The sequence below is a fragment of the Bradyrhizobium sp. AZCC 1578 genome (assembly GCF_036924675.1).
In the GTDB taxonomy this organism is placed as follows: domain Bacteria; phylum Pseudomonadota; class Alphaproteobacteria; order Rhizobiales; family Xanthobacteraceae; genus Bradyrhizobium.
The window spans coordinates 732,321-788,107 of record NZ_JAZHRZ010000001.1; the positions used below are offsets into that span (position 1 = coordinate 732,321).

At 63.2% G+C, this 55,787-nt stretch carries 55 protein-coding genes and 3 pseudogenes (2 of these 58 cut by a window edge); 21 read left to right on the forward strand and 37 right to left on the reverse strand.

Features of this window, described 5'->3' with window-relative positions:
* The 4 genes from ribD to V1290_RS03760 all read right to left on the reverse strand — a co-directional run.
* A protein-coding gene (ribD, locus tag V1290_RS03745) for a bifunctional diaminohydroxyphosphoribosylaminopyrimidine deaminase/5-amino-6-(5-phosphoribosylamino)uracil reductase RibD (RefSeq protein ID WP_334363074.1) crosses the window boundary here: on the reverse strand, positions 1–1,107 show its 5' portion. The gene continues 48 nt to the left of window position 1, outside the view; only the first 1,107 of its 1,155 coding nucleotides appear in the window; its start codon is at positions 1,105–1,107; its stop codon lies beyond the left edge, outside the window.
* Complete coding sequence (gene nrdR, locus V1290_RS03750; RefSeq protein WP_028345697.1) at positions 1,104–1,586, reverse strand: transcriptional regulator NrdR; 483 nt, start codon at positions 1,584–1,586, stop codon at positions 1,104–1,106. The genes ribD and nrdR overlap by 4 nt, the downstream gene beginning before the upstream one ends.
* Before the next feature lie 27 nt (positions 1,587–1,613).
* On the reverse strand, positions 1,614–2,927 hold the full coding sequence (gene glyA / locus V1290_RS03755; protein ID WP_334363075.1) for a serine hydroxymethyltransferase: 1,314 nt from the start codon (positions 2,925–2,927) through the stop codon (positions 1,614–1,616).
* 300 nt (positions 2,928–3,227) lie between these two features.
* Positions 3,228–3,863, reverse strand: coding sequence for a glutathione S-transferase family protein (locus V1290_RS03760; protein WP_334363076.1), 636 nt, complete (start codon positions 3,861–3,863; stop codon positions 3,228–3,230).
* 379 nt (positions 3,864–4,242) lie between these two features.
* Between V1290_RS03760 and V1290_RS03765 the strand changes: the two genes are divergently transcribed.
* Positions 4,243–4,434, forward strand: a complete 192-nt coding sequence (locus tag V1290_RS03765; RefSeq protein WP_334363077.1) for a hypothetical protein — start codon at positions 4,243–4,245, stop codon at positions 4,432–4,434.
* A 62-nt stretch (positions 4,435–4,496) separates the two neighbouring features.
* On the opposite strand, the gene V1290_RS03770 is transcribed toward V1290_RS03765, so the two are convergent.
* From V1290_RS03770 to V1290_RS03800, 7 genes are all read right to left on the reverse strand, one after another.
* Positions 4,497–5,072 carry a histidine phosphatase family protein gene (locus V1290_RS03770; protein WP_334363078.1) on the reverse strand — a complete coding sequence of 192 codons (576 nt, stop codon included), beginning with the start codon at positions 5,070–5,072 and terminating at the stop codon, positions 4,497–4,499.
* Between the two features lie 15 nt (positions 5,073–5,087).
* The gene (locus tag V1290_RS03775; RefSeq protein WP_334363080.1) at positions 5,088–5,576 is read right to left on the reverse strand and encodes a hypothetical protein; all 489 of its coding nucleotides are present in this window, start codon (positions 5,574–5,576) and stop codon (positions 5,088–5,090) included.
* Positions 5,577–5,583: 7 nt separating this feature from the next.
* On the reverse strand, positions 5,584–5,940 hold the full coding sequence (locus V1290_RS03780) for a DUF6152 family protein (protein WP_334363081.1): 357 nt from the start codon (positions 5,938–5,940) through the stop codon (positions 5,584–5,586).
* A 58-nt stretch (positions 5,941–5,998) separates the two neighbouring features.
* Positions 5,999–6,220, reverse strand: a complete 222-nt coding sequence (locus V1290_RS03785; protein ID WP_334363083.1) for a hypothetical protein — start codon at positions 6,218–6,220, stop codon at positions 5,999–6,001.
* Between the two features lie 32 nt (positions 6,221–6,252).
* Positions 6,253–6,477 (reverse strand): hypothetical protein, encoded by a 225-nt coding sequence (locus tag V1290_RS03790; protein WP_334363084.1) that lies wholly within the window; start codon positions 6,475–6,477, stop codon positions 6,253–6,255.
* Between the two features lie 266 nt (positions 6,478–6,743).
* Positions 6,744–7,259 carry a transcriptional regulator LdtR gene (gene ldtR / locus V1290_RS03795; RefSeq protein WP_028345688.1) on the reverse strand — a complete coding sequence of 172 codons (516 nt, stop codon included), beginning with the start codon at positions 7,257–7,259 and terminating at the stop codon, positions 6,744–6,746.
* 419 nt (positions 7,260–7,678) lie between these two features.
* Complete coding sequence (locus V1290_RS03800; RefSeq protein ID WP_334363085.1) at positions 7,679–8,152, reverse strand: DUF6163 family protein; 474 nt, start codon at positions 8,150–8,152, stop codon at positions 7,679–7,681.
* A 211-nt stretch (positions 8,153–8,363) separates the two neighbouring features.
* Here V1290_RS03800 and hemB point away from each other — a divergent pair, with 211 nt between their 5' ends.
* The 3 genes from hemB to V1290_RS03815 all read left to right on the forward strand — a co-directional run bounded on the left by hemB (position 8,364) and on the right by V1290_RS03815 (position 11,214).
* The gene (hemB, locus tag V1290_RS03805) at positions 8,364–9,425 is read left to right on the forward strand and encodes a porphobilinogen synthase (protein ID WP_334363086.1); all 1,062 of its coding nucleotides are present in this window, start codon (positions 8,364–8,366) and stop codon (positions 9,423–9,425) included.
* A 256-nt stretch (positions 9,426–9,681) separates the two neighbouring features.
* Entirely contained in the window at positions 9,682–10,254 is a 573-nt protein-coding gene (locus V1290_RS03810; RefSeq protein WP_334363087.1) for an RDD family protein, read from the forward strand.
* 183 nt (positions 10,255–10,437) lie between these two features.
* Positions 10,438–11,214, forward strand: coding sequence for an arginyltransferase (locus tag V1290_RS03815; RefSeq protein ID WP_028345684.1), 777 nt, complete (start codon positions 10,438–10,440; stop codon positions 11,212–11,214).
* Positions 11,215–11,354: 140 nt separating this feature from the next.
* Here the strand turns inward: V1290_RS03815 and V1290_RS03820 are convergent, their stop codons facing one another.
* Positions 11,355–12,743, reverse strand: a complete 1,389-nt coding sequence (locus tag V1290_RS03820) for an Nramp family divalent metal transporter (RefSeq protein WP_334363089.1) — start codon at positions 12,741–12,743, stop codon at positions 11,355–11,357.
* A gap of 83 nt (positions 12,744–12,826) precedes the next feature.
* Between V1290_RS03820 and V1290_RS03825 the strand changes: the two are divergent.
* The 3 genes and pseudogenes from V1290_RS03825 to V1290_RS03835 all read left to right on the forward strand — a co-directional run.
* Positions 12,827–13,939, forward strand: a pseudogene (locus V1290_RS03825) (flotillin domain-containing protein); the annotation flags it as partial.
* 202 nt (positions 13,940–14,141) lie between these two features.
* Positions 14,142–16,163 (forward strand): peroxidase family protein, encoded by a 2,022-nt coding sequence (locus tag V1290_RS03830; RefSeq protein ID WP_334363090.1) that lies wholly within the window; start codon positions 14,142–14,144, stop codon positions 16,161–16,163.
* A 197-nt stretch (positions 16,164–16,360) separates the two neighbouring features.
* On the forward strand, positions 16,361–17,605 hold the full coding sequence (locus V1290_RS03835; protein WP_334363091.1) for an MFS transporter: 1,245 nt from the start codon (positions 16,361–16,363) through the stop codon (positions 17,603–17,605).
* A 271-nt stretch (positions 17,606–17,876) separates the two neighbouring features.
* On the opposite strand, the gene V1290_RS03840 is transcribed toward V1290_RS03835, so the two are convergent.
* On the reverse strand, positions 17,877–18,683 hold the full coding sequence (locus tag V1290_RS03840) for an alpha/beta fold hydrolase (protein ID WP_334363092.1): 807 nt from the start codon (positions 18,681–18,683) through the stop codon (positions 17,877–17,879).
* 625 nt (positions 18,684–19,308) lie between these two features.
* Between V1290_RS03840 and V1290_RS03845 the strand changes: the two genes are divergently transcribed.
* Positions 19,309–20,523, forward strand: coding sequence for a multidrug effflux MFS transporter (locus tag V1290_RS03845; protein ID WP_334363093.1), 1,215 nt, complete (start codon positions 19,309–19,311; stop codon positions 20,521–20,523).
* Here V1290_RS03845 and V1290_RS03850 read toward each other — a convergent pair.
* The 5 genes from V1290_RS03850 to V1290_RS03870 all read right to left on the reverse strand — a co-directional run bounded on the left by V1290_RS03850 (position 20,520) and on the right by V1290_RS03870 (position 23,831).
* Positions 20,520–21,752 carry an adenylate/guanylate cyclase domain-containing protein gene (locus V1290_RS03850; protein WP_334363094.1) on the reverse strand — a complete coding sequence of 411 codons (1,233 nt, stop codon included), beginning with the start codon at positions 21,750–21,752 and terminating at the stop codon, positions 20,520–20,522. The two genes, V1290_RS03845 and V1290_RS03850, sit on opposite strands and share 4 nt — an antisense overlap.
* A gap of 100 nt (positions 21,753–21,852) precedes the next feature.
* On the reverse strand, positions 21,853–22,254 hold the full coding sequence (gene arsC / locus V1290_RS03855) for an arsenate reductase (glutaredoxin) (protein WP_334363095.1): 402 nt from the start codon (positions 22,252–22,254) through the stop codon (positions 21,853–21,855).
* A complete protein-coding gene (locus V1290_RS03860; protein WP_334363097.1) occupies positions 22,251–22,949 on the reverse strand; it encodes an MIP/aquaporin family protein in 699 nt (232 codons plus the stop codon). Before V1290_RS03860 ends, arsC begins: the two co-directional genes overlap by 4 nt.
* The gene (locus V1290_RS03865; protein ID WP_334363098.1) at positions 22,949–23,476 is read right to left on the reverse strand and encodes an arsenate reductase ArsC; all 528 of its coding nucleotides are present in this window, start codon (positions 23,474–23,476) and stop codon (positions 22,949–22,951) included. Before V1290_RS03865 ends, V1290_RS03860 begins: the two co-directional genes overlap by 1 nt.
* Positions 23,469–23,831: an ArsR/SmtB family transcription factor gene (locus V1290_RS03870; RefSeq protein WP_334363099.1), complete on the reverse strand. Its 363-nt coding sequence runs from the start codon at positions 23,829–23,831 to the stop codon at positions 23,469–23,471. Before V1290_RS03870 ends, V1290_RS03865 begins: the two co-directional genes overlap by 8 nt.
* Positions 23,832–23,958: 127 nt before the next feature.
* Between V1290_RS03870 and V1290_RS03875 the strand changes: the two genes are divergently transcribed.
* The 4 genes from V1290_RS03875 to V1290_RS03890 are packed head-to-tail and all read left to right on the forward strand — an operon-like array spanning position 23,959 to position 28,099.
* Complete coding sequence (locus tag V1290_RS03875) at positions 23,959–24,300, forward strand: ArsR/SmtB family transcription factor (protein WP_334363100.1); 342 nt, start codon at positions 23,959–23,961, stop codon at positions 24,298–24,300.
* 56 nt (positions 24,301–24,356) lie between these two features.
* Positions 24,357–25,727 carry an NAD(P)-binding domain-containing protein gene (locus V1290_RS03880; RefSeq protein ID WP_334363101.1) on the forward strand — a complete coding sequence of 457 codons (1,371 nt, stop codon included), beginning with the start codon at positions 24,357–24,359 and terminating at the stop codon, positions 25,725–25,727.
* A 45-nt stretch (positions 25,728–25,772) separates the two neighbouring features.
* Positions 25,773–26,939: an MFS transporter gene (locus V1290_RS03885; protein WP_334368926.1), complete on the forward strand. Its 1,167-nt coding sequence runs from the start codon at positions 25,773–25,775 to the stop codon at positions 26,937–26,939.
* Positions 26,936–28,099 (forward strand): MFS transporter, encoded by a 1,164-nt coding sequence (locus tag V1290_RS03890; protein WP_334363102.1) that lies wholly within the window; start codon positions 26,936–26,938, stop codon positions 28,097–28,099. Before V1290_RS03885 ends, V1290_RS03890 begins: the two co-directional genes overlap by 4 nt.
* Positions 28,100–28,101: 2 nt before the next feature.
* On the opposite strand, the gene V1290_RS03895 is transcribed toward V1290_RS03890, so the two are convergent.
* Positions 28,102–28,980 carry a DMT family transporter gene (locus V1290_RS03895; protein WP_334363103.1) on the reverse strand — a complete coding sequence of 293 codons (879 nt, stop codon included), beginning with the start codon at positions 28,978–28,980 and terminating at the stop codon, positions 28,102–28,104.
* Between the two features lie 267 nt (positions 28,981–29,247).
* Between V1290_RS03895 and V1290_RS03900 the strand changes: the two genes are divergently transcribed.
* From V1290_RS03900 to V1290_RS03910, 3 genes and pseudogenes are all read left to right on the forward strand, one after another.
* Positions 29,248–29,733 carry a sulfite exporter TauE/SafE family protein gene (locus V1290_RS03900; protein ID WP_334363104.1) on the forward strand — a complete coding sequence of 162 codons (486 nt, stop codon included), beginning with the start codon at positions 29,248–29,250 and terminating at the stop codon, positions 29,731–29,733.
* 302 nt (positions 29,734–30,035) lie between these two features.
* A pseudogene (locus V1290_RS03905) lies at positions 30,036–30,927 on the forward strand (DUF1259 domain-containing protein).
* 296 nt (positions 30,928–31,223) lie between these two features.
* Positions 31,224–31,478, forward strand: a complete 255-nt coding sequence (locus V1290_RS03910) for a hypothetical protein (RefSeq protein ID WP_334363106.1) — start codon at positions 31,224–31,226, stop codon at positions 31,476–31,478.
* A gap of 52 nt (positions 31,479–31,530) precedes the next feature.
* On the opposite strand, the pseudogene V1290_RS03915 reads toward V1290_RS03910, so the two are convergent.
* Together V1290_RS03915 and V1290_RS03920 are read right to left on the reverse strand one after the other, a co-directional pair.
* Positions 31,531–32,761: pseudogene (locus tag V1290_RS03915) on the reverse strand (MFS transporter).
* A gap of 10 nt (positions 32,762–32,771) precedes the next feature.
* Entirely contained in the window at positions 32,772–33,344 is a 573-nt protein-coding gene (locus tag V1290_RS03920) for a hypothetical protein (RefSeq protein WP_334363107.1), read from the reverse strand.
* Positions 33,345–33,786: 442 nt separating this feature from the next.
* Between V1290_RS03920 and V1290_RS03925 the strand changes: the two genes are divergently transcribed.
* The 3 genes from V1290_RS03925 to V1290_RS03935 are packed head-to-tail and all read left to right on the forward strand — an operon-like array spanning position 33,787 to position 36,302.
* Positions 33,787–34,605 (forward strand): chromate resistance protein ChrB domain-containing protein, encoded by an 819-nt coding sequence (locus V1290_RS03925; RefSeq protein WP_334363108.1) that lies wholly within the window; start codon positions 33,787–33,789, stop codon positions 34,603–34,605.
* Between the two features lie 11 nt (positions 34,606–34,616).
* A complete protein-coding gene (gene chrA / locus V1290_RS03930) occupies positions 34,617–36,008 on the forward strand; it encodes a chromate efflux transporter (protein WP_442894963.1) in 1,392 nt (463 codons plus the stop codon).
* A 60-nt stretch (positions 36,009–36,068) separates the two neighbouring features.
* On the forward strand, positions 36,069–36,302 hold the full coding sequence (locus V1290_RS03935; protein ID WP_334363110.1) for a hypothetical protein: 234 nt from the start codon (positions 36,069–36,071) through the stop codon (positions 36,300–36,302).
* Positions 36,303–36,357: 55 nt separating this feature from the next.
* Here the strand turns inward: V1290_RS03935 and V1290_RS03940 are convergent, their stop codons facing one another.
* The 11 genes from V1290_RS03940 to rpoZ form a co-directional block, all read right to left on the reverse strand.
* Positions 36,358–37,305, reverse strand: coding sequence for a cation diffusion facilitator family transporter (locus tag V1290_RS03940; RefSeq protein ID WP_334363111.1), 948 nt, complete (start codon positions 37,303–37,305; stop codon positions 36,358–36,360).
* A gap of 164 nt (positions 37,306–37,469) precedes the next feature.
* On the reverse strand, positions 37,470–39,725 hold the full coding sequence (gene parC, locus V1290_RS03945) for a DNA topoisomerase IV subunit A (protein WP_334363112.1): 2,256 nt from the start codon (positions 39,723–39,725) through the stop codon (positions 37,470–37,472).
* A gap of 194 nt (positions 39,726–39,919) precedes the next feature.
* Positions 39,920–40,672 (reverse strand): DNA repair protein RecO, encoded by a 753-nt coding sequence (gene recO / locus V1290_RS03950; protein WP_334363113.1) that lies wholly within the window; start codon positions 40,670–40,672, stop codon positions 39,920–39,922.
* Positions 40,673–40,806: 134 nt separating this feature from the next.
* Complete coding sequence (locus V1290_RS03955) at positions 40,807–41,187, reverse strand: hypothetical protein (RefSeq protein WP_334363115.1); 381 nt, start codon at positions 41,185–41,187, stop codon at positions 40,807–40,809.
* A 149-nt stretch (positions 41,188–41,336) separates the two neighbouring features.
* Positions 41,337–42,263 carry a GTPase Era gene (era, locus tag V1290_RS03960; protein ID WP_334363116.1) on the reverse strand — a complete coding sequence of 309 codons (927 nt, stop codon included), beginning with the start codon at positions 42,261–42,263 and terminating at the stop codon, positions 41,337–41,339.
* Positions 42,253–43,065, reverse strand: coding sequence for a ribonuclease III (rnc, locus tag V1290_RS03965; RefSeq protein WP_334363117.1), 813 nt, complete (start codon positions 43,063–43,065; stop codon positions 42,253–42,255). The genes era and rnc overlap by 11 nt, the downstream gene beginning before the upstream one ends.
* A complete protein-coding gene (gene lepB, locus V1290_RS03970) occupies positions 43,062–43,820 on the reverse strand; it encodes a signal peptidase I (protein ID WP_057845708.1) in 759 nt (252 codons plus the stop codon). Before lepB ends, rnc begins: the two co-directional genes overlap by 4 nt.
* A 284-nt stretch (positions 43,821–44,104) precedes the next feature.
* A complete protein-coding gene (acpS, locus tag V1290_RS03975) occupies positions 44,105–44,524 on the reverse strand; it encodes a holo-ACP synthase (RefSeq protein WP_334363119.1) in 420 nt (139 codons plus the stop codon).
* A complete protein-coding gene (locus tag V1290_RS03980; protein ID WP_334363120.1) occupies positions 44,521–45,285 on the reverse strand; it encodes a pyridoxine 5'-phosphate synthase in 765 nt (254 codons plus the stop codon). The genes acpS and V1290_RS03980 overlap by 4 nt, the downstream gene beginning before the upstream one ends.
* Positions 45,286–45,442: 157 nt before the next feature.
* Complete coding sequence (locus V1290_RS03985) at positions 45,443–47,731, reverse strand: RelA/SpoT family protein (RefSeq protein WP_334363121.1); 2,289 nt, start codon at positions 47,729–47,731, stop codon at positions 45,443–45,445.
* 304 nt (positions 47,732–48,035) lie between these two features.
* Positions 48,036–48,428, reverse strand: coding sequence for a DNA-directed RNA polymerase subunit omega (gene rpoZ, locus V1290_RS03990; protein ID WP_024512695.1), 393 nt, complete (start codon positions 48,426–48,428; stop codon positions 48,036–48,038).
* A 354-nt stretch (positions 48,429–48,782) separates the two neighbouring features.
* Here rpoZ and V1290_RS03995 point away from each other — a divergent pair, with 354 nt between their 5' ends.
* Together V1290_RS03995 and V1290_RS04000 are read left to right on the forward strand one after the other, a co-directional pair.
* Entirely contained in the window at positions 48,783–49,412 is a 630-nt protein-coding gene (locus tag V1290_RS03995) for a LabA-like NYN domain-containing protein (protein WP_028345653.1), read from the forward strand.
* A 145-nt stretch (positions 49,413–49,557) separates the two neighbouring features.
* A complete protein-coding gene (locus tag V1290_RS04000) occupies positions 49,558–50,211 on the forward strand; it encodes a uracil-DNA glycosylase (protein WP_334363123.1) in 654 nt (217 codons plus the stop codon).
* Positions 50,212–50,245: 34 nt separating this feature from the next.
* Here the strand turns inward: V1290_RS04000 and V1290_RS04005 are convergent, their stop codons facing one another.
* The 4 genes from V1290_RS04005 to dapA all read right to left on the reverse strand — a co-directional run bounded on the left by V1290_RS04005 (position 50,246) and on the right by dapA (position 52,900).
* Positions 50,246–50,821, reverse strand: coding sequence for a peroxiredoxin (locus tag V1290_RS04005; protein ID WP_334363124.1), 576 nt, complete (start codon positions 50,819–50,821; stop codon positions 50,246–50,248).
* A gap of 92 nt (positions 50,822–50,913) precedes the next feature.
* Complete coding sequence (smpB, locus tag V1290_RS04010) at positions 50,914–51,387, reverse strand: SsrA-binding protein SmpB (RefSeq protein ID WP_057845702.1); 474 nt, start codon at positions 51,385–51,387, stop codon at positions 50,914–50,916.
* A 166-nt stretch (positions 51,388–51,553) separates the two neighbouring features.
* Positions 51,554–51,967: a large conductance mechanosensitive channel protein MscL gene (mscL, locus tag V1290_RS04015; RefSeq protein WP_334363126.1), complete on the reverse strand. Its 414-nt coding sequence runs from the start codon at positions 51,965–51,967 to the stop codon at positions 51,554–51,556.
* Between the two features lie 42 nt (positions 51,968–52,009).
* The gene (gene dapA / locus V1290_RS04020) at positions 52,010–52,900 is read right to left on the reverse strand and encodes a 4-hydroxy-tetrahydrodipicolinate synthase (RefSeq protein ID WP_334363127.1); all 891 of its coding nucleotides are present in this window, start codon (positions 52,898–52,900) and stop codon (positions 52,010–52,012) included.
* Between the two features lie 289 nt (positions 52,901–53,189).
* Between dapA and V1290_RS04025 the strand changes: the two genes are divergently transcribed.
* Entirely contained in the window at positions 53,190–55,418 is a 2,229-nt protein-coding gene (locus tag V1290_RS04025; RefSeq protein ID WP_442893754.1) for a lytic transglycosylase domain-containing protein, read from the forward strand.
* Between the two features lie 68 nt (positions 55,419–55,486).
* Here V1290_RS04025 and V1290_RS04030 read toward each other — a convergent pair whose 3' ends face one another.
* Positions 55,487–55,787 carry the 3' end of a porin gene (locus V1290_RS04030; RefSeq protein ID WP_334363128.1) on the reverse strand. It continues 1,343 nt past the right edge of the window, so the window shows 301 of its 1,644 coding nt (coding positions 1,344–1,644); its start codon lies off the right edge, out of view; it ends in the stop codon at positions 55,487–55,489.

The following is a 55,787-nucleotide window of genomic DNA, read 5'->3' on the forward strand; positions in this document are numbered from 1 at the left end:
GCTAGCACGTGCCTTGAACGCGGGCGACCCGGTGATTGCCGACAGCGGCAATGCGTCCAGCGCGGGAATGCCGTCAGCGCCGACTTTATCAGGACCGCGCAACAGCCAGATTTCATCGACCAAGCCGCTCGCGACGAAAGATGACGCCACCCGCGATCCGCCCTCGACCATCAGCCTTGTGATGCCCTTGTCGGACAGCGCGTGCAGCACCGCCGATAGATCCAGCCACGGCGGCTGCGCGGTAGCCGCAACGCGTACCACCGGCGCGCCTGCCGCACCGAGTTTCACGGCGGCCGGCGCCTCGGCAAAATCTGAGGTCATCACCCAGAGCGGCGTCTGCCGCGCGGATTGAACCAGCTTACTTGTGCCGGGAATGCGCAGCGCGCGATCCAGCACCACCCGTACCGGCGACCGTGCTTCCATGCCGGGCAGGCGGCAGGTCAGCAGCGGATCGTCCGCCAACACAGTGCCGATGCCGACCAGGATCGCGTCGCATTGCGCGCGCAACAGATGCACCCGCTTTCTCGCGGCCTCGCCCGTAATCGCAACGGGCTTGTGGCCGGCGGCAGCGATCTTGTCGTCGGCGGAGACGGCGAGTTTCAGGATCACATGCGGGCGCTTGTCGCGGACGCGGCGGAAATGGCCGGCGTGATCGCGCGAGGCTTCCTGAGCGCCGAGCCCGACATCGACTGATATCCCGGCCGCGCGGAGTTTTGCATGTCCCTGCCCGGCCACCTCCGGATTGGGGTCCTCGATCGCCGACACCACGCGCGCAATTCCGGATGCGATCACGGCATCGACGCAAGGTGGCGATTTGCCGAAATGTGAGCAGGGCTCCAGCGTCACATACAGCGTCGCGCCCCGCGCCGCCTCGCCGGCGCGTTTGAGCGCCTCCGGCTCGGCATGCGGTCGCCCGCCCGGTTGCGTCCAGCCGCGCCCGACGATGACGCCATCCTTCACGACGACCGCCCCGACGGCCGGGTTGGACCAAGTGCTCCCCAGCCCGCGCCGGCCGAGCGACAGCGCAAGCTGCATGAAGCGCTGGTCCACCGCTTTGGACTCCCTGATCTTCTGCCCGTACTGGTCTTCCAGAATGCGGAAGATCATTTGCGCAACGTGGCGATCCGCGCTTCGTCCTCGCCTGAGAGCTCGCCGAGCACGGTCTCAAAATCCTTGGCCTCGCGGAAATTGCGATAGACGGAGGCGAAGCGCACATAGGCAACGTCGTCGAGCTGGCGCAGATGCTCCATCACGATCTCGCCGATCGCCTCCGAGGAGACTTCCGCCTCGCCGCCGCTCTCGAGTTCGCGCACGATCGCTGAAACCATCTTCTCGACCCGCTCAGGATCGACCGGGCGCTTGCGCAAGGAGATCTGCAGCGAGCGGACCAGCTTGTCGCGGTCGAACGGCACCCGGCGCCCGTTGCGCTTGATTACCGTCAGTTCGCGCAACTGCACCCGCTCGAAGGTGGTGAAGCGGAAGTTGCAGGCGATGCATACCCGCCGCCGCCGGATCACGGCCGAGTCCTCGGTCGGACGCGAATCCTTCACCTGCGTATCGAGACTGTTGCAGCTAGGACAACGCATCCAACGGGACCTTCGACTTGCTAGACCTTACTGATAGATCGGGAAGCGGTCGGTGAGCGCCTTCACGCGTTCCTTGATCGCGGCTTCGACCAGCGGCGCCTTGCCGTCCTCCGACTGCGCCAGCGCATTGAGCACCTCGGCGATCATGCCGCCGACCTGCTTGAACTCGGCGACGCCGAAGCCGCGCGTCGTCGCCGCCGGCGTGCCGAGACGCAGGCCCGAGGTGACGAACGGCTTTTCGGGGTCGAACGGAATGCCGTTCTTGTTGCAGGTGATGGCGGCGCGCACCAGCGCCTTCTCGGACACGTTGCCCTTCAGCCCCTTCGGCCGGAGATCGACCAGCATCAGATGGTTGTCGGTGCCGCCGGAGACGATGTCGAGGCCATGGCCGCGCAGCGTTTCCGCCAGCGCCTTGGCGTTCTCGACGACGTTCTTCGCGTAGACCTTGAAGTCCGGACGCAGCGCCTCGGCGAACGCCACCGCCTTGGCGGCGATGACATGCATCAGCGGCCCGCCCTGCAGGCCGGGGAAGATCGCCGAATTCAGCTTCTTGGCGAGCGCCTCGTCGTTGCAGAGAATCAGGCCGCCGCGCGGGCCGCGCAGCGATTTGTGCGTCGTCGTCGTGGTGACGTGGGCGTGCGGTACTGGCGAGGCATGGACGCCGCCGGCAACGAGGCCGGCGAAATGCGCCATGTCGACCAGGAGGTAGGCGCCGACGCTATCGGCGATCTCGCGGAAGCGCTTGAAGTCCCAGGCGCGCGAATAGGCCGATCCGCCGGCGATGATCAGCTTCGGCTTCACCTGCTCGGCTTGCTTCGCCACCTCGTCCATGTCGATGATCTGGTCTTCACGCCGCACCGTGTAGTGCGCGGCCTTGAACCACTTGCCGGACATGTTGACCGGCGAGCCGTGGGTGAGATGGCCACCGGCCGCGAGGTCGAGGCCCATAAAGGTGTCGCCGGGCTGCAGCAGCGCCAGAAACGCCGCCTGGTTCATCTGGCTGCCGGAGTTCGGCTGCACGTTGGCAAACTGCGCACCGAACAGCTTTTTGGCGCGCTCGATCGCCAAGGTCTCGGCGACGTCGACCCATTCGCAGCCGCCATAGTAACGCGCGCCCGGATAACCTTCCGCGTATTTGTTGGTCATCACCGAACCCTGCGCTTCCAGCACGGCCCGGCTGACGATTATGTTTTCCGAGGCGATCAGCTCGATCTCGTGCCGCTGGCGGCCGAGTTCGCCCTTGATCGCGGCAGCGATTTCCGGGTCGGCCTCGGCGAGCGTGGCCGTGAAGAACGAGTCGGGCGCGGAGGCGGTCTTGGCGCTGTTGGGCGAGGAGGTCATTGGGCGAAATATCTCCACCGCCGCAGGCCCTTAGGGGCGAAGCGGGCGGGTCTGGTGTGGCGGTCGAAAGAAGCGCCTGCGAGATACCACATCGGCCGGAATTGGCCAAGCACTTGCGGTACAGGGCTGGTATTTATGCAAGATATGGTGGGAATGAAGCCCCATCTGTCGTCGCCCCGGCCTTGAGCCGGGGCCCATAACCACCGGCGGGACCTGGAACAATGGGTGTCTGCCAGGGTGTCCCTTCCCAGGGCCGCGGCGTATGGGTCCCTGCGGTTCGCAGGGACGACATCGGGGCTACTACGCAAACCGGTATGGCCCGCCCTTGGCGACCGAGCGCTGGAACGCCGGACGGGCGTGCATGCGCTCCAGCCAGGCGGCCAGCTTCCGATATGGCCCGAGCTTGTCGAACACTTTCGCCAGCTCGCCGACAAAACTCATCTGGATGTCGGCGCCGGTCAGCGACGCCCCGACGAAGAACTCTCGCCCGTTCAGCGCGCGGTCGACATAGCCGAGGTGGTTCGCCAGTTCGCCGTCGATGCGCGGATGCAGCGGCGCACCCGCCTCCTTCAGCCGGCCGACATAGAGGTTCAGCATCAACGGCAACATCGCCGAGCCTTCGGAATAGTGCAGCCACTCGTTGTAGGCCTCGTAGTCCGCGCTGCCGGGCGCCGGCATCATCGCGGGCTTGTCTTTTCCCTGGCCGTAGCGGCGGATGATGTAATCGACAATGGCGCCGGATTCGGCGATGGTCATCTCGCCGTCAGTGATGACGGGCGATTTGCCGAGCGGATGAACCTCTTTCAACTCCGGCGGCGCCAGCCGCGTCTCGGCGTTGCGCTGATAACGCTTCAGCTCATAGGGCGTGTCGAGTTCCTCCAGCAGCCACAAAATTCGCTGCGAGCGGGAGTCGTTGAGATGATGGACGGTGAGCATGGGGCTTCCTCTTGTTAGAGCGTGGCGGTTCACTTGAGGCCGTCATTGCGAGCGAAGCGACGCAACTTTCGATCGTCATCCCCGCGAAGGCGGGGATCCAGTACGCTGCGGCCTATCGGTTCAATCATCGCGGTCTCTGGAAACTGGATCGTCCGCCTTCGCCTTCGCGGACGATGACAACTGGATATGTGGCGGCGATCTCGCGACGCATGGCGCCCGAGGCGGATAATTTTTGCGGGACCGGCTGGACACAACATCTAGCTGATTTGCCCCGTCGGGCAGCGCGAGACCTTTGCCGGCCGCTGCCGTGAACCAGATCACATGCCGCCGTTTCGACTGAGCTTATAACCGTCCGGGGCTGACAGATGGATTTCCCGACATGGAAAGCTCACTCCCACCGAAAGAGCGTCAGGCCAATTCGCGACGCTGGCTGATAACGGCCTTCCTGATCTACGGTACGATGGTCGGCGGTCTTCTGGGATTTTTCGTGATTTTCCCGAATGCCGCCAATGAACCAGAGGCCGAAAACGCACGCACTGCAACGGCAACGAAACCGATGCGAAAGGCGTGATCGTCAACTGGAACCGCTATCGCACAAAGGACGCGCGCGGACGCACGGTAGTTCGAATTGGCTCACTCGAGAACCAGGCGGCCGGCAGGCTCAGTGCGTTCGCTTCCGCCTTTGACCACGACGATCTCGCCGCTGGCCGGCGAGACACCGGTGAGCGCCGAAATGTTCGCGCCGTGCGTCACGATGAGGAGGTTTCCGCGCGACGTCCATTTGGCGATGCGCGCACGGGCGCCCGCCGTTAGTGTCTCTCGTTGATCGCGCAACACCACGACATTACCGAATGTCGCAACGGTCTCGACCGGCCCCAAGTTCAGCAATTTGGCGGTATCGACGCATCGGCACCACGGCGAGCTCAGGATCGTTTCAAACGCAATCCCTTCCCGCTTGAGCCGCGCACCGATCTTCTCGGCGTCCGCCCGCCCCTTGGCGCTCAGGTTGCGCTGGGTGGCACAATCTTCAACGCGGAAACCGGGCGGATCGCCGAATCCCCCCGGCGCATCGGTATGCCGCATCAGCGCGACATGCTCCCCGGCGCGCAACGCCTGCCAGGCATTGGCGGCTTCGTCGGCAGTGGCGATCTCCGCCGAACTGAACAAACCGACGAGGAGTGCGAAGATGGCAAAGCGAATGCAGGACATGGCAAACCGGCCTTGTTAAAAATACGCAATCAGGCGCCCCGCGCAGATGACGCCGAGCCACAGCAGGATCGATAGCAGTGCAGTCACCTTGGCTGCGCCGGACGCCTTGTCGCCCCAGTGTTCAACATGACGCCATGGAACGGCGTGCGCGATCACGATGTTGATCAGGGCCGCACCGATCAGAAGCAGCTTGATCTGGAACGCGGGATTTTTCACGACATGCGAAGCATCGGCGCTGAACAGCAAAAAGCCCATGCTGATCGCGAGCAGAAAGCCTGCACGCGACACCGGCAACAGCAATTGCGCCATCGGTTGGATGGCAAGCGTGCGCCCGAGTCCCAGCAGCCTCAAGTCGAGCGCCAGGATCGATCCGACCAGGATGACGAAACCGATAATGTGCAGAATCTCGACCGTAGGATAAAGCGCCGGCGAAGAGCGCATCGCATGACCAAGCGCACTTTCCTGCAGTGCCAGGAATATAGATGCGGCCGGCTCGTGTTCCACTTGCGGCTTACCGCAACTCGATGCGCTTGCCGTCGAGCACGATATATTCGATCCGCGCCTCGTCCGGCTTGCTGCTGTGCGGATAGCCGAACACGGTGCAGGTCTTGCCGGGCGCGATCAGCTCGCGCGTTGCGCCACGCGCCTGCATGCGCGACGGCGGCGCCAGGACGAAGTGCCAGTGCTTGCCGTCGACCTCCATCTCGATCCCGCAATGCGGATTCTCGAAGGTCGATTTCAGGATCTTGCCGGTCACGGTGAACGATTTCGACGTATCGTAGCCGCCCCAGCCGTGATGGGCGATGGCGGAGGCCGGCACAAGGCCAGCCGCCAGCGACAGAAACAAACGACGCGTGAGTGAGGTCATGGCGAGCCTCCGTCGATCAGAGACGCAAATCTATGGCGGGGCGCGCGAGGCAGCAAGACTACAATCCCGTATACCCCGCCTTCACCGGATCGTTGCTGCCATCGAGCTGGCGTAGATAGGTGAGCCCGCACACCGTCAGCCGGTGCGGATCATTCTCGCCCGCCTCGACCAGCGTGGTGAGATAGGCCGTGACCTTGGCGCGGGCCTCGTCGCTGGCAGCGGCGCTGCAGTTCAGAAGCAGGTCATAGGTCTGCATGATCCGTTCGATCGCGGCTTCCATGGATTCTCCTGAGTTGCGTGAGCGGGTTATCGTCAGGCCAATGCGCCTGCTTCGAACGTGGCGATCGCCTTATTGGCGAGCCTGAGCCTGTTGAATTCGCCGCGCCGGAACAGCTTCACGATGATTGCGAGCAATCGCTCGTCGGTGGCGAGGGTATCGGCAATGGCGCCGCTCTTGCGAAGGTAGTTTGAGGCGATCGCGTAGGCATCGCCCACCACCTCAAAATTCATGACCTGAATTCCGCGCTCGACCAGCATGCCCTCACCTGTTTTGTGGCCGGGCCAATAATTCGCAGGCGCGAAGATGGTTCCACCGCGAGAAAGAAGATGGTTCCAATGCGAGAAATCGCAATTTCTCTTTAGGAAACAGCGATAGCTGCCCGAAAATGCGGGGATTTTCCCTCAAAAACAAAGCGCACCGGAGCCGGAAGACCGGCGCCGATGCGCGTTGAGCAGGGCTCACTGCCTTGCCAGTTTGTCGGCTTGTTGGCTACCGGGCTTCTAGGCGGCCGGCTTACGAATTCTCAGAGCCGATACAGGATCTGGTCGGTCCAGAACCGCTCGAGGCGGTGCAGCGACTTGTTCAGCGTCGCAAACTCCTCATTCGAGATGCCGCCGACCTGCTCCACCGTCTTGACGTGCTTCTGGTAGAGCGCATCGACGATCTTGCGGATTTCCTGGCCTTGCGCGGTGAGGCGAATGCGGACCGAGCGACGATCGACGCGAGAGCGCTGATGATCGAGGAAGCCGAGCTCGACGAGCTTCTTGAGGTTATAGGAGACGTTGGAGCCGAGGTAATAACCGCGCGTGCGCAGTTCGCCCGCGGTCAGCTCTTTGTCGCCGATGTTATAGAGCAGCAATGCCTGCACTGAATTGATGTCGGCACGGCCGCGGCGATCGAATTCGTCCTTGATGACGTCGAGCAGCCGGCGATGCAGCCGTTCGACCAAAGTCAACGCTTCCAGATAGAGCGGCTGCACCGGAGTTTGACCGGCAGAGCGTTCAGCGGTTTCCACCGCCGTTGCAACGGCTTTGATCATGACACTTCCCCTGTCGTCGTTTTTCGACTTATTTCGACGAAACTTCTGTCCCGCCTGATAGCCTCAACTTAAGGGGGCGGATTGAAGATCCGCTTAAATAAGACAATAAAGAGATCATGAATTTAACAGAGTGAATTGTGGATTAAGCCCCATGGATCAAGGCTTTTTGCAACATTTCATTGACGCTGGAAGCGCCCTGTTCACGCTTCGTCTGCAAGACCTGTCGCATTCGGAAACAGGCGCGTCTGAAATCGAAACGCTCGCGTAAGATCCCTTTACGGCCCTTAACGGTGACCAAATCGTTACAGAAAAACTTTTTGAAAATTGTACGGGATCGCGTCGCGGATTCTGCACGCGGATGGATTATGGCGGAAAACTGACAGAGTTGAGGGATATTGCCGCGCTGCTCCCTCGCCCCGCTACGGCGGGCGCTCGCGCGCGGCCATCCAGGCGAGGGCGAGATAGGCGCCGAGCATCACAGCCTCCAGCGCCACCACCGTCAGGCTGCCGCCATAGATGCCTGGAAACATCAGCTCGATCACCGCCATCGACACCACCGTGGTGAGCCACACCACCGCGCCCCAAGGCGTCGCGAGCCACAGGCCAACGGCGCCGACGAGTTCGATGACGGCGAAATACACGGTCGCGGTCTGCCAGGCCATCGACTGGTTTTCGAACGCCTCCTCCTCGCCGCCGATGAAACCCGTGACCTGCGCCCAGTGGTACAGGCCCTTCATGATCGACACGACCGCCATGATGCGCAGGAACAGCACCAGCCGACGCGTCCACACATTGTCGTCGGGCTCGATCCGCTCCGACGACATCGCCGCCATGGACATCGCATTGTCCCTGGCATGGTCCCGCCCCTGATCGCGCGCCGAAAGGTCAGACATGGAAGCCGACCCGGAAGCTGATCTGGGGGCTGGCCTCGCAACCGGGTCGCAATGCGTGCTGGAATCTCCTCATGGCCTGATGTCTTGGCCCGGCGAGACGGTAAAATCAATTGCCGATGAGATAGATCAAGGCTCGGTGACGCGGCAGCGGCAAGGTGCTAGAATTGGAACAAATCAAAACCTTCCCGCCGCCTCAAGGAGTACCGTTGACATGGCGATCAAGTTCGGGCGTCCGATCGAAATGCGCGACGCACTGCGGCGGCAGACGGCGCTTGCCTCCACCCCGCTCGACCTGACCATCCGCCCCCGCCGCAACCGCAAGGCGGAATGGGCGCGGCGGCTGGTGCGCGAAAACGTGCTGACCACGGATGATTTGATCTGGCCGATGTTCGTGGCCGACGGCCACAATACGCGCACGCCGGTGGCCTCGATGCCCGGCGTCGACCGCCTCACCGTTGATCAGGCGGTGCGCGACGCCGAGCGCGCGGTAAAACTGAACATCCCCTGCATCGCGCTGTTTCCCTATACTGAGCCGTCGCTCCGCGACGAGCACGGCTCCGAGGCGCTAAACCCGAACAATCTGGTCTGCCAGTCGGTGCGCGCGATCAAGAAGGAATTCCCCGAGATCGGCGTGCTGTGCGACGTCGCGCTCGATCCCTTCACCAGCCACGGCCATGACGGGCTGATCGAGGACGGCAAAATCCTCAACGACGAGACGGTGGCGGTACTGGTGCAACAGGCGCTGGTGCAGGCGGAAGCCGGCTGCGACGTCATCGCGCCATCCGACATGATGGACGGCCGCGTCGGCGCGATCCGCGAGGCGCTGGACGAGGCAGGTTTTCTCGACGTGCAGATCATGGCCTATGCGGCGAAATACGCTAGCGCCTTCTACGGCCCGTTCCGCGACGCCATCGGCTCCGCCAAAACGCTGACCGGCGACAAGCGCACCTACCAGATGGACAGCGCCAATTCCGACGAAGCGCTGCGTGAGGTCGAGCTCGACATCGCCGAAGGCGCCGACATGGTGATGGTGAAGCCCGGCATGCCCTATCTCGACGTCGTGTGGCGCGTGAAAGACACGTTTGCGATGCCGACCTTCGTCTACCAGGTATCCGGCGAATACGCGATGATCGCCGGAGCCGCGGCCAATGGCTGGATCGACGGCGACCGCGCGATGATGGAAAGCCTGCTCGGCTTCAAGCGCGCCGGCGCGGACGGGATCTTGACGTATTTTGCGCCGAAGGCCGCGGAGAAGTTGAAGGCCGGAGGCTAACCCTCCCCGTCGCCCCCAAACACGTTCGCAGGGGCCCAGAACCACCGCTGCACGTGGTGGCAAAGGCAAGTGGCCCCGTCGCTCCATTGATGAGCCGCGGGGTATGGGTCCCTGCGTTCGCAGGGACGACGGAAACGTTGTGGTCCGTCCCACGTTCACTCCGACATATTGCGCGCTGTTAATGGTCGCAGGCCCTTGGCGAGCGCGCGGCCGGTTCCCATGTCACGGTCTGGAATATCGGCCTGGAGGACGGACTATGTCTTATAGCGACTCTGGCAATACTGGCGGCGGGCCTCAAAGTGCTGGCGGCGGCTGGCGGAACGACGGAGGAGTGCCGCCGCATGCGTTCGATCCCTATTCGCAGCCGGAACTGTTTCGCGGCGTGCTGACGCGGCGGGTATTTGCGTTCCTGATCGACCTCGTCGTGCTGTCGGTGCCCGTCATCCTCGGCTACATCTTCATCGGCCTGTTCGGCATCATCACGCTCGGGCTCGGCTGGATGCTGTTCTGGCTGGCGTGGCCCGCCACCATCGTGTGGGCGATCGTCTATTACGGTACCTCGATCGGCGGCCCGCATTCGGCGACGCTCGGCATGCGCGCGATGGATCTGGAGCTGCGCACCTGGTACGGCGAGCCGGGCTATTTCGTGCTCGGTGCCTGCCATGCCGTGCTGTACTGGGTCTCGATCTCATTCCTGACGCCGCTGGTGCTGCTGGTCGGCCTGTTAAACAGCCGTCGCCGGCTGCTGCACGACTTCATCCTGGGAACCGTGGTCATCAACAGCTCGGTTCGTACCCAGGTAGTTCCTTCGCCACGCAGCAGCTATTGAGCGAGCAGCAAACTATTTGACCGCCCGCCTTTCGGGCGCGATGTTAGAGCCGGTCGGGCCCCAAGATGAAATCGGGGCCGGGCCGGCGCTTTTTTGTTCCGATGCGTTTTCTTAACGCGAACCGGTGTCTACTGCGTTGGAAAGCGCTATGGTTGATTTGTTTCGGAGGCGTGACGACCCGACGTGACCCAACACTCGCGTGATACCCCGCAATTCTACCTGACGGCGCCCTCGCCCTGCCCCTATCTGCCGGGCCGGCACGAGCGCAAGGTGTTCACGCATCTGGTCGGCGACAAGGCCGGCGACCTCAACGACCTCCTGACCCATGGCGGTTTCCGCCGCAGCCAATCGATCGCTTACCGCCCGGCCTGCGACCAGTGCCGGGCCTGCGTCTCTGTGCGCGTCATCGCCAACGAATTCCGCCCCTCGCGCAACTTCAAGAAAGTTTTGGCACGCAACGCCGACATTGTCGGCGAGCAGCGCAGCGCGGTGCCGACGTCGGAGCAATACTCCGTGTTCCGCGCCTACCTCGACAGGCGCCACCGCCATGGCGGCATGGCCGACATGACCGTACTCGACTACGCGATGATGGTGGAAGACAGCCATGTCGAGACCCGCATCATCGAATACCGCAAGCGCGGCGTCGACACCGGCATCACCGGCCGCGGCGAGGAACTGGTCGCGGTGGCGCTGACGGATGTGCTCAGCGACGGGCTGTCGATGGTGTACTCGTTCTTCGAGCCGTCGCAGCACAGCCGCTCGCTCGGCACCTTCATGATCCTCGATCACATCACCCGCGCGCGCCGGCTCGGGCTGCCTTACGTCTATCTCGGCTACTGGATCGAGGGCTCCAAGAAGATGGACTACAAGGGCCGCTTCCTGCCGCAGCAGCGGCTGGCGCCGTCAGGCTGGCTGCGGGTGGATGCGACGGGCGAAATGCTGTCCGAGCCGCAGGATTGACCCTCTGCTGTCATCACCCGCGAAAGCCGAAAGCGGGTGATCCAGTATTCCAGAGACATCAGTGATTGAATCGAGAGGCCGCGGCGTACTAGGTCGCTCGGTCCGCACATCGAGCCGGGCGATGACAGCCGCGTGCGCGGTTAGCCGAAAAACGCCTCGAACAACAGCTTCACGTTCAGCGCCACGATGATTCCGGCGACGATCCACGCCACGACGGCGACTGTGCGCGGGATGACGAACTTGCCCATCTTGCGGCGGTCGGAAACGAACTTCACTAGCGGGATCACCGCGAACGGCAATTGCATCGACAGCACGACCTGGCTGAACACCAATAATTGGCCGGTGCCGCGCTCGCCATAGAGCGCGGTGACGATCACGACCGGAACGATGGCGACGCCGCGGGTCAATAGCCGCCGCGCCCAGTTCGGCAGCCGCAGGTTCAAAAAGCCTTCCATCACGATCTGGCCGGCCAGCGTCGCCGTTACCGTCGAATTGAGGCCGGAGGCGAGCAGCGCCACCGCGAACAGCGTCGAGGCAATGCCGAGACCGAGCAGCGGCGACAGCAATTCATAGGCCTGACCGATCTCGGCGACCTCGGTCCGTCCGCTCGAATAGAAGGTGGAGGCGGCAACGATCAGAATCGCGGCGTTGATGAACAGCGCCAGCATCAAGGCGATGGTCGAATCCGTCGTCGCCCATCTGATCGCCTCGCGGCGGCCCTTGTCGTTGCGCTCATAGGCGCGGGTCTGCACGATCGAGGAATGCAGATAAAGGTTATGCGGCATCACGGTAGCGCCGATGATGCCGATTGCGATGTAGAGCATCTCCGGATTGGTGACGATCTCGGGCGACGGCACAAACCCCTTCAGGACGGCAGCGACCGGCGGCGCCGCAGCCACGATCTGAATCGAAAAGCAGATCGCGATCACAATTAACAGCGAGATGACGAAGGCTTCGAGGAAGCGAAAACCCTTGTTCATCAGGAGCAGCAACAGGAAGGCATCGAGCGCGGTTATCAGCGCGCCCCAGATCAAGGGAATGCCGAACAGCAGGTTGAGAGCGATCGCGGTGCCGATCACCTCGGCAAGATCGCAGGCGATGATTGCCGCTTCGCAGACCACCCAGAGCAGGAAGTTCACGGGCCGCGAGAAGCTGGCGCGGCAGGCCTGCGCCAGATCGCGGTCGGTGACGATGCCAAGCCGCGCGGCAAGCGCCTGCAACAGGATCGCCATCAGGTTCGACAGCAGGATGACCGCGAGCAGCGTGTAGCCGAACTTCGAACCACCCGCGAGGTCAGTGGCCCAATTGCCGGGGTCCATGTAACCGACCGAAACCAGATAGCCGGGGCCGAGGAAGGCCAGCAGCCGGCGCGACCAATGCCCGCCAAAGGGCACCAGGATCGTGGAGTTGACCTCGGGCAGGCTCAGCCGGGCGTCGGCGGCGGCGTCAGCGCGCCAACCGGAGGCGGTCGTATCGGCCATCAGCAAACCCTTGGCTTCCGGGCCCAATTCGGGCGTGCGCGCATCCATTTCAGCAAGATGGCCGATCTTCGCCCTTATTGCAACTCATTTGCAACTGCATCTGGTGATCACGAAAATGATACCACTGACCACGCACCACCGAGGTCAACATCGCGCAGCAGGACCTCGTTGCCCGACAGACCACGCTGACGATCGAGGCCACCAAGCGCGAGGCGGAACTGGCCCAGCAGCGCGACATCGCCAACAAGACCGCCGCGATGCGCGCGCAGACCGCGCAGGTCGAGCAGACCGCGCTGCAGAACGAGGCCGAGTATCGCATCCAGCAGGAACTGGCGGTCGCCAACAAGCAGACCGAAGCCAACCAGTTGCGCGACACCAGAAAGATTGAAGCCGATCTCGCGGTAAAACGACGCAATACCGAAATGGAGCGCGACCTGCAGATCGTGGCGCAGGAAAGTGCGATTGCGATCGCGACCAAGAGCAAGGAGCAGTCGGAAGCGCAGACCGTCGCCGAGACCGCGCGTGCGCTGGCGATTGCGGCCGAGGAAAAGGTCACCACCGCCAAAGCCGTCGAAATCGCCGAACGCGACAAGATCATCAACGTGATCGCGGCGCGCAAGGCTGCCGAGACCGAGGCGATGCCGATCACCGTGATGGCGGAAGCCGAGAACCAGGCAGCGAACAACAAAGCGGAAGCCATTACCATGCTGGCCAAGGCCGACGCCGAGGCGGCGACCACCCGCGCGGCCGGCGTCAAATCGCTCGGCCAGGCCGAGGCCGAGGTGGCGGCGTTGAAGGCGGAAGCGCGCAACAAGCTCTCTCAGGCGATGGTCGACTACGATCTCACCCTGGCGCGCATCAACATCATCCCGAACGCGCTGGCCGAAGCGGTCAAGCCGATCGAGAAGATTTCCGACATCCGGATCTTCGACACCGGCGGCCTGCTCGGCCGTGGCGGCGGCAATGGCGCGATGAACGGCCATAGCAACGGGCTTGGTCTGGGCGATGGCCTTGCCGCGCAGTTGCTGTCGGTTTCGGCGTTCAAGCCGATCATCGACAAGATCCTCGCCGAAGGCGGCTTTGCAGCCGGTCCAGACGCGCTGACCAGCCTGACCAACGCGTTGGCCGCGCCGCAGCTCGCCAGCCCAGCCGAATTGCCCTCCGCTGTAGATGATGATGAGCTGGCGACGCAGCCGGCGACTATCTCGGGAACGGGCAAGGCGACGCTCGGGCCCAAATCGTAGTCGAACAGAAGCAGCCAAAACGCCGTTCAGATCGAGGCCTGCCGCCATTCGCGCGGCGGGCCTTTTTCCTGGAGTCGTTCTCTCCTGTCGGTCGTCGGGAAGCACGCGGGCTACGGGCGGTTCGCACTTCCTTATTGCAAATGCCTCTCATTCGTGACACCAATTGCAACTAATTCGCAATTGCAACTGAGGGAGCATCCGGATGCGTCAGTTCAAGCGGACTTGGGAGGCGCACCAAGACAGAAACGACGATTTTCACTTCGGCGATTTTCTCGGCCACTTTCATGTGCCGCACCGACCGCACGGCTCGCATGGCCCGGGTGAGCACCATGGCCCTCACGGTTGGCCGTGCCCACCGGATCCAAAGCCGGCAAAAATCGAATACCGCACCTTCGACGGTTCGCAGAACAATCAATCCGATTCCACCCTCAACGCGGCCGGCACTGAATTCGGACGTATCGGCGAGGCGCATTTTGCCGACGGCATCTCCGTCCCGCTCGGTGGCAACAATCCGCGCACCATCAGCAATCTTGTGGTCGGCGCCGGCGACCCTGATGTGGCGAACCCGGAAGGTGTATCCGCCTTCATGTACGCCTGGGGCCAATTCATCGATCACGACATGACGCTGACCCGGACGGACGGCGTCAACGATATCAGCGTCGCGGTCCCCGCCGGCGATCCCGTACTCCCCGCCGGCACGATCATTCCGATCACCCGTGCGGTCATTGACCCCACGACCGGTGCGGGCACATCCAACCCGGCCACGGCAGTCAATTCCAATACCGCCTGGCTGGATGCCTCGATGGTCTATGGGTCCAACGCCGCGACCGCGGCCAGCCTGCGCACCGCCGATGGTCACATGTTGACGTCGCAGGGCAGCAATCTGCCGATCGTCGACGGTATGGTCGTGGCCGGCGACGTCCGCGCCGCAGAAAATCCGGCGCTCACCGCCCTGCACACGCTATTCGTGCGCGAACACAATTATTGGGTCGACAAACTGCACCTCGAGCACCCGAACTGGAGCGGCGATCAACTCTACAATCACGCCCGCGCTATCGTGACGGCGGAAATCGCCAACATCACCTATTCGGAGTTCCTGCCTAACCTCGTCGGCAAGAATGCGCTAACGCCCTACGACGGCTACGACCCCAGCGCCGATCCTCACCTCACGCTGGAATTCGTCGCTGCGGCGTTCCGCTTCGGACATTCGATCGTGTCGGGCGAAACCGAGGGCCTTGAGGAAAACGGCGAAGTCGTCGCCGGCTCCGAGGAAGACCTGAAGGATGTATTCTTCCAGCCGGCCGCAAACTTCAACGACAATGGCGGCGCCGACGGACAATTACGCCACCTGGCCGCCGATCCATCACAAGCACTCGACGCGCGCATCGTCGACGACCTGCGCAATTTTCTTTTCGATCCACCGGTGTCTATGGATCTCGCCGCGATCAACATCCAGCGCGCGCGCGACCTTGGCCTCGGCACGCTCAACCAGACCCGAGAAGCACTCGGCCTCGAGCCCTACACGGATTTCAGCCAGATCACGAGCGACCCGGAGACGCTGGCCGGACTGAAGGCGGCTTACGGCAATGTCAACAACGTCGGCCTGTGGACCGGCGGCTTGTCTGAAAATCATGTGCCCGGCGCGCTCGTCGGCGAAACCTTCCAGGCCATCATCACGATGCAGTTCGAGGCGTTGCGCGATGGCGACCGGTTCTGGTTCGAAAATCAGGGATTTGATGCCAAGACGTTGTCCGAGATCAAAGGCACGACGCTGGCAGATATCATTCTGCGCAATACCGATACCGAGCATATCCAGGACGACGTCTTCGTCACCTATACGCGGCACACCGGCCTTGCCGGCGGCGTAGAGTCCGAAGACCCCGAAGCCCGCCAGATCGTTATCGGCTCCGATGGCAACGACACGCTGATCGGCGGTCCGCAAGGCGATTATCTGTTCGCCGGAACCGGCAAGCAGGCGATGACGGGGAATGACGGCGCGGACCGCTTCGTGTTTGATTTCGGATCCACCAAAGCTGAGATCACCGACTTCGATCCGGGCGTCGACATGCTGGTGTTTGAGAATGCCGGCCGTTTGGACTTTCGCGACGTGAGGATCTGGGGCGACCACGGGAATACGGTGGTCCAGGTCGGCGACGACCGGATCGAACTGACCAGCGTGCGGCCGCATGAACTGACAAAGCACGATTTCCTGTTCGACGTTTGACGCGAATTCACGAAACAACTTCTGCGGATTGGCGCGATCATTTTTGCCGGGCATCCGCGTTCTGGCAGCCCGGTCATGAAACCTCCACACGTTCGTGTGTGGAGGTTTTTTTTGGAAGAGGTTGTCGGGAAACGGGTGGGTTTGATCGTCCTCGGGCCGGACAATGGATCAAATCGAATCTGTCAGGAAATTTTGCCATGTCACCCGCTCCGACACCGCGCTTGCCCGCGACCTTCAACCGTCTGGCCTGGTCGAACCTCGCCGCGCAATCGGCCGAGCAGATTGCGCTGGCCGCAGCGCCCATCGTTGCGGTGCTGCTGCTTGGTGTTGGCGAAGGCCAGACCGGATTGTTGCAGACCGCGCTGACGCTGCCCTTCATCCTGTTTGCGATTCCCGCCGGCCTCCTTGCCGACCGCATCTCGCGGCGCTGGGTGATGGCGGTCTCCGAAGCGCTGCGGGCGGCCGCGCTTGCGGCGACGCTGCTGCTGATCTGGCTTGGCGCAATCACGCTGCCGCTGCTCTCGCTACTCGGCTTCGTCGCTGTCTGCGGCACCGTGGCCTACAGCGTCGCCGCGCCCGCTTTGGTGCCATCGCTGGTCAATTCGGAGCAATTGCCCGCAGCGAACGCGCGCATCGAACTGGCGCGCACGGTGGCGTTTGCGAGCGGTCCGGCGCTCGGCGGCGTGCTGGTCGGATGGGTCGGGGCGGCGCCTGCCTTCGGATTTGCCGCCGCGTTGTCGGTGATGGCCGTCGTGTTGCTGTCGGGCATCTATGAACCGGCACGCGCCCCTGCCCCGCGCCGCCATCCTTTGCAGGAGATCAGGGAAGGCGCCGCGTTCGTGTTGCATCACGCGCTGCTGCGGCCCGTGTTCATCACGCAGTTCATCTTCAATACGGCCTCGTTCCTGCTGCTGGCCGTGTTCGTGCCTTACGCCGTTCGTCATCTCGGCCTATCGGCCACCGGCGTCGGCGTAACGCTTGCGATGTACGGCGTCGGCATGGTGGCGGGCGCGCTCTCTGCCACGCGGGTGATGCAGCGGCTGGCCTTCGGCACCGTGATCGGGCTCGGCCCGGTGACGGGATTCGTCGCCGCCGCCATCATGGCGCTGACGACGATCGCGCCGGCGCCGTGGCTCGCGGCGCTGAGCTTCTTCCTGCTCGGCGCCGGCCCGATCCTGTGGGTGATCTCGACCACCACACTGCGCCAATCGGTGACCCCGCCGTCGCTGCTCGGGCGCGTATCCGCCATCAACATCATGAGTTACGGCGCCCGTCCGCTCGGCTCGGCGCTGGGCGCCATCGTCGGCGGGCTCTATGGCGCAGAAGCCTGCCTCTACATGGCAGCCGCCATCTTCGCGGCACAGGCGCTGGTGATCCTGCTATCGCCCGCAGTCTCGCTGGCGCGACAGCCGGACATGGTCGGCGAGCCGGCGCGGTGCTAGCCGTCTGGTCGAAAACCGTCACTGCGAGGAGCCACAGGGTCCGGCCTTCGGCCGGCCCGATGATAAACTCCGCGACGAAGCAATCCAGCCTCTCTTGCGGCCCTGGATTGCTTCCGCCTTCGCGCTAAAGCGCTGCGGCGAACTGAAGCCCTACGAAGCTTGCGCAGCAAGCATAGAAAAATCGCTTCACTCGCAATGACGGTTTTTAGGGCGTGTGCTCATTAAGCGACTGACTAATGTCCGCTCAAGGCACCGAGGCGTATTGTTTCCTTCAAGAAAGAACCTTGCGGAGGAAAGCAAGCATGACGCTGTTGAATTGCCTCGGCCTTTGCAGCGGCGCGAAATGGCTCACACCAGGCAGGATCTTCAATTCCGCTGTCGCGATACTTCGTGCAAGATATTCGGCATGTTCGGGCTTGATGAACTCGTCGTGCTCGCTCTGCACGATCGCAACAGGCACATGGATGTGGGCGAGCTCGCCTGCAGAATAATTCGGTTCGGTCTTCATCATCTGGCCGACAGCTTCAACCAATGCGTCGAACTGGTCCGGCGTGGCTGATAGCTGGGCATAGTCCTTGGCGTGCCGCCCGAAACACCGGTCGAGAACCGGGCTGGGCTCGATTTCTTTTGTGCCGCTGGGGTCCATGTTACAGCCGAAGAAAAACACGCCCGCAACGTGTTCGGCGGCCTTCATGGCGAGGATCAAAGCGGTACAGGCGCCATCGCTCCATCCGACGACGGCTGCCTTGTCCACTTGCAGCGCATTCATCACGGCCAGAACGTCGGACGCCATCAACTCATACGTGAAAGGCCGCGAATCGCGCGTGCTGCGGCCATGGCCGCGGCTATCGATCAGCACGGCGCGATAACCCGACGCGACCAGCGCCGGAACCTGATAGCCCCAGTTGCCGCTATGCCCAAGGCCGCCATGCAGCAAGATCACGGGAGCTCCCGACCCGTACGTCGCGTACCGGATTCGAGCACCGTCGTGTTCCACAAAGCCTTGATTGATCGCGGTGGGCAGGGGCGCAGCGCCATGCGCCTCGAAACGTTTAAGGTCGTCGTCGTATAATTCCATTCGGATTTGACCCAAAGCTTAAGATAGGGAGACCTGCAACCGCCGCTGATATCACGCGGACAAACTGTTGACGGTCGATATAGCACCCCCGCGACCTAACTGAATCAAATGTCCGCTTCTAGGCGCTTCTGCTTACTTCCCATAAACATGATAAGCTCCCAGCATGGGAACGTTGACATACGGAGACCGTGCCGTGAGACCCCAATGGGCGAGCGATGTCGACTTCGACGGCATTCGCATGGAAGTCCTTTCGGACAGCGGGGATACACTCCTTGATCTCAAGTGTGCCCGATGACGGTCCGATCACCGTTAACACCTTCGGCAAAGAGGTTGCCGCAGCCCTAATCGAAGCAGCAATCGAGGTCGTGCGCCGTTCAAGATAGATATTGGTTGCGGTGCGGACAGGACCACAACGTTCGCTATGGGTCGGTCAAGAACGACAAAGCTCAGGGTGAGCATAATAGGTCCGCTTTCGGGTGCATAGCGTCCGACCCGCTCCTTGGCGGGCCACATTGAGCCGGACTGTCTTGCCGTGAGTCCGCGCCCTCATTGCCCGGAGCCCATTGGTGCTTTCCCATGCCGCTTTATATGATATATATCATCTCATATAAAAGCGGGAACCTTCATGGCCGACCAGACTGCAGCAATCGACACTGGCCCTCGTTCGGAAGCTTCTTCCACTGTCCTGCAGATCGCGGTGCTCGCAGGCCTCGCCGCCACGGGAACGCTCGCCACCAACATCCTGCTGCCGTCGCTGCCGCAGATGGCGGCGTCGCTCAACGTCACGAGCGCGGCGGTCACCGCAGCGATCACGGTCTTCCTCGCGGTGTTCGCGATCGGCCAGCTCGTGGTCGGGCCGATCTCGGACCGCTATGGCCGCCGTTGGCCGGTCCTGATCGGGTTTACCGTCTTCTTCGCCGGCAGCCTCTGGTGCGGCCTCGCCAATGATTTGCCGAGCCTGCTGATTGGCCGTGTCATCCAGGCGGCCGGCGCCTGCGCCACCTCGGTGTTGTCCCGCGCCATTGCCCGCGACCTGTTCTCCGGCGCGGCACTCGCCCGCGCGATGGCGCTGATCATGATCGCGATGGCGGCAGCACCCGGCTTCTCGCCGCTGCTGGGCGGCGCGCTCGACCACATTTTCGGCTGGCGCTCCGAATTCGCATTCCTCGCGGCTTTCGCCGGGCTCGGCGCCCTCGCCTACGGCATGGTGTTTGGCGAGACCCACCTCGCAACACGCACCCCGCTCGATCCGCAGGCGATCGCAAAAACCTACCTCGCCCTGCTCCGCGACCGCCGCTTCGTGGTGCCGGCGGCAACCGTCAGCCTGATCCTGGGCGCTCTGTTCTCGATTTTCTCGGCGGCGCCCCGCGTTCTGATCGAAGCGATGCATTTTACGCCGATTCAACTCGGTCTGTTCTTTGCGGGCACGGTGCTGATCGTGTTCGCCGCCGGCATGCTCGCGACCCGGCTGGCGCCACGCTATGGGCTCGATCGTTCGATCCGGGGCGGACTGTTCGTCGCCGCCGCCGGCAGCCTCGCGATGCTGCTGGTCTCGCTCTACGCCCCCTCCTTTCTGCCGTTTCTTGCGGCCATGAGCGTATTCCTGCTCGGCATGGGCATCGTCAGCCCGTTAGGCACGGCGCAGGCGCTGTCCCCGTTCGGCGACAAAGCGGGCGCGGCATCAGCGCTCATCGGCTTCTCGCAGATGATGACAGCCGCAATCGGCGTCTGGCTCGCGGCGACGATTTCCCACGATGCGCTATTCGCGCTTGGCGTAGTTCTGATGGTGTTTTCGCTGGTGGCCGTGGCGCTTTACAGACGGCGAGCGAGACCAAATTAGGACACCAGATATCGCTCGTACTTCCCCGCGACCACCTCATCCGCGGCAATATCCGGATCGAGCGTGTAAAGATCCTGCGCGCGGCCGATGCCGCGCAGTGCGTAGCGGCCGGTGGAGACCAGGTAGTTTCGCCCCGCGGCATCGAGACCTCCGCGGAACGCCGACGACATCAGCAATTCGCGGTCGACCGAGCGGCACATCGAGGCGATGCGGCTGACCTCGTTGACGGCAGGCCCCACCACCGTGAAGTCGAGCCGGTCGTCGCTGCCGATATTGCCGTAAAAGACCTCGCCGACATGCAGGCCAACATGGGCTGATGTGACTGGCCGGTTCTCGGCCGTGCGGCGGGCGTTGAGCGTCCTCATGTTGCGGCGGAAGCGATGTTCGGCGCGCAACGCGGCGCGGTTTGCCTTCGCCATGTTCTCGTGGGTGAACATCGCCAGCACGCCGTCGCCGATCAGCTTCAGCACCTCGCCGCCGGCGTCGTGGATGGCGTCGATCGAGGCCTGCGCATAATCGTTGAGGAACGGGATGATCTCGCCGGGATCGATACTCTCGCTGATCGCCGTCGAGCCGCGCAGGTCGGAGAACCACAGCACCGTGTTGATCCGCTCGGTGACACCCCGCGTGATGCGGCCGCGCAGCACCTGCTCGGCGGTGTCGCGACCGAGATAGACCCGGCCCAGCGTCTTGGTGATGTCAGCCTGCGCCGCGGATTTGATCGCCAGCCCCAGCACCGGCACGAGATCGCGGAGCGCAGCTAACCCCTGCGCGCCAAACCCCTCGTCGCGCCGTGTCACCCAATAGGAATAGACGCAGTCCATCTGTCCCATGGTGCCGGCCTCGCCGAACTGGTGCACATAGGCGACCAGATGCTTGTGACCTTTCTCGGCGAGCTCGCCCATGAATTTGAAGTTGTAGGAGGTGCGATTGGCGAGGTCGAGCGGCAGTTCTTCATGGCCGTTTTGGAGCATGTAGTAGAAGATCGAACTCCGCCAGGCCTCCGCGGCTTCGCCCTCGTTGGTCGAGCCATATTCGAACGCGTCGCTCTCGTTGGTCTCGGCGTCGTTCCAGCGAAAGCCGCGGCCTTCGAAAATCGGGTGCAGCGTGTCGATGAAGACCATGCCGCGCGACAGGCCAAGCCCTTCGGCGCAGCAGCGTTCGCAGAAACCGCGGATCAGGTCGTTTTGAGGCAGGCCGGTGAGGCCCTGGCCGACCAGCCAGTTCATCAGGCGCAGACGGGGGGTGACGCTCCATGGGGCTATTATGCCGTGCAATGGTGACAGACGGAAGGCTCTGGCCGCCTGCGTTCCCCGGGACATCAAGCGCTTACTTCCGCGTCACCGCCTCGCCGTCTTCCTTGACGAAGGATTCGACCGGGTTGTCGAGCAGGTCGAGCACGAGCTCCGACGGCCGGCATAAGCGGACGCCCTTTGGCGTCACCACGATCGGCCGGTTGATCAGGATCGGATGTTTCAGCATGAGATCGATCAGCTCGTCGTCGCTCCATTTCGGGTCGGCCAGGCCAAGCTCGGCATAGGGCGTGCCTTTTTCGCGCAACAGCTCGCGCGGCGAGATGCCCAGCGCCTTGATCAGTTCGACCAACCGGGCGCGGCTCGGAGGCGTCTTCAGGTACTCGATCACCTCGGGCTCTTCGCCGCTCTGCCGGATCATCGCCAGCGTGTTGCGCGAGGTGCCGCAGGCGGGGTTGTGATAGATCGTGACGCTCATGGTTGCGCCTTCTTCAACACTGCGTGCGCCTTGTCGCTTTCACGAAGCAGCCAGCCCATGAAGATCAACGCGATGATGGCGCCGCAGGTTTCCGCCGCGATGAAACCCGGAAGATCTGTTGGGCGAATGCCCGAAAACGTATTGGTCAGCGAGCGCGCAATGGCAACGGCGGGATTGGCGAACGACGTCGACGCCGTGAACCAGTAAGCCGCCGTGATGTAGAGGCCGACCAGCCACGGCACGCCGGCGCGGTTGAACCGGATACCGGCCAGAATGGTCGCAACCAGGCCGAACGCCGCGACGGCTTCGGCGAGCCATTGCGCGCCGCCGGTTCGCATTTTCAGCGAGGCATCGAGCAGCGGCAGCGCGAACATCGCATGCGCCAGCATGGTTCCGGCAATCCCGCCCGCGATTTGCGCAGCGACGTAGAGCAGCGCCTCGCGCGGCGTCAGCTCGCGCCTGAGCGCAAAAACCAGCGATACCGCCGGATTGAAATGGGCCCCGGAAATGGGACCGAGAATGGTGATGAGGACGACCAGGATGGCACCGGTCGGCAGCGTATTGCCGAGCAACGCGAGTGCGACGTCCTTGGTCAAGGTCTCGGCCATGATCCCGGAGCCGACTACGGTAGCGACCAACAATGCGGTCCCGAGCGCTTCGGCAGCGAGCCGGCGCGGCAGATCGAATTCGGACATTAGCTGGCTTTCTCCTGGCCGGACGTCGCGCCGTCGTTGCGGCCGATGTCGCGCAATTTGGTCCCGAGCGACAGGCGGTCGATACTTTGCAGCGGCAGGCTCGTAAAGGCGGCAATTCTGTTTTTGAGATAGCGGAATGCCGCGACGAATGCCGCTTCCTTCTCGATATCGGTGCCCTCGACGGCGGCAGGGTCCTCGATGCCCCAATGTGCCGTCATCGGCTGCCCGGGCCAGATCGGGCAAGATTCGCCGGCGGCGTTGTCGCAGACCGTAAAGACGAAATCCATTACGGGTGCATCGGGCCGCGCGAACTCTTCCCAACTCTTCGAACGCAATTCGTCAGTGGGGTAATCGAGGCGGTTGAGAACCTTGATCGCAAACGGATTGACCGTCCCCTTCGGCTGGCTGCCGGCGGAGAAGGCGCGAAAATTGCGGCGACCGTCCTTGCGCAGGATCGATTCCGCCAGGATCGAACGGGCGGTGTTTCCGGTGCACAGGAAGAGTACATTGTAGATGCGTTCAGACATGCGCTTTCCTCCTCGGCTTCGGGGTGCGGCAAGGCGTGAGGTCTTCGATCAATGGACCGCAGATTTCGGGCCGCCCGTCGCAACAATCCCTGAGCATGAACAGCACGACGGACTGAAAGGCCTTCAGATCGGCGCGGTAGACAATCGAGCGGCTGAAGCGGCGCGCTGTCACCAGCCCCGCACGCGACAAGATCGCCAGATGCGACGACATGGTGTTTTGCGGCACGGCGAGCGCCTTGGCGATGTCACCGGCGGGCAATCCTTCCGGCTCGTGTTTCGCCAATAGCCGAAACACGTCGAGCCTGGTCGGTTGCGCCAGCGCCGCTAGCGCCAAAATGGCTTGTTCGGATTCCATATATCCAGACTTATCGATATATCGGGGCGTGTCAACTTTTACTGTTGCCGCTGTAGGCGTGCCCGCTATTTCGATAGTTCTGGAAATACCGTTGACGAGTTGGCGATGTGCATGCCATGATGCCCGCATGAAACTCGATGACGCCGCCGCCCATCTGGAAGCGCTGGGCAATCCGACCCGGCTCAAGATCTATCGTGCGCTGATCCGCGCCGGCGGCGCCGGACTTGCCGTCGGCCGCCTGCAGGAGAAACTGAAAATCGCGCCCTCGACCCTCTCCCACCACATCAAGGCGCTGGTGGTGGCCGGCCTCGTCACCCAGGTGCGCGATGCGACCACGCTGATCTGCCACGCCAACTACGAGGTGATGCGGGAACTGGTGGGTTTCTTGGTCGCCGAATGCTGCACGGAAAGCGCCGAAACCGCCGATGCCAAGATCAAAGCCGAGACCAATGCCAAGACCGCGGCTTAGCGCGTTGCGCTTTTTCGAACTGTATTTCGATATTTCTAGTTTTATAGGAGAATGCCATGAGTGGAACCAGGACTGTCGCGATCATCGGAGCCGGGCCGGTCGGCCTTGCCGCCGCCGCCCATGTGCTGGAGCGCGGGCTGCAGCCGATCGTGCTGGAAGCCGGCGACAAGGTCGGCCACGCCATGCGGCAATGGGGCCACGTCCAACTGTTCTCACCCTGGGAATACAATGTCGACAAGGCGGCGGCGCGGCTGCTGGCGGCAACCGGATGGAATTCTCCCGAACCGGATCAGTATCCGACCGGCATGGAGATGGTGGAGCACTATCTCGAACCGCTCGCGACCCACTCGGCGCTCGGGCCCCACATCCGCACATCGAGCCGCGTCACCGCGATCAGCCGGGCCGGCTTCGACAGGATGAAGTCGAAAGGCAGAGAAAAGGCGCCGTTCGAAATTCGCTACCAGAACGGACAAGGTCCGAAAGTCGTCAAGGCCGACGCGATCATCGACGCTTCCGGCACCTGGCATTCGCCGAACCCTGCAGGCGCCAACGGCCTTTCCGCCATTGGCGAGGCTGATACCGCCGACAAGATCGCCTATGGGATGCCCGACGCCCTCGGCAAGGAACGCGCGCGCTATGCCGGCAAGACCGTCGCGGTGCTGGGCGCGGGGCATTCGGCGATCGGTACGCTAATCGATCTGGCGAAGCTTGCGGACCAGGCGCCGGGCACCCGGCCGATCTGGCTACTGCGCGGCAGCGATCCGGCAAAGGCTTTCGGCGGCGGCGCGAACGACAAACTGTTGGCTCGCGGTGAATTGGGCGCGGCCTTTGCCGCGTTGGTGACGGCAGGCAGCATCAAGGTCGAAAGCGAATTTCGCGTTTCGCATCTCGTAGCCGACGGCCCTCGCCTCGTCGTCGGCGCCCTGTCCGGCTGCCGCGCCCGGCAGGCCGTGGTCGATGAACTGATCGTCGCGACGGGTTTCCGCCCCGATCTCGACTTCGTGCGCGAGTTGCGCATCCGGCTCGATCCTGCGATCGAATGTCCGGTCGCGCTGGCGCCACTGATCGATCCGAACGAGCATAGCTGCGGCACGGTGCGTCCGCACGGCGCCCGCGAGCTGGCGCAGGACGAGCCCGGCTTCTATTTCGCCGGCATGAAAGCTTACGGCCGCGCACCGACCTTCCTGATGCTCACCGGGTACGAACAGGTGCGCTCGATAGCGGCCGACATCGCCGGCGACCGAGCTGCCGCAGAGCGAGTCGAACTGGTGCTGCCCGAGACCGGCGTCTGCAGCCGCTCGCTCGCGCCAGATACCGGCAATTGCTGTGGCGGCCCCGCAATATCGGATGTTGACGCATGTTGCGTCGCGGATGAAAAAGCAAAGCAACAAGGCAAATCGGGATGTGGTTGCGCGTCCTCGACATGAGGAGTGAATAGAATTTCGCTGGAAGGCCGATCCGTCATCGTTGCGATGTGTGTAGGGCAGCTCGGCAGCCTGCTCCCGCACGTCGTCGTACCTTCCATCCTTGCCGCATTCTTGATTCCCGAATGGCACTTGAGCGGCGCGCAGGCAGGCCTGCTGGCAGGCTCGGGCGCCGCCGGCTATATGCTGACCGTGCCGGTGCTGGCGACGCTGACCGACCGCGTCGACGCGCGCAAAATTCTGATCGCCGGCTCGGCGGTGAGCGCGCTCGGCACGCTGCTGTTCGGCGCCTTTGCCACCGGCCTGTGGTCGGGCGCCCTCTTCAACGCGATCGCCGGCATCGGCTTCGCCGGCGCTTACATGCCCGGCCTCAAGGCGCTGACGGACCGTCTCGCGTCCGGCGACTCATCCCGCGCCATCACGCTCTATACGTCGAGCTTCTCGTTCGGCGTCGGCCTGTCATTCCTGGTTTCGCAGCTCGTCGCAGAAGCCTGGGGTTGGCGGAGTGCCTTTTTTGTCACCGCTGCCGGGCCGCTGATGATGCTCACCGTCTGCTTTCTGCTGCGGCCTATCGAACCGAAACCGACATCGGGCCGGCTTCTGGATTTCGCCCCGGTGTTTCAGAACCGCAAAGCCATGGGCTTCGTGCTCGGCTACGGCGCGCATTGCTTCGAACTCTACGGCATCCGGACGTGGATCGTTGCGTTCTGGACGTTTGTCGCCGCGAGGCATTCGGATGCATCGATCCTGACGCCGGTGGTGGTGAGCGTGGCGTTCTCCCTGCTCGCCATGCCCGCGAGCATTTTGGGCAATGAATTCGCGCTCCGGTTCGGCCGCCACCGGGCCATCACGGCGGTCATGCTCGCTTCCGCTGCCGTGGCGCTTCTGATCGGCGTGCTCGCCGACAAGTCACCCTGGCTGCTGCTGCCCCTGATGCTGGTCTATGCCATCACGGTCCCAGCGGATTCCGGCGCGTTGACCTCGGGCATGTCGATGGCAGCAGACCCGAGCCATCGCGGCGCGACCATGGCGATGCATTCCACCGTCGGCTTCAGCCTGTCCGCCGTCGGCGCCTGGGCGGTGGGCGTCGCGCTGGATGCGACCGGCGGGCCGCAAAATGCATCGGCCTGGATGGCGGCGTTCGCGGTGCTGGCAGCGGGCACCCTGCTCGGGCCGCTGGCGCTGCTTTGGTCTAGAAGAGAAACGGTCCAGTGAACCAGCTTCCCATCATTCTCGCCCTCGGCACGACACAGACCCTGGCCTGGGCTTCGAGCTACTACCTGCCGGCGATCCTCGCTGACCCAATCGCGCGCGATCTCGGCATATCCTCGACCTGGATATTTACCGCTTTCTCCGCCTCGCTGGTGATTTCGGCCCTGATAGGCCCGCGTGTCGGACGGCAGATCGACCTGGTCGGCGGCCGCTCCGTGCTGTCGCTATCCAATCTGGTGCTGGCGGCCGGGCTGGCGCTGCTCGGCTTCACATCGTCCATCCCCATGCTCGTCATCGCCTGGCTGCTGCTCGGCGTCGGCATGGGCGCCGGCCTCTATGACGCCGCCTTCGCCGCGCTCGGCCGCATCTACGGCGACGCCGCACGGCGCTCAATCACTGGCATCACGCTGCTCGCCGGCTTTGCCTCGACCGTGGGATGGCCGCTCTCCGCATGGGGGCTGGAGACCATCGGCTGGCGCAACACCTGCTTTGCCTGGGCGGCGGCGCACATCCTGATCGGCCTGCCGCTCAACCTCCTGATGCTGCCGGCTGTAAAGGGCGCGAAGGCGGCGGTGGCGGCAGCCGTCAAGCCGCATATCCCGATCGATCGCACCATGATCGTGCTCGCCTTCGTGTTCGCCGCGGCCTGGACCGTCACCGGCGCGATGGCGGCACATCTGCCGCGCATCATGGAAGCGGCCGGCGCGACCACGGCGCAGGCGGTGTTCGCCGGCGCGCTGATCGGCCCGGCGCAGGTGGCCGCGCGGATCTTCGAGGCGGGCTTTCTCAGCCGCTACCATCCGCTGGTCTCGACCAGGCTTGCCTGCATCACCCACCCGATCGGCGCCGCCATCCTCGGCCTGGCCGGCGGCGGCGCGGCCAGCGTGTTCGCGCTGTTCCACGGCTCCGGCAATGGCATCCTGACCATTGCGCGCGGCACGCTGCCGCTCGCGATTTTCGGCCCGGAGAATTACGGCTATCGCCTCGGCATCATCGGCGCACCGGCACGGATGGCGCAGGCCGCGGCCCCGCTGCTGTTCGGCCTATTGATCGAAGCCATGGGCGCGCGGGTGCTGATCGTATCCTCGGCACTCAGCATCTCGGCACTGCTGGCGCTGTTTCTGCTGCGAAAGGGATCGCCGAAGCTGCCAGTTGAGACGTGAGCCTACGGCTTCCTGATCTCCGACGTCGCGATCCATATGCCCGCAAACACGGCGATCAGCCCGATAATGAGGTTGAGCGTGATCGGCTCGCCGACGAGCTGGGTGGCAAGCAGCCCGGCGGCAACCGGGTTGACCGTCATGGTGTTGGCTACGCGCGTCGGCGACGCCTGCTCCAGCGCTAGCACCCACAGAATGAAGGCGAGCGCCCCGCCGGCGACGCCGAGATAAAGCCCCGCGATCCATTGCGGCGTTCCGAACTGGCCGAGCGATGCGACGCTGCCAGTCAACGATCCGACCAGGATCAGGGCCGCCGCGCCGGTGCCCATGCCCACGGTCAGGAAACCGAGCGCGCTGGATCGCTGGATGAACGGCCGGGACCAGACATTGTAGAACGCCATGCACAGCACCGCGCCAGTCATGATCAACTCGCCGCGCCACGCGCCCGCCGGCGCGGCCGATAATCCCGTTGCGAGCGCGGCGGCGACACCCAGCACCGCGATGCAGACCCCGATCGACTTCCGTTTCGTCAGCGGCTCGATGCCGAGCAGAGCACCAACCACCATGGTGTGCAGCGGCAGCGTCGCCAGCGCGAGCGAGGCGCGCGCCGCGGTCGTGAACGTCATCGCAATATTGTAGAGAACGAAAAACACGCCGAAGAAGCAGAAGCCGAGGGCGGCGACGGCCGGCCAGTCCGCGCGTTTCGGCCATCGCGCCTTCATGAGCAGCGCCGCCGGCAGCACGCAGCAGAAGCCGATCCCCCATCGCAGAATGGCAAGCGTGATCGGATCGGTGTTACCAGCGAGATAGCGCGTGATCGCCGCGGCGCTGCCGCCGAGGCTGCTCGAGACCAGCGCGATTGCGCCCCCGATCCATTCACCCAACGCCGCCCCCTGTCGCCCGCCTCTATCGCGCGGATCATATGGTGTGGGAAATTGCGCACGCGAGGCTCGACGGCGCTCGGATCAATCTTTCTGTCTTGTGCCGCGCGATCTGCACGCAAATGGCGGCAAATGTCAGCAGCAAATACCGATCTCTCGTCTTGCGCGCGAGGCCATGACGGGCTTAGCCTGCTTGCGGGGGAAATCGCAGCCTCCCCGTCAAATGGCGATTCCATTCAAGCGCTGCTCGCTTTTGCGTGGAGCGGGCACATGGATGGAGCGACACTCGAACTGCCGCTGTTTCTTCTTGCGACCTTCGCCGGCGCGGTTGTCTCCGGTCTCTCCGGCTTCGCCTTCGGCCTCGTCGTCTCGGCGATCTGGCTCTACATCCTCACGCCGCTGCAAACGGCGACGCTGATCATTGCGTTCGGGCTGCTCGTGCAGGGCTATTCGGTCTGGAAGCTGCGCGGCGCGCTTGATTGGCGAAGGCTCTGGCCGTTCGTGGCCGGCGCCGCACTCGGCGTTCCGGTAGGCGTCGGCGTCCTGACCTGGGCGAACCCTGCCCATGTGCGCGCGGGCGTCGGCGCCAAAGGCGCGATCACGCAGGACACGATCAAGTTGTTCCTGATCGGACTGCCAGCCTTGTTCGCCGGCACCTGGGCCGGGCTCAAGCTGTACGGCCGGCTGGATGAGGCGGCGTTCCGGAAGGTGGTGCTGGTATTGCTGCTGGTCTCGGGTGCGGTGCTGATCATCTGATAGCAGCGGAAGCGAAAAACGGCTCGATCGCGTCCGGTCAATTGAGCGTGAGTCTGCCGATGTCAGCGCGCGACCGCGTTGACACTCCGCGTCAGTGTGGCTGAATGCGGCCATGGGGGCTTTGCGATCCCCCCACGAGGCGACATGCCCAAGTATCGCGTCCCGGTTTTCCGGAGGCGCATACGCATGCCCAAAATATTCTCTCATCCATACCCCGGCACTCGGCCGCGCTGCATCACGCCTTGCGGGATGCCGCGCGCTATCCGGTCGATGTTTGGGGCTCGCGCAAGAAGGAGAACGCCATGAAACACAGGCTCACATTACTCGCGCTCGGCGCCGCACTGCTGCTGTCGCATGCTGCCCGCGCCGATGCTATCGACTGGAAGAAGGTGGATGCCGCCCTCGGCAAGACTGCCACAGTGAGCGGTGAAGTGCATCGTTACGCGCTGCCGCGATCAGATCTGCACGTCACGCTGGACGGCGTCGCGATCAAGCCAGCATTGGCGCTCGGAGGTTGGGTCGCCTTCGCTCCCATGCACGGAGAGGCCATGCTGATGGGCGATCTGGTGTTGCTCGAGACCGAGATTACCCCGGTCATGACGAGGCTGCTGGACAGCGGATTGGATATCACTGCCATCCACAATCACGTTCTCCGCGCCTCTCCCGCGACCTTCTACATGCATGTGGCCGGGCACGGCGATCCCGAGAAAATGGCAACCGCGATCCGTGCAGCGCTTTCATCGGCAAGCAAGACGCCGTTCGATCCACCGGCCACCACCTCCACCGCTGCGCCTGCGGTTGATCTCGACACGGCAAAGCTCGACGAGGCGATGGGCGCCAAGGGCACGGCGACTGGCGGTGTCTACCAGTACGGCATTCCGAGGCGTGATCCGGCCAAGGAAGGCGGAATGCAGGTCAACACGCCGCTCGGCGGCGCCAACGCCATCAACTTTCAGCCGACCGGTGGCGGCAAGGCCGCCATAACAGGCGACTTCCTCGTAACCGGCAACGAGGTCAATCCGCTGATCCGGGCGCTGCGTCGCCGGCGATATCGAGGTCACCGCGATCCATAGCCACATGCTCGCAGAAGAGCCGCGGATGTTCTTCATTCATTTCTGGGCCAACGACGACGCCCTGAAGCTGGCACGCAACGTCCGCGCCGCGCTCGACAAGACAGCCGTCGCGCAGCACTGATCGCGCAGACGTCAAAGTCTTGTTCGGCGGCTTGATGCGGCGGGACGCGAATAAGGGCGGCGCCGCGGTCGGCGCCGGCAGGCGGCATTCGCGACCAATCTGGCCACGGATTAGAGGTGCACCCCGACCAGATCCGCGAATTATCGCTTCAATCCGTTCCTAAATTTCAATTAATTGCGTCGAACCGGCATAGCTTACCGTCAAGAAGTTTTTGTCATGAGAAGCTAACCGGAACCCCGGTTTCCGGTGGTTTCGAGGCTCCGGCAAGTTGGAGCCTGCAGGCTCTGGAAGTGGCTATGAAGGAAGCGATCCGCTTACGTGAATTGGAAGCCGAGTGCCGTCAACGCGCGCTGAGCGAACCCGACAAGAAATGGTATTGGTTGGCGCAAGCCGCCAAATACCAGGTGCAGGCAAGCCAGCAACTCGCCTTTGACTCGGAAGGGAGCAACACCCCCCACACGCCGGAGATCAAGTTGGCGCAATGGTCGCATGTGCGAGACGAGCGGCGCGTGATGGACCCCCTCCCCGACGGACGGCGATCGCCCTGGTAGTCCCGCGAACCGCGTTGACGCGCCGGTCTCCAATCGCGAGAGAACGTGCTAGCTAACGTCCCTGCTCCTCCGGTGGCTTGATATGGCGGAACGAGAACAGCAAAGCGAGGTCGTAGGCGATCTTGAGCGTGCCGCAAACCACCAGCGGCAACCCCGTAAACGACGTCATCAAGAGCGCGCCTGAGATCGCCGGGCTGACGGCAGATGCGAGGCTGCGCGGCACGGCGGTGACGCTGGCGGCCGCGGGCCGTTCGGCCGGCGTCACCACGGCCATGACGTAGGAGGTGCGGGTCGGCACGTCCATCTGCGACAGCGCCGAGCGCAACAGCAGCAGGCCGAGCGCGACGTAAAGGTTCGGCGCAAATGCCGCCAGGATCAGGAAGATGCTGGATGGGATATGCGTGAACACCATGGTGTTGACCAGGCCGATGCGCTTCGCGATCCATGCCGCGACCGGATAGGAGAACGCGCTCAGCGTGCTCGACCAGAAGAAAAACAATCCGGCCGCGGACAATGACAGGTCGAAACGCTCGAACAGCCACAGCACCAGCAGCGACTGCGCGACAAAGCCGCCGGCAAAGGAATCGATGCTGAACAGCGCCGCGAGCTTGTAGACGGTGCCGCGCGAAGGCCCGAGTGGCGCCTGTGGCGCCCGCTCTTCGCCGCGCTGATGCGGCACGTAGCGATAAAGCACCGCGCAGGTGACGCCGAGCGCGGCGTAGGCATAGAACATCAGGCGGAACGCAGCGAGTTGCGTGCTGCCGCCGGCGACAAGGAAATCGGGCAGCGAGGCCGCAAGCGAACCCGCAGCGGTACAGAGCGCGCCGATCAGGCTGTAGCGCGCGAACACCTGGGTCCGGCGCTCATCGATGACGCTGTGAGCCAGCACCGCATGCTCAAGCGGCACCAGCACACCGAGATCGCCGCCGGAAGCGTTGATCGTGCCGATGAATGCGACCAGCGCGATCAGCACAAAATGCTCGACGGCGGGAAAGACGACGCCTGTGGCCGGCCATCAGGCTGGCGCCCGCGATGAGCAGCGGCCGGAGGTCATGGCGCGGCGCGATCCAGCCCGTGATCAGTGTCAGCAGTGCCGTGCCCAGAAGCGACGCCGTCGCGATAATACCGACTGCGATAGCATCGTAGCCCAGCGCGGTCATGTAGGCCAGCAAAATGATGATGGCAAAGCCGTCGCCGAAACCGCGCAGGCCGCGTGCGACATAGAGCAGCTTGATCAGGGCGGCCCCGGTCGACGCCTTCGGGTCGGTCGCGATATCAGTCATTCCAGCGTCCTCACGGCAAAGCGGTGATCGTTACCTGATCGAAGCGCGTCACGCTGTCGGCCTTGGTCCACAGCGCAACACCGCCTGCATCCTTAAACGTACTGTCTTTCACCTCGAACAGTACCGCTCCGTCATAGCTCACTGTGAACCGGTTGCCCTCCGCGCGCAGGGTAAGCACGTGCCATTCATTCGATGTCACGCGATTGTTTGATGTGCCGAGCTGCTGCCGCCGGCCGGCGACGACCCGATAGAAGCGGACGTTATTCTCGAGCGCGTTGGCGCGGGCGACGTAGTAATTGTCGGGGTCCACAAGCCGCACGACAACGCCGCCAGCCTGATCGATCCTGCCTGCAACGGGTTTAAAGCGGACCTGCATGATGAGGTCCTTGGCTGAAAAGTTTTCGTGAATGGCGAGCGGAAAGCGATAGTCGGTGCGGTCGGCGCTCTGTTGCTCGATAGCGCGGCCTGCTTTGGCGGTCGGATCGGCGACGACGCTCCATTCGCCCTGCGCGCCCTGGCCGGTTCGCGCAAACGAAAATCCGGCCGGCGGGGAACCTATAGTCATGCGGTCGATGGCAATCACGACGGCTTCTCCTGCCGTGGAGGGCGGGAGTGCAGCGCGTGCCAGCGCGGCCGCGGTGAGCGCGACGCGCAATGTTGACCTGATGGAACAAAAAAATATCGGCCCGGAACCATCCATGTGCGCTCCTCCCGACACGTCGGGTGTGCGCAGAGCTTGGACGATGGACCGTCTGACGGGGAGCCTGCTGTGTCCCCGATGAGGACAATCTAGGCTTGACCACGCCGTGGCGCAAGCGTCGAGTCTGCAGGATGGGTGGAGCGAAGCGATACCCATCAATGAGTCCCACAATCAGGCGATGATGGGTTTCGCTTCGCTCTACGCCTGACAATGGTTGACAGCGGAAGCGGCAGGCAGTTAATTCGGGCCATGGGGATGTTGCGATCTCCCCACGAGGCGACATGCCCAAGTATCGCGTCCCGTTTCTTTTGACGAGGGCGCAGCCATGTCATCCTACACCACGATATCTCCCGACAAGCTTTCAAAATTGATCGGCACGGCGAACACGCCTGCGCTGATCGACGTTCGTACCGATGAGGATTTCGCCGCCGATCAGCGGCTGATTCCCGGCGCCGTTAGGCGCAACCACGAGGAAGCCGCCGATTGGGGCGAGGAGTTTTCCGGCCGCTCGGCGATTGTCGTCTGCCTGCGCGGCCAGAAACTGGCGCAAGGCACCGCAGCCTGGCTGCGCCATCTCCACGTCTCGGCCGAAGCGCTGGAAGGCGGATTCGAAGGCTGGAAGGCCGCAAAACTGCCGCTGGTGCCGGCGGCAAAACTTCCGGCACGCGACGCGCAGGGCCGCACCGTCTGGGTCACCCGCGCGCGGCCGAAGATCGACCGCATCGCCTGCCCGTGGCTGATCCGCAGGTTTGTCGATCCCAACGCGGTATTTCTTTTCGTCACGCCGCCGGAGGTGCTTGCAGTCGGCGAGCGCTTCAACGCCGCCCCCTTCGACGTCGAGAACGTATTCTGGAGTCATCGCGGCGAGCTCTGCACGTTCGATGTCATGATCGAGGAATTCGGTCTCGCGACGCCGCCCTTGCTGCGGCTGGCGGCAATGGTGCGTGGTGCCGACACCGGACGGCTCGACCTGTCGCCCGAAGCGCCCGGCCTGCTCGCGGCTTCGCTCGGGCTGTCGCGCATGTTCGATGATGATCTCGAGCAGCTGGAAGCCGGCATGACGCTGTACGACGCGTTCTACCGATGGTGCCGGGACGCGACTGCCGAGACCCACAACTGGCCAACCAACAAGGCGAAATCGTAATGGACGCGACGATGAACAAGGTGGCCGAAACGGATGCCGTCAGGGAAACTGGTCACGGCATCAGTTTCGGCGAGGCTTTCAGGGTCTGGCTGCGGGTCGCCATATTGAGTTTTGGCGGCCCAGCCGGGCAGATCGCGGTGATGCACCGCATCCTGGTCGAGGAAAAGAACTGGATCTCCGAAGGCCGGTTTTTGCATGCGCTGAACTACTGCATGCTGTTGCCGGGCCCGGAAGCGCAGCAGCTTGCGACTTATATCGGCTGGCTGCTGCACCGAACGGCCGGCGGCATCATGGCGGGCGGGCTGTTCATCCTGCCCGGCATCATCGCCATCATGGCGTTGAGCTATATCTACGCAGCCTACGGCAACGTTGGCTTCGTCGAGGCGGTGTTCTTCGGGCTGAAGGCTGCGGTGCTCGCGATCGTGGTCCACGCGGTCGTCCGGGTCGGCAAGCGCGCGCTGCGCAACCGCGTGATGATCGCGCTTGCCGCCATTGCCTTTGTTGCGATTTTCTTTTTCGACGTGCCCTTCCCGATCATCATTATCGCGGCCGGCGTGATCGGCTATTTCGGCGCGCGCAGCGGCCGGCCGGAATTCGCCGCGATCGAACACGGTGGCGGCGGCAACAAGTCGGCAGCGGTCGACAGCCTGCTCGGCGAGGAACTGCCCGACCATGTCCGCCCCAGCGTGGGAAGCGCGTTGCGCGTAAGCTCGATATGGTTGTTGCTATGGGTGGTGCCGGTCGCGGCCCTGCTGATCGGGCTTGGCCAGGCCAACGTATTCAGCCAGATCGCGCTGTTCTTTTCCAAGATGGCGATGGTGACGTTCGGCGGCGCCTATGCGGTGCTGGCCTATGTCGCCCAGCAGGCGGTCGAGCATTATCACTGGCTACAGCCACGCGAGATGCTGGATGGCCTCGGCATGGCCGAGACCACGCCGGGGCCCTTGATCATGGTGCTGCAGTTCGTCGGCTTCATGGCCGCCTATCGCGACCCCGGCACGTTGTCGCCAATGTGGGCCGCCACGCTGGGCGGATTGTTGGCGACCTGGGTCACCTTCATCCCCTGCTTCCTCTGGATCTTTCTCGGCGCGCCCTACATCGAGACGCTGCGCGGCAACAAGGGGCTCGCGGGCGCGCTCTCTGCCATCACCGCCGCCGTCGTCGGTGTGATCCTCAATCTCTCGATTTGGTTCGGATTGCACACACTGTTTCGGCAGACCACGCCGGTCCGCTCGTTCGCCCTGTCGTTCGACATGCCGGTGTGGGGAAGCCTGGATATTGCTGCCTTCGTGCTTGCGGCGGCCGCGGCCACGGCGATCTTCCGTCTTAACGTCGGAATGCTCATCGTTCTTGCTGCTTCATGCATCACGGGCATCCTGCTGCGGTTGGTGGGCGTCATCTAGGGGGAACACTACGGACTAACCGAACTTCACCTGGGGCAGGATATAACCAGGAGAACGAACATGCGCACACGGACGATCTTTCGGGCAACCATCTGGCTGGCGATCGCGGCAGGATTATCACCCGTTTATGCCCTGACACAGGAGGAGCTCATCGCCAAGATTCAGGCGGCTGGCTACTCGCAGGTCAGCGACATCAAGTCGACGGCCGAAGGTACGACCGCGAAGGCGATGAAGAACGGTAAGGAAGTGCGGCTCGTCGTCGACAGCAGCGGCCAGATCAAAGAGCAAAAATGAGGCTTCCCGCAACGTGAACATGTAGAGTTGACGGCAACCTACCCTACGCTCCTTGCTACACCCGCTCCGCCGGCGCCAGCCTGCACGTCTCGCCGCCCGCCTCGATCTGCAGCGTGGAATGGTGGATGTTGAACCGCTGCGAAAGCTCCTCGCACACGCGATGAAGGAAGGCGTCGTCGGTGCCGGCGGGCCGCACCAGATGCGCGGTCAACGCGGTCTCATTGGTGCTCATGGCCCAGACGTGGAGGTCATGCACCTCGGAGACGCCTTCCAGCCTGCCGAGGTAATCCTTCACATCGGAGAGTTCGATGCCGCGCGGCACGCCGTCGAGCGCGAGATTGACGCTGTCGCGAGCCAGACCCCATCCGCTCCAGAACACCACAGCCGCAATCACAAGGCTGATCGCGGGATCAAGCCACAGCCAACCGGTCAGCATGATGATGCCGGCGGCAACCACCACGCCGAGTGAGACGCCGGCATCGGCCGCCATGTGCAGATAAGCGCCGCGAATGTTGAGATCGCCGTGGCGGCCGCGCATGAATAGAAGCGCGGTGCCACCGTTGATGGCGACGCCGAGCGCGGCGACCAGAACGACGGTCCAGCCTGCAACCGGGGCCGGCGCAAACAGCCGGTTGACCGCCTCGACGACGATGCCGCCGACAGCGACCAGCAGCAGGCCGGCATTGAACAGCGCTGCCAGGATCGAGGCGCGGCGATAGCCGTAAGTATGCCGCTGGGTCGGCTGCTTCTGCGCCAGCCACGCGGCGGCCCATGCCAGCAGCAGCGCGATCACGTCGGACAAATTGTGAACAGCGTCAGAGATCAGCGCCAGCGAATTGGCGGCGTAGCCGAAGATCAGCTCGGCGATAACGAAGGCAGTATTGAGCGTAGCGCCGATGGCGAACGCCCAGCCGAAATTGTCGGGCGCATGGCTGTGGCCGGCGTGACCGTGGGAATGATCATGCGCGTGGGAGTGAGTGTGATGGTGGTGATCGTGCGCCATTCCGCCTCGATGAATTTCGATGGCGATTTATATAGCGCGCGGAATTGGGAATACTATTACAGACGGGATCGTAGGGTGGGCAAAGCGAAGCGTGCCCACCATTCGCGGCGAACATGCCGATAGATGATGGGCACGGCGCTCTCGCGCCCTTGCCCACCCTACATTTACTCCACGCCGCGCAAAAACTTGTTCGACTTCGGCAGGCCGTGCGCGAGGCGGCCGGCGTCGGCGCGGTTGCCGCGCCAGTCGGACAATTCCTTGGCGCTCATGCTCTGCTCGCGGCCGGCCGAATCCTTCCAGGTCAGTCCGGCCTTGAACTCGAACACCGCGACGTCGGACAGCTTGGCGCTGGAATACTTCTGCAGGCGCACGCCGCGGCCGCGCGCCATCTCCGGCACCTGGTCGAGCGGGAACAGCACCATCTTGTGGTTGGTGCCGATCGCGGCCACGGTATCGCCTTGCACGGTCGCGATCGCGCAGGCCTCGTTCGGCATGGTGACGTTGAGCACCTGCTTGCCCTTGCGGGTATTGCTGACGCAATCCTCTTCCTTGACCACGAAGCCCTGCCCCTCGCTGCTCGCGATCAGGAACTTGCGCTCGCCCTTGTTGACGAACAGCGAGACGATCGCCGCGTCCTGCTCGAGGTCGATGAACATGCGGATCGGCTCGCCATGGCCGCGGCCGCCGGGCAGTTTTGCCACATCGAGCGAATAGAATTTGCCGTTGGTGGCGAAGAGCAGGAGCTTCGACGTGGTCTCGGCGAAGAAGGTGTGGTCGAGTTTGTCGTCGGTCTTGAAGGCAAGGCCCGAGATATCCTCGACATGGCCCTTCAGTGTACGCACCCAGCCCCTCTCGGAGATCACGACCGTCACCGGCTCGCGCTCGACAAAGGCTTCCTCGATCGCGGCGAGATCATGCTCGGGCGCGTCGGCGAATTGCGTGCGGCGCTTGCCTAGCGGCGTCTTCGGCCCAAAGATGTCGCGCACCTTCCGAACCTGTTCGCCGACCTTGGACCATTGCTCGGCTTCGGACCCGAGCAGCGACTTGATGCCCTTCAATTCGTTGCGAAGGTTCTTGTCCTCGGTGCGGATTTCGAATTCCTCGAGCTTGCGCAAGGAGCGCAGCCGCATGTTGAGGATCGCATCGGCCTGGACTTCCGTCAGCTTGAACGCCTTGATCAGCGCCGGCTTCGGCTCGTCCTCGGTGCGGATGATCTTGATCACCTTGTCGATGTTCAAATAGGCAATCAGGTAGCCGCCGAGTATTTCGAGCCGGTTCTCGATCTGGGTCTTGCGATAGTTGGAGCGGCGCACCAGCACGTCGCGCAGATGGTCGAGCCATTCGCGCAGGCACTCGGCAAGCCCCACCACCTTGGGGATCTTGCCCTTGATCAGCACATTGAGGTTCAACGAAATCTTGCTCTCGAGCTCGGTGAGCCGGAACAGCGATTCCATCATCAGCGCCGGATCAACCGCGCGGGATTTCGGCTCGATCACGAGGCGAACGTCCTCGGCCGATTCATCCCTGACGTCGCCGACCAGCGGCAGCTTCTTCTCGTTGAGCAGTTCGGCGATCTTCTCGACCAGCCGGGATTTCTGCACCAGCCATGGAATCTCGGTGATGACCACGACCCAGGTGCCGCGCGCGCCCTCTTCCTGGGTCCATTTGGCGCGGGTGCGGAACGAGCCGCGCCCCGTCATGTAGGCTTCGGTAATACTTTCCTTGGAATCGACGATGATGCCGCCGGTCGGGAAGTCCGGGCCCTTGACCCATTTCATCAGCGACTTCGACTTCGCCTCAGGCTTGTCGATCAGGTGCAGCGCCGCGTCGCAGAGCTCGGCGACATTGTGCGGCGGGATCGAGGTGGCCATGCCGACCGCAATGCCCTGCGCGCCGTTGGCGAGCAGGTTCGGGAAGCCACCGGGCAGAACGACCGGTTCCTTGCTCTGACCGTCGTAATTGGCACGGAACTCGACGCCGTCCTCGTCGATGCCGTCCAAGAGCAGCCGCGCGACCTCGGTCATTCGCGCTTCGGTGTAGCGGTAGGCGGCCGGGTTATCGCCGTCGATGTTGCCGAAATTGCCCTGGCCGTCGACCAGCGGGTAGCGCGAGGCGAAATCCTGGGCGAGACGCACCATGGCGTCGTAGATCGCCTGGTCGCCATGCGGGTGGAACGAGCCCATCACGTCGCCGACGATTTTTGCCGATTTCTTGAAGGGCGTACCGGGGTCGAGCCTGAGCAGGCGCATGCCGTAGAGGATGCGCCGGTGCACCGGCTTCAGCCCGTCGCGGGCGTCCGGCAAGGCGCGATGCATGATGGTCGAGAGCGCGTAGGCGAGATAGCGCTCTTCCAGCGCATCGCGCAGCATGACCTCGTGGATTTCAGCCGGTTCTTCCGGCGGTAGCTGTCGTTTTCCCATGGGGAGGGGTTAGACTCTGCTGATAAATCCGGCAAGACGTATGCCGAATGCAATTTTCTGACGTCGCCCCTGCGAACGCAGGGGCCCATAACCACAGGTGTTTGTTGGAAAAATGACTCACAGCCCGGCACCAAACAACCGCTGCGGCGTATGGGTCCCTGCGTTCGCAGGGACGACGGGTTACGGCAGCGGGTTCAGGCCGACGAACTGATTCGCGCCCGATGCCGCGTTACCGCATTGATGAACCCATCCCGGGCGTCGGAATGGCCCTGCCCGCGCGGCTCCAGCACATGGCGGAGCAGGAACAGGCCGGTCAGGCGAAAACCGTCCAGCAGGTCCTGGTCCGACCAACTATTCGCCCCGGCCTCGCCTTCGCGCAGGAAGGCCGGCAACCGCAGCAGGCGATCCCGATAGGGCTCGCCGGCCTCCCGCGAGACGGCGCCGCCGGATTTCGGCGAGACGTAGATCAGGTCGGAGGTCGCGCCGGTCGCGGCGCAGTTTTCCAGATCGAGGCCGAAGCCGAGCTCGGCGAGCATCGCGAGCTCGAACCGGATCAGGTGCGCCGCCGCGCCGCCGGCGTCGTCGAAGTCGTCCAGCGTGCGGTCGAGCATCTCGTAAATGTCCTCATGCGGGTCACGTTCCGGCAATAACCGCGCCAGCGCGGCCAGATGGGTAACGCCATAGACCGCATGCGAGGACGCGAGCAGCGTTGCGGCGCGCAGCCGAGTGCCCTCGATGGCGTAGATACCGAGATGCTCGTCGAGCCGCGCCCGCCACACGGCGGTGACGCTGTTGCCGGGCTGCAGCAGCGGCCGCATCCGCGAGGAGGCACCGCCGCGCACCAGGCCGAGATGCCGGCCATGGCCGCGCGTCAGCAACTCGACGATAGCGGAGGATTCGCCATGCCGCCGTACGCCCAGCACGATGCCTTCGTCGGTCCATTCCATGGGCGGGAGTTTACAGGATTTGGCTGGGGAGCGCAGCGGTCTCTCCGTTCGTCATTCCGGGATGGTCCGAAGGACCAGACCCGGAATCTCGAGATTCCGGGTTCGCATCTTCGCTGCGTCCCGGAATGACCCTGCTAGGCGTTGAACCACCCCACCGCATCGCCGGTGAACGAAAAATACAGTCCGGCCGCAGTCAGTGCGCAGGAGATCACTTCGATGCCGCTGTCGAACTGAATGCCCTTTTCGCCGATCATTTGCGCGAGCGAAATCACCGACAGCACCAGTACCGCCGCCAGCACCCAGCGTGGCCAGTTCTTGCGGTGCTCGGCGGCCAGCCGGACGAGATAGACCAACAGCAGAATCAGGCCGGCCGCCATCAGCGTTCCGGTGCCGATCATCTGCTCCGTCATCTTCGGGGTCGGCGTGCGGTCCTGGAACGCCACCGACACCGCATCCAGCATCAGCGACAGATACAGCAAAACCTCAAACCACAGCACATTTCTCGGTAGGGTCATCGGGCTCGTTCTTGGTAATTGGTGGGTCATGTTCTTGGCCCGTCATTGCCTGCGACAAACGCGAAGCGTTTGTCCAAGGGAGCAAACCGACGAAGCAATCCATCTTTCTTGCTGCGGCTGGATGCTTCGCCCGCAAAGACATCCCTCGATCATTCCTTGGGGAATTCCAGCCCCATTTCCCTGTAGCGGTCGGGGTCGTCGCCCCAGTTCTCGCGCACCTTGACGAACAGGAACAGGTGCACGGGCACGCCGACAATTTCGGCGATCTCCTTCCGCGACTCCGCGCCGATCGACTTGATGGTTGCGCCGCCCTTACCGAGCACGATCTTGCGCTGGCTCTCGCGCTCGACAAAGATCGTCTGTTCGATCCGGACCGACTTGTCCTTGCGCTCGGTCCAGCTATCGGTCTCAACGGTCGATTGGTACGGCAGTTCCTGGTGGAGCTGGCGGTAGATCTTTTCCCGGGTGATTTCCGCCGCCAGATGCCGCAGCGGAGCATCCGACATCTGGTCCTCGGGATAATGAAACGGACCCGGCGGCACACTCTTCGCGAGCGTCTTGCGCAGGTCGGCGACACCGTCGCCCGACAGTGCCGAGATCATGAAGGTGTGCTCGAACTTCATCCGCTCATTGGCGGCCTGCGCCAGCGCCAGTAGCTTCTCGCGCGGGATCAGGTCGATCTTGTTCAGCACCAGGATTTTCGGGTGCGCAACCGTCGCGAGCTTGCTCAGGATCGCATCGGCCTCCTCATCGATTCCGGCCTTGGCATCGAGCAGCACGCAGACCAGGTCGGCATCGTGGGCCCCGCTCCAGGCGGTCGACACCATGGCCCGGTCGAGCCGCCGCTTCGGCAAGAAGATGCCAGGCGTGTCGACCAGAATGATCTGCGCATTGTCATCGATCACGATGCCGCGGATCAGCGCGCGCGTCGTCTGCACCTTGCGCGAGACGATGGTGACCTTGGAGCCGACCAGCGCATTGACAAGGGTGGACTTGCCGACATTGGGGGCGCCGATCAGCGCGACGAAACCGCAGCGGGTCTCGGCAGACGCGCCGGGTGCGGGTTCAACTGTCATTGCTGCCGACGCCTTCGCGTTCGATCATCACGGAGGCTGCGACCTTCTCGGCTGCACGCTTGGAGCCGCCGACGCCTTCGGCGGGCGCCAGTCCCGGCAAGTCGACAGCGACACGGAACTGCGGGTCGTGGTGCGGCCCGGTGCGCTCGATCTCGCGATAGACCGGCGTCGGCAAGCCCTTGCTCTGGGCCCATTCCTGCAGCACCGTCTTGGGATCGCGCAGCGGCCGGCGCGGTTTGCGCATCCGCTCCAGCCAGTTGCGTTCGACGAATTGCGACGCCGCCGCATAGCCGCCGTCGAGATAGATCGCCCCGATCACCGCCTCGCAGATATCGCCGAGAACGGATTTGCGCAGGCGCGCGCCCGCCCCTGCCCCCACCGCGCCGAGCTTGATGTCGTCGAGCAGCCCCAGCGACTTGGCGACGTCGGCGCAGCTTTCCTTGCGCACGAGGTCGGCGAGACGTTTGGACAATTCGCCTTCGTCCGCCCTCGGATAGGCGCGATACAGCATGTCGGAGATAATCAGCCCGAGCACGTGGTCGCCGAGGAATTCCAGCCGCTGATAACTGTCGGCGCGATGTCGGGTCGCGGGCTTCAGGGCCGAGACATGGGTAAAGGCGGTCGTCAGCAACGCCGGATCGGAAAATTTGTAGCCGATGCGCCCCTCGATCGCGGCAGCCGCAGCCTTCGCGCCGGCTTTGCCGCGCTTCTTCTTCGGCGCAGCTTCGCGGGGCGCATCCGCCTGCTGGCCCGTCTCGCCGGAGGCCGATGTGTCAGGAATGATCGCTGTTTCGTCGTTCATCGCACAATTGTGAATAGGCGATTCCAGCGCACCGCAGTCGGCCAGCGCCAGAACATCCAGGCGTGTTCGCCCTCGGCAATGGAGAAGAAGATCATCTGCGCCCGGCCGACGATGTTTTCGAACGGCACGTAGCCCACCGCCGACAGCACGCGGCTATCGGTGGAGTTGTCGCGGTTGTCGCCCATCATGAAGAAATGGCCGGGGGGCACGGTATAGACGTTGGTGTTGTCGTAGAAACCGTTGTCGACGCAATCGAGCGATTCATAGCTGACGCCGTTCGGCAGCGTTTCCTTCCAGCGCTTGACGCGCGCGGTGGCGTCGGAGCCGCAGGGGTCCTCGCCGATGAAGTCGGAAAGCCGCTCGCGCTTGACCGGCTTGTCGTTGATGTGGAGCAGCCCTTCGCGCATCTGGATACGGTCGCCCGGCAAGCCGATCACGCGCTTGATGTAATCGGTAGAGTCGTCCTTCGGCAGGCGGAACACGACGATGTCGCCGCGGTTCGGCTCCGACCCGAAGATGCGGCCCGAGAACAGTGGCGGCGACAATGGAATGGAATAGTGGCTGTAGCCGTAAGAATATTTCGAGACGAACAGGTAATCGCCGACCAGAAGCGTCGCCTTCATCGATCCCGAGGGGATGTTGAACGGCTGGAACAGGAAGGTGCGGATCACGAGCGCGATCAGGAGAGCATGGATGACGACGCGGATGGTTTCACCCAAGCCGCTTTCAGATTTTGTGCCGGATGTCACGCTCATCGCTTTCCCAATTCCCGCGGGCCCCAGCCCGCGCGGTGGCAGAACGTTTTCCGCACGCGAATCGCCAGATACGTTCGCGTCAGGAAAATGGTCTAGATAACTGATGTTGAGAGCCAATTCCGACGGTAACCGGAATCGGCCCTGGCTCGAACAGGTCGTTGGCGGCGTTTTTAGACGGTTGTTCGTGGGCGCGCAATCAAGCGCCTTGTCAAAACTTCATAATCCATTGATATCTCAATGGTTTTTAGTTTTTCCCGCTTCCCCGGCGCAAACGCCTGCGCGGTTCATGATTTGCCGGGTGTGACCGCCGAAATTATGACGAAGGCCTGCGCCAGCGGCCAGTCATCGGTGATCGACAGATCGATTCGCGCCTCGAAGCCCTCCGGCGTCAACGCTTCGAGCCGGGCCAGCGCGCCGCCGGTGAGTTTCATGGTCGGCCGTCCCCCCGGCATGTTCACCACCCCCATGTCCCGCCACCAGACGCCACGCCGGATGCCGGTGCCGAGAGCCTTGGAACAGGCCTCCTTGGCCGCGAACCGCTTGGCATAGGTCGCGACCACCATTTTTTCGCTGTTGGCGCGGCGCGCCGCCTTGGCGCGCTCGGTGTCGGTAAAGATGCGGTCGAGGAAGCGGTCGCCATGGCGCTCGATCACCTTGGCAACCCGTGTGATGTCGATCAGGTCGGAACCGATGCCGATGATCATGGCCGGCCCGCGACTTTCTGGCGGCCACGGTCCATTGCGGAGCGCATCTGTCGCACAGTCTCGCCAAGGCCGACGAACAGGGCCTCCCCCATCATGAAATAGCCGATGTTGAGCTCGGCGATCTCAGGTAGCGCTGAAATCGTCTCGGCGGTCTGGTAGTCGAGGCCGTGGCCGGCATGAACCTCCAGCCCCGCCGCGCGCGCCAAGGCGGCGCCCTCGACGATTCGCCGCCATTCCGCCTCGGCCTTGTCAGCGTGGCCGTCGACCACGGCGTCGCACCAGCCGCCGGTGTGGATTTCGATCACGGGTGCGCGCAACTTTGCCGCCATCTCGATCTGCGGCGGGTCGGCGGCGATGAACAGCGACACCCGGATGCCGGCATCGTTGAGCCGCGCGATGAACGGGGCCAGCACGTTGTGCTGTCCGACCACGTCGAGCCCGCCCTCGGTGGTGAGTTCTTCGCGGCGCTCCGGCACCAGGCATACGGCGTGGGGTTTTGTCGCTAGCGAAATCCGCAGCATGTCTTCCGTTGCCGCCATCTCGAAATTCAGCGGCTTTGATATTTCGGCCTTCAGCCGCGCCATGTCGCTGTCGCGGATGTGGCGGCGGTCCTCACGCAGATGCGCGGTGATGCCGTCGGCGCCAGCCTCGATCGCCAATAGCGCGGCGCGCACCGGATCCGGCCGCTCGCCGCGCCGCGCGTTGCGCAAGGTGGCGACGTGGTCGACATTGACGCCGAGGCGGAGCGGGGGAACGGGCATGACCGGACTCACAGGCAAGCTTACGGGCGACTTCGATAGCACAGCACGTCATACGCGGGCGTGACCTGCGCATCCATCTACTTGAGAAGGATGGATTGCCGGGTCGCTTAGTGCAAGAGACGCGCTTCGCGCTTTTGCCCTGCAATGACGATATCGCCTACCCATTGACACGCTCGACCTTGGCGACGACGGCCTTGGCACGCAATTGAGCGATAATTGCACTGAGATGCTTGAGGTCATAGACCTCGAGATCGATGGTCAGCTCGGTGAAATCGGGCGAGCGGCGCGACATGCTGATATTGTCGATATTGCCGTCGTGCTCGGCGATCACGGTGGCGACCTGGGCGAGGCTGCCGGGCTCGTTGACGTTGTGCACCAGGATCCGCGCCGGGAAACGCTGCGGCATGGCTTCATCGATATCCCAGCGCACGTCGAGCCAGCGCTCCGGCTCCTCCTCGAAATCCTTCAGCGCCGGCGACTGGATCGGATAGATCGTGATCCCCTCGCCCGGCGTGACGATGCCGACGATGCGGTCGCCCGGAACCGCACCACCGTTCGGCGCAAACTTCACCGGCAAATCCGAATTGATGCCGCGCACCGGGATCACGGAGGTGCTGCGCGCCGGATGCGGCGGCGACTTCAGCTTCAATTTTACCGCGAGGCTCTTCTTGGCCGCCCCGTACTTCACCAACCGCTCTTCCTTGTAGTCCGGGTACATCGCGCGGGCGACGTCGGAGGCCTTCAGTTCACCACGTCCGACGGAGGCCATCACGTCCTCGATCGAGGCGCGCGCCAGGCGCGGCAATGCACCCTTCAGCTTGTCGTCGGCGTATTCGATCTTGGCGCGGGCAAACAGGCGGTCGACGATGCGGCGGCCAAGTCCCGCATATTGATCGCGCACCGCGGTACGGGTCGCGCGCCGGATCGCCGCGCGCGCCTTGCCGGTGATCGCGAGCGATTCCCAGGCCGAGGGCGGCGCCGACTGCGCCTGCGAGGTCAAAACCTCGACCTCGTCGCCGTTCTGCAATTCGGACGACAGCGGCGCGAATTTGCCGTTGATCTTGCAGCCGACTGCCGAGTTGCCGACATCGGTATGCACCGCATAGGCGAAGTCGATCACATTGGCTTGCCGCGGCAGCGCGATCAGTTTGCCCTTCGGGGTGAAGCAGAACACCTGGTCGTGGAACAATTCGAGCTTGGTGTGCTCCAGAAACTCTTCCGGATTGGCGCTGTCGGAGAGAATTCCGATAGTATGGCGCAGCCAGGCAAAGGCGTTGGATTCGTGCTTGAGCCGCTCGGTCGGCGAGCCCATGCCGTCCTTGTAGAAGGCGTGCGCGGCAATGCCGAACTCGGCGACCCGGTTCATTTCCTCGGTACGGATCTGCAATTCCACGCGCTGGTTGCCGGGGCCGATCACGGTGGTGTGCAGCGAGCGATAGTCGTTCTGCTTCGGTGTCGAAATGTAGTCCTTGAAGCGTCCGGGCACCACCGGCCAGGTGGTATGCACCACGCCGAGCGCGCGGTAGCAAGACTCGGCGTCGCTCAGAATGATGCGGAAACCGTAGATGTCGGACAATTGCTCGAAGCCGACCGACTTGCGCTCCATTTTGGTCCAGATCGAGAACGGTTGCTTGCGGCGGCCATAGACGCGCGCAGTGATCCCGTTCTTCTGCAGGTTCTTGGAGAGCTGGCTTTCGATCTCGCCAATCAGATTGCGGTTGCGGTCGGCAAGCGCGTCGAGCCGCTGCTTCACCACCGCATAGGCTTCAGGATCGAGCACGTGGAAGGACAGATCTTCCAGTTCCTCGCGCATCTCATGCATACCCATGCGACCAGCGAGCGGCGCATAGATATCGAGCGTCTCCTCGGCAATGCGGCGGCGCGAGGCGTGCGGCACGAATTCCAGCGTGCGCATGTTATGCAGGCGATCGGCCAGCTTGATCAGGAGAACGCGGACGTCGTCGGCGATCGCCAGCAAGAGCTTGCGCAGATTCTCGGCCTGCTTGGCTTCGCGCGAGACCAGCTCCAGCCGCTTCAGCTTGGTGAGCCCTTCGACCAGCGCGCCGATCTCGTGACCGAAGATATTGTCGATCTCGGCGCGCGTCGCCTCGGTATCCTCGATGGTGTCGTGCAGCAGCGCGGCGACGATGGTGGCGTCGTCGAGCTTGAGGTTGGTCAGGATCGCCGCGACCTCGAGCGGATGCGAGAAATAGGGATCGCCGGACGCGCGCGTCTGCGTGCCATGCGCCTTCATGGCGTAGACATAGGCGCGATTGAGCAGGTCTTCGTTGGTATCCGGATTGTACGAGCGGACGCGCTCGACCAGATCGTATTGCCGCATCATGCGCGAGCGCTTCGGCTTCTCCGCCACAGCCGACCCCGGCGCAACCGCGACCTGGCCGGTCGCGGCCTGCATTTGCCAGGAGCTGCGGCGCCAATACGCCATCACATCACTACCTTCTTCCACCAGACCCGGACGGGTCCCGCCGTTACGTATCTCGTTTACGTATCTAATGCGTTTTCGAACGGCGATACACGCCGCGCGGGCCGCGATACGGTTCAATTTCGCTTGGGCCTGCGGCCATCCAACGCCCAACCCGGTAGCCTGTCGGCCCAGCGAGTCAGCCGTTTTCGGCCGCGCCAGCCAAGGACGCATTGTAACCGCAAAAATGTCAACAAAAGCAAAGGCCCGGACTGGCGTCCGGGCCTTTGGCAGATCGGGAGTTCGGGACGGACCGGAAGGTTCCGGGTTACTCGTCCTCTTCGGGCTGCTCTTCCGGCGGCGCCAGGCCTTCCAGCCCCTTGAGGAGTTCTTCCTCGGTCATGCGCTCGACCGCAACCTCGGTGTCGTCGGCATCGACGCTGGCGCCGGCCGAGCCGATCAAAGGCACGGTATCGGGCTCAGGCTCGTCGACCTCGACGAATTTCTGCAGGGAATGAACCAGTTCCTCGCGGAGGTCTTCCGGGGAAATAGTGGAATCGGCGATTTCCCGCAGCGAAACGACCGGATTTTTGTCGTTATCGCGATCAACCGTGAGTTGCGATCCGGACGAAATCATACGGGCGCGATGCGCCGCCAGCAGCACCAGGTCGAACCGGTTGTCGACCTTGTCAATGCAATCTTCCACGGTGACGCGCGCCATAGACTGTCGCTCCGTTAAATGGGGCCAAATATGTCGGTTATGGGCGCTAGTTATAGTGGCAGGCGGCCTTTCGCAAGACCAAATTTGTGATTTGCCTTCCCAATGGGCTCTGATACGCCAACCCTTGGGGCCAGAAGGGCCGGAGCGTCCAGACGCGGCAGGGTTGCCGTACAGGACAAGTAAATCTCTTCATTGCATGTCAAAAGTATAGGTTTTTCGCCCTCGCCTCACCATAATTGCAGTGGTGACTGTCGTGGGGCACGATTCACCGAACTTTAGGCAACAGAACTGGAAAGTGCGCGCGGTCGTTGGCCGCTGCGCTAGAAAAGCTAACAACAACGTGAGAACCATTTGATGTCACCAGCTTCCAACAAGATTGCGCTCTTCATCGATGGCGCCAACCTCTACGCAACGGCCAAGACGCTCGGCTTCGACATCGATTACAAGCGCCTTCTCAAGGAATTTCAGAGCCGCGGAACGCTGTTGCGTGCGTTTTACTACACGGCAATCATCGAGGATCAGGAATACTCCTCGATCCGTCCATTGATCGACTGGCTCGACTACAACGGCTACACCGTCGTCACCAAGGCAACGAAGGAATTCATCGACGCATCCGGCCGCCGCAAGGTGAAGGGCAACATGGATATCGAACTCGCCGTCGATGCCATGGAACTCGCCGAGCATGTCGATCAGATCGTGTTGTTTTCGGGCGACGGCGATTTCCGCTCGCTGGTTGAAGCGGTGCAGCGCCGCGGCGTTCGCGTTACGGTCGTGTCGACCATTTCGAGCCAGCCGCCGATGATCGCCGACGAACTGCGCCGCCAGGCCGATGTCTTCACCGATCTTGTCGAGCTGCAATCAAAGCTGGGCCGCGATCCCTCCGAGCGCCCTGCCCCGCGCGAGCCGCGTCACCACTCGCCGCAATTCCTGCAGCGCGCGACCACCGTGGCGCCACGCGCCGGCGACGACGATTTCGACGATTGAGCATGAGCCAGTACACTGCTAGAGCCTCGGTTCTGATTGAAAACAGAACCGGGGCTTTTTGTTTTGGCGCGCGCATCTGAGGCGAACCGGTATCGACGCCGGATCAGGTCCGTGACTGGATTTCGCTCGAAAATGCTTTGGACTGATGGCTAATCTCCCCGCCCCTGCGGCCGCCGAACCCGACCGCGACTGCCCGCTCTGCCCGAGGCTCGCCGAATTCCGCGCGCAGGCTCGTGCCCGCGAGCCGGGCTGGCACAACTCGCCGGTCGCTTCGTTCGGCGATGCCTCCGCGCAACTGTTGATTGTCGGGCTGGCGCCGGGCCTGCAGGGAGCCAACCGGACCGGACGCCCGTTCACCGGCGACTACGCTGGCGATCTCTTGTATGCGACCCTGCTGGAATACGGCTTTGCGAAGGGCGTCTACCAGGCGCGACCGGACGACGGACTGAAGCTCGTTGACTGCCGGATCAGCAACGCGGTGCGCTGCGTGCCGCCGCAAAACAAGCCGCTGCCGGTCGAGATCAGCACCTGCCGGCAATTTCTGGCGACGACAATTGCGACCATGCCCAAACTGCGCGCGATCGTGCTGCTCGGCCGCATTGCACATGACTCGACCCTGAAGGCGCTCGGCCTGCGCAATGGCGCGGCCCCCTTTGCGCACGGCGCTGTGTACAAGGCGGGCAATATCAAGCTCTACGACAGCTATCACTGCTCACGCTACAACACCAACACGCGGGTGCTGACACCGGAGATGTTTCGCGACGTCTTTGCAAAAGTGCGGAAGGACTTGGAGTCGTAGAGTCGTAAGGGTGGGCAAAGCGAACAGAACACCTTTACCGCGGATTTTCCCTCAGCCATGCCAGTACGTCGGCGGCGTTCCGGTCGGGCGGGAAAACCGGATAGAACACGTGGGCAATGCGCCCATCGTCCACGATCAGCGCCAGCCGCTTGATCAACGTCAGTCCCGCCACCTCCATCGTCGGCAAATTCAGGGCGCGGGTGAGCTTAAGCTTTTCATCCGACAGAACCGGAAACGGCAAATGCAGCCGTGACGCCATTTCGGTCTGGTAGACGTTGTCCTGGGTCGATAGGCCGAACACCTGCCTGGTGCCGGCCGCTTTCAACTCCGCAAACAGATCGCGGAACGAGCAGGTTTGCGGCGTGCAGCCGCGCGCGCCGGGAATCATGTCCCAGTCGTCGACCAGGCTGATCTTGCCCGGCGACCCGGTGCGGGGATAGGCGAACACCACGGTGCGGCCGGGAAGCGCCGAGAGCGTCACCGAACTATCGTCGGTGGCCAGCAGCGTGACTGGCGGAATCGCCATGCCGACGAGATGCGCCGCGGCGCCATCGTCGACCGGCGGGGGGATCTTGCTCCAGTCGACTTCATGCAGGTTGGATTGAGCCATCTTCTCTCCTCCAAGGGGCGAGTAGCGAATGGCGAGTAGCGAATAGAGGAATGGAATTTACTATTCGCCACTCGCTATTCGCCATTCACCCTCTATCCTCTCGCCCGCATCAGGCGGCCTTTTTCCCGGCCCCAGTCGCGCTTCTTTTCGCTCTCGCGCTTGTCGTGCAGCTTCTTGCCCTTGGCGATCGCCAGCAACAGCTTGGCGCGGCCGCGCTCGTTGAAATAGAGCTTTAGCGGAATCAGCGTCATGCCTTCGCGATCGACCGCGCCCATCAGCTTGTTGATCTGCTTTCGGTGCAACAGCAATTTGCGCGGCCGTTTCGGCTCGTGGTTGAAGCGGTTGGCCTGCAGATATTCCGGAATATTGGCGTTTATCAGCCAGATCTCGCCGTCCTTGGAATCCGCATAGGACTCCGCAATGGTGGTCTTGCCATTGCGGATCGACTTTACTTCGGTTCCGGTCAGCGCGATGCCAGCCTCGACCGTGTCCTCGATTGCATAATTGAATCGGGCCTTGCGGTTTTCGGCGACGACCTTGATTGGGCGTTCGTTCTTATCAGCCACGGCTAGTGCCCTATTCCGAAGTTCGTACAGTAATTGCGGAGCCCGTTATACGAACTTCGGAAGACAAAGGGCACCAGCAAACTTATGATTGCTAGGGCCGCTTTTCGATTTGAGGTCCCCCACGCGGACTCGCGGCAAACACTGTGGTGACCTCAAATCGGCGGCACTAGCCCTTCTTGAGGAGATCGCGGATCTCGATCAGCAGTTCTTCCTGTCGGGTCAGCTTCGGCGGCGCGGGCGCAGCTTCGTCCTTGCGCTTCAGCTTGTTCATCGCGCGAATAACGACGAACAGCACAAAGGCGACGATGAGGAAGTTCAGTGTCAGCGTAAGGAAATTACCCCAAGCCAGTACGGCGCCTTGCTTTTTGGCGTCCGCCAGGTTGCTGGCGTTTACCGCCTTCGACAGTGGCGTGAAATAGTTGGAGAAATCAAGTCCGCCTGTGATCGCGCCGATGACCGGCATGATGACGTCGCCGACCAGCGAGGTCACGATGGCGCCGAAGGCCGCACCGATGATCACGCCAACCGCGAGGTCGACGACGTTACCCTTCATCGCGAATTCGCGGAATTCCTTCAGCATGTTGGCTTCCCCTCTTCGTTCTTCAGGCGAAGCGGAACCGACCTAGTTGATCAGGCCGGCATGGACCATGGCGCTGCGCACGGCGAGGCGCGTCGGCTCGGTAACCGGCACCATCGGCAGCCGCAGCTTCTCGTCGATCTTGCCGAGCAGCGAGAGCGCGTATTTCACCGGCGCCGGATTGCTTTCGATGAAGAGGTTGTTGTGCAGCGGCATCAGCTTGTCGTGCAGCTTGAGCGCGGTGGCGTGATCTCCCTTCTGCCATGCAGCGTGGAATTCCGAGCACAGCCGCGGCGCGACGTTGGACGTGACCGAGATGCAGCCATGGCCGCCATGCGCCATGTAGCCGAGGATAGTGGCGTCCTCGCCCGACAATTGGTTGAAGTCCTCGCCCATCGCCGCGCGCTGCTGCGATACCCGCACCATGCTGGCGGTCGCATCCTTGACGCCGGCGATGTTCTTCAGCGCGAATAGCCGCGTCATGGTCTCGACCGACATGTCGATCACGGAACGGCCGGGAATGTTGTAGATGATGATCGGAATGCCAATGGCATCGTTGATCGCCTTGAAGTGCTGGTACATGCCTTCCTGGGTGGGCTTGTTGTAGTACGGCGTCACCACCAGCACCGCATCCGCTCCCGCCTTTTCCGCATGCTCGGCAAGCTCGACCGCTTCCTTGGTCGAGTTCGAGCCGGCGCCGGCAATCACCGGCACCTTGCCCTTCGCCTCGTCGATGCACCATTCGACCACGCGCTTGTGCTCGTCATGGCTCAGCGTCGGACTTTCACCGGTCGTGCCGACCGGGACCAGGCCGTGGGTGCCTTCGGCGATCTGCCAGTTCACCAAGCCGCGGAAAGCGGACTCGTCGACCGAGCCGTTCTTGAATGGCGTGACCAAGGCGGTGAACGACCCCCGAAATTTTGTCTTGGCTGCCATGGACTTCCTCCAACGCTTAAGAAACGGCACGACTGAAACTGGATTTCAATTCATATCGGGTCTGGCGACCAGACGAAAGGGCCGTGCATCAGGCGCTTAGCGCCTTGTTCCAACACGCTTTCCTGCCGCGGGCCGACATTTGCCTTTCTCGAAGGCCGATAGCCGCGATTTTGCCGCGGTGATGGCGCAAACAGGTCCAACGCGACGCTTTTAGCATTTTGTCCACATATTCAATCAAAATAGACCAAGGCTGGAGCGATTGAATGATTCGCCGCCGCAGAGGAAAGCCGTGATCCCTTCCGCCCGCGCCGCCGCGTTGCGATCGACCGCACTGGCCACAAGCCTAGCGCTGGCGGTCGGACTGACCTCCTTCCCTCTGGAAAGCTGGGCCAAGTCAAAAGTTCCCGTGCCGAAGCCGCGGCCGATTGCCCGCAACGTCGTTCCCAAGTCCGCGCCGACGGCGAACACCGGCACCCCGGCTGCATCGACTGCGCCGGCGCATGCAGCGCCGGCCCCGCCGCCGCCTGTTCTGGCGCCTGCGACCCGCCAGCATGCTGTCGCGCCGCCTCCGCGCAGACACGCCCCAGCCGCAGTGGCCGCGACCTCCTCGACCTCTCAGGCCGACAAGGACGCGCTGGAGAACGTCATCGAATTGGTGCGCAAGCAGAAGCCCGGCGATGCAACGCAGGTGCAAGCCGCGATCTCGGACCCTGTCGCTCGCAAGCTCGCGGAATGGCTGATCCTGCGCAGCGACAACAACAATGCCTCGGTCGAGCGCTACCGTGCGTTTGTTTCAGCCAATCCGAGTTGGCCGTCGCAGACTTTCATGCGCCGGCGCATCGAGGCCGCGCTGTGGGACGACCGCCGCGACGATTCGACCGTCTGGTCGTGGTTCGAGAACGAATCGCCGATCTCGGCCAAGGGCAAGTTCGCGCTGGCGAAGGCGATGCTCGCGCGCGGCGATCGCGCCAATGCCGAACGGCTGGTCCGCGAGGGCTGGCGTCACGACGGCATGTCGGAAGACACCGAGAACGCCGCGCTCGATATGTTCGGCGCGCTGCTGACGGCGGGCGACCACAAGGCACGGATGGAGTCGCTGCTTTACAGCACCGAGCAGGAAGCCGGCGGCATGCGGGCCGCGAAGCGGCTCGGCTCAGGCCACGTCGCGCTTGCGAAAGCGCGGATCGCGGCCAACAAGAAGTCTTCCAACCTCAGGGCGCTGCTTGAGGCGGTGCCGCACGAATTGCACGGCGAAACCGGCTACATCTTCGCGAAAATCCAGCTCCTACGCCGCGAAGAGAAGTTCAATGAGGCCGTGCAGCTCATGCTGAGCGCGCCGAAAGACCCGAATCGCCTGCACAATCTCAACGAATGGTGGATCGAGCGACGCTTGCTGGCGCGCAAGATGCTCGATGTCGGCGAGCATCGCACCGCGTATCTGATCGCGCGGGATGCGGCGCTGCCGACGCGCGACATCTACAAGACCGAACAGGAATTCACCGCTGGCTGGATTGCGCTGCGGTTCCTGAAAGATCCTGCGGTCGCAGCCCAGCACTTCGCGCGCATCGGCGTCGGCAGCGCAAACCCGACTGCATTGGCGCGCGCCGGCTATTGGCAAGGCCGCGCGGCGGAAGCGGCCGGTCGCGCGCAAGAGGCCCGCGCGGCCTATGGGCGCGCGGCCGAACAATCGACCAGTTATTATGGTCAGCTCGCCCGCGCCAAGCTCGGCCTGCCGCAGCTTCAGTTGAATGGCGTCCCGAGCGCCCGCGGCCGCGGCGTCGAGCGATTCGAGATCGTTCGCGCGGTGCAGTTGCTGTATGACCTCGACGAGCGCGAACTCGCGATCCCGATTTTCGCCGACATGGGTGAGAACGGCGATCCCGAAGCCCTGGTGGGTCTCGGTGAGCTCACCTCGCGCCACCACGACGCCCGCGGCATGCTGCTGCTCGGCAAGGCCGCGCTCAATCGCGGCCTGCCGTTCGACGTCTACGCCTATCCCGTCACCGGCATCCCGTCGTTCAAGCAGATCGGGCCCGAGGTCGAGCCCAGCGTCGTCTATTCGATCGCGCGGCAGGAAAGCGCCTTCAATCCGGCCGTGGTCTCACCGGCCCAGGCCTACGGGCTGATGCAGGTGACGCCGGACGCCGGTCGCTATGTCTGCAAGCGGGCCGGCGTCAGCTTTGACCTTCAGCGGATGAAGACGGACTCGGTCTACAACGCCATGCTCGGCGCGGCCGAGCTCGGCGGGCTGCTCGAGGACTATCGCGGCTCCTACATTCTGACCTTCGCGGGCTACAATGCCGGTCGCGGCAGCGTCAAGAAATGGATCGAGCGTTACGGTGATCCCCGCGATCCCAAGGTCGACGCGGTCGATTGGGTCGAGCAGATCCCGTTCTCCGAGACGCGCAACTATGTGCAGCGGATTATGGAGAACCTGCAGGTCTATCGCGCGCGGTTCGGCGGCGGGACCAAGCTTCAAATTGAAGCCGACCTGCACCGCGGCGCCAGCGTCGAATAGCAGCAGTACAGATTTGATGTACGGCGCCAAGGGCGATGCGACTTCTGCCGCATCGCCCAGGATCAATGTCAGAAGTTACGCTGGGCGCGGAACTGGAGTAGGACCGTGTCCTGATCCTTGAACTCGTAGAGCGCGTTCGGCTTCGGAGGGGTCGCCGTGAACACCGAGGAGCCCGACATCTTCTGGTCGAGATGGAACCACTGGACTTCGCCCGAGAACGTCAGGTTCTTGACCGGGGTCCAACGGGTAACGACGCCGAGCTGCGAGACGTTGAAGTCGGGGTTACAGGTATAGCTGCCCGCAGCATTCCCGACCAACGCCTGACCCGGGTGGCTAACGTTGAAAGCGGCGCAGTAAGCGCCCTTGGCC

Excerpts from the sequence above, each read along its gene's own strand:
- nrdR (WP_028345697.1), bottom strand. The coding sequence starts at position 1,586 with ATGCGTTGTCCTAGCTGCAACAGTCTCGATACGCAGGTGAAGGATTCG.
- glyA (WP_334363075.1), bottom strand. The coding sequence starts at position 2,927 with ATGACCTCCTCGCCCAACAGCGCCAAGACCGCCTCCGCGCCCGACTCG.
- V1290_RS03760 (WP_334363076.1), bottom strand. The coding sequence starts at position 3,863 with ATGCTCACCGTCCATCATCTCAACGACTCCCGCTCGCAGCGAATTTTG.
- V1290_RS03765 (WP_334363077.1), top strand. The coding sequence starts at position 4,243 with ATGGAAAGCTCACTCCCACCGAAAGAGCGTCAGGCCAATTCGCGACGC.
- V1290_RS03770 (WP_334363078.1), bottom strand. The coding sequence starts at position 5,072 with ATGTCCTGCATTCGCTTTGCCATCTTCGCACTCCTCGTCGGTTTGTTC.
- V1290_RS03780 (WP_334363081.1), bottom strand. The coding sequence starts at position 5,940 with ATGACCTCACTCACGCGTCGTTTGTTTCTGTCGCTGGCGGCTGGCCTT.
- V1290_RS03785 (WP_334363083.1), bottom strand. The coding sequence starts at position 6,220 with ATGGAAGCCGCGATCGAACGGATCATGCAGACCTATGACCTGCTTCTG.
- V1290_RS03790 (WP_334363084.1), bottom strand. The coding sequence starts at position 6,477 with ATGCTGGTCGAGCGCGGAATTCAGGTCATGAATTTTGAGGTGGTGGGC.
- ldtR (WP_028345688.1), bottom strand. The coding sequence starts at position 7,259 with ATGATCAAAGCCGTTGCAACGGCGGTGGAAACCGCTGAACGCTCTGCC.
- V1290_RS03800 (WP_334363085.1), bottom strand. The coding sequence starts at position 8,152 with ATGTCTGACCTTTCGGCGCGCGATCAGGGGCGGGACCATGCCAGGGAC.
- hemB (WP_334363086.1), top strand. The coding sequence starts at position 8,364 with ATGGCGATCAAGTTCGGGCGTCCGATCGAAATGCGCGACGCACTGCGG.
- V1290_RS03810 (WP_334363087.1), top strand. The coding sequence starts at position 9,682 with ATGTCTTATAGCGACTCTGGCAATACTGGCGGCGGGCCTCAAAGTGCT.
- V1290_RS03820 (WP_334363089.1), bottom strand. The coding sequence starts at position 12,743 with ATGGATGCGCGCACGCCCGAATTGGGCCCGGAAGCCAAGGGTTTGCTG.
- V1290_RS03830 (WP_334363090.1), top strand. The coding sequence starts at position 14,142 with ATGCGTCAGTTCAAGCGGACTTGGGAGGCGCACCAAGACAGAAACGAC.
- V1290_RS03835 (WP_334363091.1), top strand. The coding sequence starts at position 16,361 with ATGTCACCCGCTCCGACACCGCGCTTGCCCGCGACCTTCAACCGTCTG.
- V1290_RS03840 (WP_334363092.1), bottom strand. The coding sequence starts at position 18,683 with ATGGAATTATACGACGACGACCTTAAACGTTTCGAGGCGCATGGCGCT.
- V1290_RS03845 (WP_334363093.1), top strand. The coding sequence starts at position 19,309 with ATGGCCGACCAGACTGCAGCAATCGACACTGGCCCTCGTTCGGAAGCT.
- V1290_RS03850 (WP_334363094.1), bottom strand. The coding sequence starts at position 21,752 with ATGAACTGGCTGGTCGGCCAGGGCCTCACCGGCCTGCCTCAAAACGAC.
- arsC (WP_334363095.1), bottom strand. The coding sequence starts at position 22,254 with ATGAGCGTCACGATCTATCACAACCCCGCCTGCGGCACCTCGCGCAAC.
- V1290_RS03860 (WP_334363097.1), bottom strand. The coding sequence starts at position 22,949 with ATGTCCGAATTCGATCTGCCGCGCCGGCTCGCTGCCGAAGCGCTCGGG.
- V1290_RS03865 (WP_334363098.1), bottom strand. The coding sequence starts at position 23,476 with ATGTCTGAACGCATCTACAATGTACTCTTCCTGTGCACCGGAAACACC.
- V1290_RS03870 (WP_334363099.1), bottom strand. The coding sequence starts at position 23,831 with ATGGAATCCGAACAAGCCATTTTGGCGCTAGCGGCGCTGGCGCAACCG.
- V1290_RS03875 (WP_334363100.1), top strand. The coding sequence starts at position 23,959 with ATGAAACTCGATGACGCCGCCGCCCATCTGGAAGCGCTGGGCAATCCG.
- V1290_RS03880 (WP_334363101.1), top strand. The coding sequence starts at position 24,357 with ATGAGTGGAACCAGGACTGTCGCGATCATCGGAGCCGGGCCGGTCGGC.
- V1290_RS03885 (WP_334368926.1), top strand. The coding sequence starts at position 25,773 with ATGTGTGTAGGGCAGCTCGGCAGCCTGCTCCCGCACGTCGTCGTACCT.
- V1290_RS03900 (WP_334363104.1), top strand. The coding sequence starts at position 29,248 with ATGGATGGAGCGACACTCGAACTGCCGCTGTTTCTTCTTGCGACCTTC.
- V1290_RS03910 (WP_334363106.1), top strand. The coding sequence starts at position 31,224 with ATGAAGGAAGCGATCCGCTTACGTGAATTGGAAGCCGAGTGCCGTCAA.
- V1290_RS03925 (WP_334363108.1), top strand. The coding sequence starts at position 33,787 with ATGTCATCCTACACCACGATATCTCCCGACAAGCTTTCAAAATTGATC.
- chrA (WP_442894963.1), top strand. The coding sequence starts at position 34,617 with ATGAACAAGGTGGCCGAAACGGATGCCGTCAGGGAAACTGGTCACGGC.
- V1290_RS03935 (WP_334363110.1), top strand. The coding sequence starts at position 36,069 with ATGCGCACACGGACGATCTTTCGGGCAACCATCTGGCTGGCGATCGCG.
- V1290_RS03940 (WP_334363111.1), bottom strand. The coding sequence starts at position 37,305 with ATGGCGCACGATCACCACCATCACACTCACTCCCACGCGCATGATCAT.
- parC (WP_334363112.1), bottom strand. The coding sequence starts at position 39,725 with ATGGGAAAACGACAGCTACCGCCGGAAGAACCGGCTGAAATCCACGAG.
- recO (WP_334363113.1), bottom strand. The coding sequence starts at position 40,672 with ATGGAATGGACCGACGAAGGCATCGTGCTGGGCGTACGGCGGCATGGC.
- V1290_RS03955 (WP_334363115.1), bottom strand. The coding sequence starts at position 41,187 with ATGACCCTACCGAGAAATGTGCTGTGGTTTGAGGTTTTGCTGTATCTG.
- era (WP_334363116.1), bottom strand. The coding sequence starts at position 42,263 with ATGACAGTTGAACCCGCACCCGGCGCGTCTGCCGAGACCCGCTGCGGT.
- rnc (WP_334363117.1), bottom strand. The coding sequence starts at position 43,065 with ATGAACGACGAAACAGCGATCATTCCTGACACATCGGCCTCCGGCGAG.
- lepB (WP_057845708.1), bottom strand. The coding sequence starts at position 43,820 with ATGAGCGTGACATCCGGCACAAAATCTGAAAGCGGCTTGGGTGAAACC.
- acpS (WP_334363119.1), bottom strand. The coding sequence starts at position 44,524 with ATGATCATCGGCATCGGTTCCGACCTGATCGACATCACACGGGTTGCC.
- V1290_RS03980 (WP_334363120.1), bottom strand. The coding sequence starts at position 45,285 with ATGCCCGTTCCCCCGCTCCGCCTCGGCGTCAATGTCGACCACGTCGCC.
- V1290_RS03985 (WP_334363121.1), bottom strand. The coding sequence starts at position 47,731 with ATGGCGTATTGGCGCCGCAGCTCCTGGCAAATGCAGGCCGCGACCGGC.
- rpoZ (WP_024512695.1), bottom strand. The coding sequence starts at position 48,428 with ATGGCGCGCGTCACCGTGGAAGATTGCATTGACAAGGTCGACAACCGG.
- V1290_RS03995 (WP_028345653.1), top strand. The coding sequence starts at position 48,783 with ATGTCACCAGCTTCCAACAAGATTGCGCTCTTCATCGATGGCGCCAAC.
- V1290_RS04000 (WP_334363123.1), top strand. The coding sequence starts at position 49,558 with ATGGCTAATCTCCCCGCCCCTGCGGCCGCCGAACCCGACCGCGACTGC.
- V1290_RS04005 (WP_334363124.1), bottom strand. The coding sequence starts at position 50,821 with ATGGCTCAATCCAACCTGCATGAAGTCGACTGGAGCAAGATCCCCCCG.
- mscL (WP_334363126.1), bottom strand. The coding sequence starts at position 51,967 with ATGCTGAAGGAATTCCGCGAATTCGCGATGAAGGGTAACGTCGTCGAC.
- dapA (WP_334363127.1), bottom strand. The coding sequence starts at position 52,900 with ATGGCAGCCAAGACAAAATTTCGGGGGTCGTTCACCGCCTTGGTCACG.